Source organism: Stenotrophomonas indicatrix (assembly GCF_050573115.1).
Lineage (GTDB): Bacteria > Pseudomonadota > Gammaproteobacteria > Xanthomonadales > Xanthomonadaceae > Stenotrophomonas > Stenotrophomonas lactitubi_A.
In genome coordinates, this window is record NZ_JBNYZT010000003.1 from 339,912 (window position 1) to 394,613 (window position 54,702).

Sequence of the window (54,702 nt, forward strand, 5' to 3'; positions counted from 1 at the left end):
AAAAACGGGTGATGCGGGGTGTGGAGGGCGGGGGCTGTTTTCCGGCGTTCATGTGGGTGGCGGGTTTCCTGCCAACGGCTGAGCCCCTCGTGGCTGGGGCCTGGTGCGGCGCTGCGCGTTGGCCGGGCGGGTGGGCTGTGCAGGGGACGCCGTGAATACGTCCCTGTAGGCTCGGGCGCGCCATCCATGGCGCTTACGCCCCTGCACAGCCCACCCGCCCGGCCTTGGACAGGTTCATGCGGGCGCCAGCCACGGAAAAGAAAAAGAAAAAAGAGCGACAGCGGGTCGCTGCGCTCTCTCTCTCTATGGTTACGCGATCGGTTGCAGGCGCTGGGGTCAGCGCTTGATCTGCTGGCCGTCGCCGGTGGGTACGCTGTCGTAGTAGCGGCCGGTGCGCGAATCGAACACGCGGTTGGGGCCGACCGGTTTGACGCCGGGAACGATGCGGCCGTTGCGGTCGTAGACCTTGTCCGGCAGTGTCGGTGCGGGCGTGGGGGTCACCTGGGCGGGGCCGGTCGAGCGGATCGGCTGGGCCGGCTGCGGCGAGGGCAGCACCTGCGGCTGCGGGCGCGATGCCTGCGGTGGCGGGGCTACGGGCGGCGGTGCCACCGTCGAGCTGCTGCGGGTGGCGGTCGGATTGCCGGTGGGCACCTGCGCCTGGGCGAGCAGAGGCAGCAGGGCCGACAACAGCAGGACAAGGCGGGGTTTCATGGCGCGCTCCAGGGTGGTCCACATTCACCCTGCGCCTGCCCCTGTGTGCCGGCCATGAACGGCCATCACACTTGCAAGCGTGTGCCGACACCCCCACGTCTGCGGCATCCCAGGCCACAACCCCACGGAGAGCCGGCATGAGCGCTTTCGATCTGACGCCCCCCACCGCCACGCAGACCGAGGCCCTTGTCGCAGGGCTCAGCGCCGAGGAGCGCCGCGTGCTGCTGCAGCACGGCACCGAGGCGCCCTTCTGCGGGGTGTTCCTCGACAACAAGCGTGAGGGCGTCTACTGCTGCCGGCTGTGCGCGCTGCCGCTGTTCCGCTCCAGCACCAAGTTCGATTCGGGCACCGGCTGGCCCAGTTTCTTCGCTCCGTTCGACCCGGCGCATGTGCGCGAGATCCGCGACAGCAGCCACGGCATGGTGCGCACCGAGATCACCTGCGCCCGCTGCGGCAGCCACCTGGGCCACGTGTTCCCGGACGGTCCGCCGCCCACCTACGAGCGCCACTGCCTGAACTCGGTCTCACTTTCGTTCACCGGCAACGGCGAGCCCTGGCCCGATCCGCTGCAGCGTGGCGGCGCGGAAGCCGGCGTGGCGGGCTGACACCCGCCGCAATGGCCCGCTGACCGACTTCACAGAATTCCCTCTTCAGAAACACCGGTGTCAGGCCGACAAGGAGATATCCCCCCTCCTTGCGTCGCGCCATGCTCATCATCGTTGGATTCCTGGTCGTCATCATCAGCGTGCTGGGCGGCTACCTCGGCGCACACGGCCGCCTTGGGGCGCTGTGGCAGCCTTACGAACTGGTCATCATCGGCGGTGCCGCGCTGGGTGCATTCCTGGTCGGCACCCCGGCCAAGACGGTCAAGCAGACGCTGCAGGCCATGGTCGGCGTGTTCAAGGGCCCGCGCTACAAGCAGCAGGACTACATCGATGTCCTCAGCCTGGTATACGAACTGCTCAACAAGGCCCGCCGTGAAGGCTTCATGGCGCTGGAAGACCACGTCGAGCGCCCGGCCGAAAGCGCGCTGTTCGGCAACTACCCGAAGGTGCAGGCCGATCACCACCTGATCGACTTCATCACCGACTGCCTGCGCCTGATGATCGGCAGCAACATCGAGCCGCACGAGCTGGAGCCGCTGCTGGAGCTGGAGCTGGAGAAGCACCACGCCGAAGCGATGGCACCGTCGCAGGTGATGAACAAGGTGGCCGACGGCCTGCCCGGTTTCGGCATCGTGGCGGCGGTGCTGGGCATCGTCATCACCATGGGCTCGATCGGTGGCGACATCGTCGAAGTGGGTGGCCATGTGGCCGGCGCGCTGGTCGGTACCTTCCTCGGCATTCTGCTGGGCTACGGCTTCGTCGGCCCGATGGCCTCGGCGATGGAAGCCCGTGCCGAGCAGGACAGCCGCATCTACGAGTCGGTGAAGACCGCCCTGCTGGCCTGCCTGCGCGGCTACAACCCGAAGATCGCGCTGGAGTTCGCCCGCAAGACGCTGCCGTCGAACGTGCGCCCGGCGTTCTCCGACTTCGAGCAGCACCTGAAGACGGTCAAGTAAGCCATGGCCGAGACCAAGCCCACCGTCATCGTCCGCCGGGTCAAGAAAGCCGGCCACGCTGCGCACCACGGCGGTTCGTGGAAGGTGGCCTATGCCGACTTCGTGACCGCGATGATGGCCTTCTTCCTGGTGCTGTGGCTGATGGCCAGCACCAGCAAGCCCGAGCGCGCGGCCATTTCCGAATACTTCCGCAACCCCAGCCCACTGGTTGGCTCCAGCGCGACGCCGGCGCCGGGCATGGCCGGGCCGGGCGGTGCCAGCACCTCGATGATCAAGCTGGGCGGCGCCACCGACGTCTCGCGCGGCAACAGCAACGATCCCTTCCAGAACCAGCAGAAGGCGATACCGCAGCCAGTGGACGAGCAGCAGCGCGACAAGCAGCAGCTGGAAGCGCTGATGAAGGAGCTGCAGGAGGCGATCAGCCGCAGCCAGGCACTGGAACCGTTCAAGGACCAGCTGCTGCTGGACCTGACCCCGGAAGGGCTGCGCATACAGATCGTGGACAAGCAGAACCGGCCGATGTTCGACCTCGGCAGCGCCACCCTGAAGCCGTACACGCAGCAGATCCTGCACGAACTGGCCGAGTACCTGAACCACGTGCCGAACCGGATCAGCCTGACCGGCCACACCGACATCACCGCCTATTCGGCCGCACGCGGCTACGGCAACTGGGAACTGAGCGCCGACCGCGCCAATGCCGCACGCCGTGCGCTGATCGATGGCGGCATGGAAGACAGCAAGATCACCCGCGTGGTCGGCCTGTCCTCGTCGGTACTGTTCGACAAGACCGATCCGCAGAACCCGATCAACCGCCGCATCAGCATCGTGGTGATGACCAAGGCCGCGGAAGAAGCCGCGCTGGCCGGCGCCGGGCCGCAGGTAGGCCTGTCGGCGACCACCGTGGACCCGGACGTGCAGGCCGCGCAGGGGCCAGCAAAGTAATAGGTGGGTGTGGACCTGGGTCCGCACATCCGGGAAAAGCGTGCGGACCAAGGTCCGCACCCACCAATGGTCATGCCGCTTACAATGGCGGTCTTTCCGATTTCAGGTGATACCACCCCATGTCCCAGTCCTCCAAGGCCAAGCGCGACAAGCGCAAGAAGCAGCAGGCCAAGCGTCCGTTCCTCCGTCTGAACGCCCAGCAGCAGGTGCAGAACCATGCCGTGCTGGTCAACGAAGACGGCCAGGCCGTGGCCGCCATCGGCCTGCAGGGCCGCGAGTGGCTGCTGGCCATCGGCGGCCAGACCATGGGCAACGCCGACAACCCGGTGCCGATGCTGGCCATGCTGAAGCACCTGTCCAACGTGCAGGAAGCCGAAGGCCGCAAGGTCACCCTGGAATATTCCGAGCTGATGCAGAAGCTGCTCGACACCCTGGCCGAAGAAGCAGGCCAGACCGGCGAGGAGTACCTGGACAAGCTGGTGGCCGAGTTCGCCAGCGAGCAGGCTGAAGACGCAGCAGCCGAAGGCGAAGCTGCCGACGAAGCGGCTGCGGACACTGCCGGCGCCGAAGGCGCTGCCGACGCGGAGGCCGCTACGGCCGCCGACGCCGACGGCAAGCCGCAGGCCTGATCCGGCTGCGGCGGTGTCGGTCTACGTCGATGACGCGGTGCATCCCTGGCGCGGTCAGCGCTGGGCGCACCTGATGGCCGATACCCTGGCCGAGCTGCACGCGATGGCGGCGCAGCTCGGCATTCCCCCACGAGCCTTCCAGAACAAGGCCAGCGGGGCGCACTACGATGTCACCGCCGAGCTGCGTGCGCAGGCGCTCGCGCTGGGCGCGGTGGCCATTTCCCGGCACGTGGATCGCGCGCAGGTGAAAGCGGTGATCGCCAACGCCAGGGCGCAGTACCAGCCATAGGCGGGTACGGGTAGCGCCGGGTCGTGCCCGTGGCGGGTGCGGACCTTGGTCCGCACGGTGACTCTCAGAACGGGTCGCTGCCCAGCCGCACTTCCACGTTCAGCAGCGAGCACAGCGCCAGCAGGGCGTCGTCATCGCGGGTCAGCGCCATCCAGCCACTGAAGCCCTCGTTGCCGGCATCCACGCTCCACAGCGTGTAGTTGTGCTCGCGCAGGCGGTCGAAGGCGGTGCTCATCAGCTGCACGCCGTCCAGGTCTGCGGCGAAGTCCTCATCGTCCAGGTCGCCACCCCAGTCCAGCTGCAGGTTGAAGCGCGCCGACAGCTCGTTCACCGCCGACTGCAGCGAATCGAAGTCATCACGCTCGACCTCGAAGCCGGACTGCCAGGCGATGGCGGTGAACAGCGCCGGCAGCCAATCGCTGTCGGCCTCCAGCGGCTGGCCGTCCTCGGACAGATGCTCGCGCCAGCGGTTGAACTGCTGCAGGGCCAGCTCTTCGTCGCCCGGATTGATCAGCACAAGCAGATTCCAGACCCGCGCCTCGAAGTCGTCCTCGTCGAAATCGTGGGCGTCTTCCTCGAAGTCGAAATAGTCGCTGTTGTCAGGCATGGCGGAACATCCTCGGGAGCAGGTGGGCATTCTACGGTTTATCCTGTACCGCTGAAGCCGGCCGTGGTGGCCGTCACTGTGAATGAAGCGATGAGCGATACCCCTCCCGACCACCTGGCGATCAACCCGGCCAGCCCCTTCCACGATGCGCAGGCCCTGGAGCGCGGCGTCGGCGTGCGCTTCAACGATGTCGAGCGCGACAACGTCGAGGAATACTCGGTCAGCGAAGGCTGGATCCGCGTGCAGGCCGGCAAGGCCCGCGACCGTCGCGGCAACCCGATGACCATCAAGGTCAAGGGCAAGGTCGAGGCTTACTTCCTGGAACAGAAGCCGGAGTAACCGGCTGTCCCGGGGCGGGGTCAGATCCCTTTCCTGCGGAAAGGGATCTGACCCCGGTCGGCATAGCGGTCACTCGCGCTTGCGCGATTCCAGCAGGTCGAGGTTGCGGATCAGCCGCCGTGCGATCTCGTCCGACACCACCCCGCGGCGGGTCAGCCGGAACAGTTCCTCGCGCTCGGCGTTGAGGCCGGCGCTGCGCAGCTGGCGGTAGCCGACCTCCATCCGGTTCACCTTTTCCGGGTCCACGTCGGGGTTGTCGCGGTCCAGGTGGCGCTGATACAGCATGCTCACCCGCGATGCAGCGTCGTTGTACAGCTGCACGTTTTCGGTGTTCTGGTTCAGCACCAGCTGCTGGCGCATGCGCTCCACGCCCGCCAACGCCGCCTTCGAGGACAGCTTGCGGGCCAGATCCTCTTCCTTGCGCTCACCCGAATCGGCCGGCAGCTGCAGGCCCTTCAACAGCTGCGGCAGCGCCACGCTGGCACCGACCAGCGAGCACAGGATCACCGCGGCAGCCAGGAAGATCACCAGGTCACGTGCCGGGAACGGGCTGCCATCGGGCAGGAACAGCGGCAGGGTCAACACGCCAGCCAAGGTGATCGCACCACGCACACCCGCCACCGAGGTGGCCACCACGATGCGCCAGTTCGGTGCCTCGCCATGCTCCAGGCCGCGCCGGCGCGCGCGCAGCAGATTCCAGCGCAGCGACAGCCACACCCACAGCAGGCGCAGCGCGATCAACGTTGCGTTGATGACCAGCACGTACACCAGCAGCCACCACGCGCTCTGGTGGCCGCTCTCGTTCATGGTGGTGGTGGCGCGTTCGACGATGCCCGGCAGCTGCTCGCCCAGCAGCACGAACATGATGCCGTTGAAGCTGAACTGCAGCATGTTCCAGACACCGGCACGCTGCACGCGCATGCTGCCGGAGACACGGCCGGTCATTTCCACGTAGCTCATGGAGATGCCCGCTGCCACCGCAGCGAGAATGCCCGACGCGTTGATTTCTTCAGCCAGCAGGTACGCCGCGAACGGGATCAGCAGGTTGACCAGCATTGCCGCACCGGGCTCTTCGCCGAAGCGGCGCCACAGCCAGCGCTGGAACGTGGACACGCCGAGGGTGACCGCCACGCCGACGGCCAGGCCGGCCACCGCCACCCACAGGAAGGTCAGCGAGGCGGTCGCCAACGAGAAGGTGCCGGTCATCACCGCCGCCACCGCGAAGCGGAAGCAGACCAGGCCGGAGGCATCGTTGAGCAGCGACTCGCCTTCCAGGATGTGCATCAGGCGCTTGGGAATCGGTGCCTTGGCAGCGATCGCACCGACGGCCACCGGGTCGGTCGGTGACACGATCGCGGCCAGCGCGAAGCACACCGCCAGCGGCATCACCGGAATCATCCAGTGGATCAGCAGGCCCGCGCCGATCACGGTGAACACCACCAGCCCGAACGCCAGTTCGAGGATCGCGCCCTTGTCGCGGAACAGGCCCTGCTTGGGAATGCGCCAACCATCGAGGAACAGCAGCGGCGGCAGGAACAGCAGGAAGAACACTTCCGGTTCCAGCGCGTGGCCGCGGTTGAATACCCCGGCGATCACCGCACCGAGGCCGATCTGCACCAGCGGCAGCGGCAACGAGAATGGCAGGACGCGAACCAGGTAACCGCTGGCGACAACGGCCACCAGCATCGCCAGGACGACTTCGATGGTGTGCATGCTTCTTCCACAGGAGCGGCGCGTGGGGCCGGAAAAACCGGAGTGCGCCGGGGGACGGGAAAAAACTTAACACAGCAGGCCGCCACTGCGGCCAGCCATCTGAATGCGCGTCAGGACCGCGACAGCAAGCGCCGCTCAAGCCACGCCAGCGTGTCCCGCTGCATGTCCGCGGACAACGCATGGCCGACCGGGTAGCCACGCAGCTGATGGGCCACGCCCAATGCCTGCAACCGGAGCGATGCGGCTTCGGCCAAGGTGTAGGGCAGCTTGTCATCGTCATAGCCGTGCACCACCAGCGCGTCCAGCCCTGCGCTGCCCACATCGGCCGGAATGATCGGCGCGATCTCCGCCAGGATGCGCCCGCACAGGATCGCGAAGGACGTCACCCGTTGCGGCTGGGTCAGGGCGACGCTGGCGGCCATGATGCCGCCTTGGCTGAAGCCGGCCAGCGCGGTCTGCCGCGCATCCAGTCCCAGCCGCTGTTGCTGGACAGCCAGCCAATCACCCAGCAGCAGGCGCGAGGTCTCGGCCTGCGCCGGATCGATCACCGGCCCCTGCGCATCGAAGCGCACCGTGAACCAGCCGAACGCCTGTGGCCCGAAGACCACAGGACCGCGCGGCAGCAGCACGTGCAGGCGCGGGTCGATGGCCGAGGCCAGCGGCACCAGCGACTGCTCATTGCTGCCCACCCCGTGCAGCAGCACCACCAGACCCTGCGCCGGTCCTTGCGCAGGGCGTTCCAGCACCGGTTGCAGCAGCGGGCTCACGCCGCATCCTGAGCGCGCTCGGCGCCATCGAAGCGGTACAGATCCATCGCCAGGAAGCCGGCATCGATACCGGCGTCGATGCGCTTGGCACCGAAGCCGCCCTCGCCCGCCGCGCCCATCGCGAAGTACAACGGCAGCAGGTGTTCGTCGGTGGGGTGCGCACGCTCTGCAAACGGTGCCTGTCGGCGGTAATCGAACAGCGCATCGCGGTCATTGGCGGCCAGCCGCTGCTCCACCCAATCGATGAAGGGCCGCACGTAGGGGGCTTCCTTGCCGTCCTGGTAGTTGCCCCAGTCGTGCAGGTTGTGGGTGATGCTGCCCGAGCCGATCAGCAGCACGCCCTGCTCGCGCAGCGGCGCCAGTGCGCGGCCCAGCGCGAACTGATGCTGCGGGCCCAGCATCGGCTGGATCGACACCGGCACCACCGGGATGTCGGCCTGCGGGTGCAGCAGGCGCAGCGGCACCCACGCGCCGTGGTCGAGGCCACGTTGCGGGTCCAGTGCCACCGGCAGGCCGGCGGCGGCGATGCGGCCCGCCACGTCTTCGGCCAACGCCGGATCACCGGGCGCTGGGTACTGCAGCTCGAAGAGTTCGCGTGGGAAGCCACCGAAATCGTGGATGGTGGGCGGCTGCGGATGGCTGCCGACCAGCGGTTGCCGGGCCAGCCAGTGCGCCGAGGCGATGACGATCGCACGCGGTGCCGGCAGGTCGCGGGCCAGCTCGGCCAGGCGCACGCCGACCTGGCCCGGATGCAGGGCGGTCATCGGCGAACCGTGGGAGATGTACAGCGAAGGCAGGCGGGACATGATCTTCTCCAATGACAGGAACAGGCAGCGGGCCGGGTGACGGTCAGCGCGAACGCAGGGTCCAGCGGCCATCGCCAAGCAGGAACAGCACGACCAGGGCCAGCGCCCAGAACGCCGGATATTCCCAACCACCGCCCGCGTTGGCGAAGCTGAAACCGTTGGCACCATGCACGGTCACGATGGTGCCCAGCAGCAGCGGCACACCGAGCAGACCGATCCAGCGCGCGTAGATGCCAAGCAGCAGCGCTGCGGAAATCGTCAGTTCAACGGCAATGGTGAGGTAGCCGAGGGCGCCGGGCAGGCCCAGCGACTCGAAGAAGGCAGCAGTACCTGCCGGGGTGAACACCAGCAGCTTGGTCAGCGCATGGACCAGGAACAACACGCCCAGGGCCAGCCGCAGCAGGGTCGCGGCATACGGGGCGAGCGGGGACAGGGGGGCGGCGGTAGCGTTCATGGGGCACCTCGGTGGGGACAGGGCACAGGTTATTGCGCTCTTCCTCACTGATAAATACGATGAATCGACCGTATTTATTTCAAAAGGCGCAACAATGGACACCCTGGATGCCATGCGTGTGTTCGTCGCGGTGGTCGAACGCAACGGCTTCAGCGCCGCCGCACAAGCGCTGGACATGTCCACGGCCGGGGTCACCCGCCAGGTTGCCGCACTGGAAAAACGCCTGTCCACCCGCCTGCTCCACCGCACCACCCGCCGGGTCAGCCCGACCAGTGCCGGCGCCGCCTATTACGCGCAGTGCGTGCGCCTGCTGGCCGAGTTCGATGCGCTGGAGGCCAGCATCGGCGCTCAGGCGCTGGAACCGTCCGGCATGCTGCGCATCAACGCACCGGTCAGCTGGGGCATCGCCCGGCTTGGCCCCTTGCTGGCCGGCTACCGCGAGCGTTTCCCGCAGGTCGAACTGGACCTGGCACTGTCCGATCGCCTGGTGGACATGGTCGAAGAAGGCTACGACGTGGCCATCCGCATCACCCGAGAACCCAGCCCGACCCTGATCGCACGGCGCCTGGGCCAATCGCGGATCAGCCTGTGCGCCGCACCGGCCTACCTGGCCGCGCACGGAACACCACAGGCACCAGAGGATCTGCAGACGCATACCTGCCTCGGCTACAGCTACTGGGCAGCCGGCGATCACTGGCCACTGCAGGGACCCGGCGGCGAAGTGAAGGTTGCAGTGACCACCCTGCTGCGCGCCAACAACGGCGACGTCCTGCGCGAAGCGGCGATTGCCGGCATGGGCGTGATCCTGCAGCCGGACTTCCTGTTGGAGGACGCGCTTGCCGATGGCCGCTTGGTGCGCATCCTGCCGGAATGGGAAGCCGCGCCGATCGGCATCTTCGCCGTCTACACCAGCCGCAGCCATCTGGCGCCGAAGGTGCGTAGCTTCATCGACTACCTGGTGGAAACCGGGGTGTGAGGGATTCGCGCGACTTCCGGTAGTGCCGGCCGCTGGCCGGCATCCGCATGACATCGATTGCCCTCGGCTGCCGGCCAGCGGCCGGCACTACCGGTCAAACGACAACCTCATCCAGCTGCGCGATGATCTTCTCCAGCGGTGCCGGCCGCCCCAGCAGGTAACCCTGCACCTGGTCGCAGCCATGCGCCGCCAGCCAGTCCAGCTGTCCCGGCGTCTCCACGCCCTCGGCGATGATCGTCAGCCCCATGCTGTGGCCCAGCGACAGCAGCGCCCGGCAGATCGACGCGTTGCGCGGATTGGTCTCCACATCGGCGACGAAGCTGCGATCGATCTTGAGGATGTCCAGCGGCAGGTGCTGCAGGTAGGACATGCTCGAGTAGCCGGTACCGAAATCGTCCAGCGACACACTGATGCCCTGCTCGTGCAGGCGCTGCATGGTCTGCATCGCCTGTGCCGGCTTGCGCATCAGGCTGCTCTCGGTCAGCTCCACGTGCAGTGCGCCACGGGCCAGGCCGAAATCCTGCTGCGCGCGGGCGAACTCGGCCACCAGATCGCTGTTGAAGAACTGCACTGCGGACACGTTGACCGCGATCGACAGCTCGCCCCACCCCGCTTCGACCAGGCGCCGCTGCGCCTGTGCCGCCGCGCGGATCACCCAGCGCCCCAACGCCAGGATCAGGCCGGTGTCCTCGCACAACTGGATGAACTCGCTGGGCGGGATGAAACTGCCATCGGCCTGCGGCCAGCGCAGCAGCGCCTCCAGAGACGCCGGGCTGCCATCGCTGGCGTGCCGGATCGGCTGGAAGTACAGCTGGAACTCGTTGTCGATGGCCGCGTGGATGCGCCCGGCCAGGCGCAGGCGGTCGGCCAGGCGGGTGGTCACCGCCGCATCGAACCAGGCCACGACGTTGCCTTCGGCGCGGGCCGCGTGCGCCGCCTGCGCGGCCATGCCGATCGCCTGTTCCGCACTGTGGCCTGCATCGGCGTCATGTACCGCCACACCAACGCGGGGTTCGAACTGGTGCAGCGAATCCTGGCCGCGCATCGGCGCCGAGACGATCTGCAGCAGATCGTCCAGCACGCGCTGGGTGTTGTGTTCCGGCGCGATGGCCAGCACGAAGTCTTCTGCCGGCTGGAACGCCAGCAGGCCGAAGCGCGCGCCCAGACCGCCCAGGCGCGAGGCCATCGATTGCAGTACGGCGTCACCGATCTCGCGGCCCAGCGTATCGGCCACCAGCTGCAGGCCGCGCAGCTGCACATAGGCGATGGTGTAGGCGCCGGACTGCTCGTCCAGCTGTTCGCTCAGCGCGCGCACGTTGAGCAGGCCCGTGGCCGGGTTGTGGCGTGCGTGGTAGGCCAGGTCGCGTTCGTAGGCCAGGCGCTCGCTGACATCCTCGGCCAGCACCAGGCACGCCGGCTGGCCATCGAAATCCAGCTGCGACAAGTGCACGCGCACTTCGAACACCGTGCCATCCTTGCGCTGGTGCAGGCGCACCGCAGCGTCCTGCAATTCACCACTGCGCACCTGCGCGATGGCGCCCTTGACCTCGTCCCAGCCCTCGCGTGGGCGGATGTCGAGGATGCTCATCGCCAGGAATTCATCGCGGCTGTAGCCGTACTGCTGCACGGCTGCCTCGTTGACCTCGATGAAGCGCAATGTGTCCGGATCGAACACCCAGAACGGCGCGGGGTTGCGATCGAACAGCAGACGGAAGCGGCGCTCAACCTGACGCATCTGCTCGCGTGCCTGGTAGCGTTCGCTGAGGTCGGTCAGTGCGCCGATCATGCGCCGCTGCCGATCGGCCACCGCTACCCGCTGGCCACGCGCGGCAACCCAGCGCACGGCACCGCCGGGCAGCACCAGGCGGAATTCTTCGTCAAGTACAGCGTTGCCGGCGAAGGCCTGATCGAAGGCCTGCTGCATGCGCGCGCTGTCATCGTGGTGCACGCGGGCAAAGAATTCGGCCACGGGCAGCGCATCGGTCTGCACGCCGAAGATCTCGCGCGCCAGCGGTGACCAGCGCAGCAACGCGGCGTCTTCGTCGACATACCAGGTACATACGCGGCCCACCTGATGGGCCAGGCGCAGCTCGGCGTGGCCGGTCCGCAGCTCTTCGGCCATCGACTGCTGCCGGTACGTGCTGCGGCGCACCGCGTACAGCAGCACCAGCAGCAACGCCACGTAGGCCAGCACGATGGCGATCGCCGCCTGCAGATACGGCCACCACGGCTTCAGCACATCTTCGTCGGCCAGGCCGACCTGCACCGCCAATGGGCTGCGTTCCAGGGTACTGATGGTGGAGATGCGCGGGATGTGGTCCACCGCGCCGGGAATGCTGCCCAGTTCAACCACGGCCTGCCGGCCCAGCAGCGTGCGTGCCGGCAGCGTGTAGCGGCGGCCGACGGTGCCCTGCGGATCGGGGACACGGGCCAGCATGTAGCCTTCGGCGTCGCTGATCGAGGCCAGGCCACTCGGTCCCACATCCAGACCGCCGACGATCCGCTGCAGTTCGCCGCAGCGCAGCCGCGCCAGCAGCCAGCGATCACCCTCCATCGGCAGCGCCAGCGGCACCACCCAGTCCCCGTCGTTGGCACGCTGCGGCGGCCCGATGTACAGCGCACTCCCCTGCCCCCGTCGCTGCGGATCGGTCCACAGCGGCAGCTGCAGGTCGCCCTTGCCGGCCGTCAGGGCGCGGCCGTAGGTATCGAGCACGACAATGCTGTGCAGCTCGGCATGCCGCCGCAGCACGCCGGCAATGGCGGCATCCAGCAGCGCGGGCGCCTGCGCAGGCACCGTGCGGAACAGCTCGGCCGCATCGGCGGCGATGCCACCCATCGCCCGCTCCAGGTTGCGCAGTTCCAGTGCCAACAGCCGCTCGCTGCCTATCGCCAACGCACGGCTCTGCCGCTGCGCGGCTTCAAGCCGGCGCTGGTAATCGTTGGCCAGCATCGCGGCCAGGCCGAGCGCCAGCAGCACGCCCAGCACCACGCCGCCCCAGGTAATGGCACGCAACGGCCGGGCCAGCGCATGTCTCAGCGCCGGCATCGGTCGGTCTTCCCTGTGCAGTCGGCTGGCTTCATGCGCGAACGTTTCCTCCACATCCCCGACCTCAACGGCCGGCGGACGCCATTCTTGACGCCTCAACCTGTCCTGCATGCGCCCTCCCCCGGGTGCTGCAGACATCCAGACCGCAGCATGCACCACGCCGATGACCGCGTGAAGGTCGGCGCTGCGTGTTCAGCCAGATCACGCACAGTGCTGGCCCTGTCCGGCACGTGCAGCCGGCTCGCAGCGGATTAGACTTGGGGTTTTCCGCCGCAAGAGAAGTTCATGTCCAAGCTGCGCCGCCCCACCCTGGCACTGGCCATCGTTGCCAGCCTGTCCCTGGCCGCCTGCGACCGCCCGGCCGACCCGGCCGCCGGCACCGCCGCGCCAGCCGAGGCGACACCCGCTGCCGCCAAGCCGATGCTGGGCAGCTTTGGTTTCGATGCCAGTGGCATGGACCGCAGCATCGCCGCCGGTGATGATTTCTTCGGCTTCGCCAACGGCAGCTGGGTGAAGAACACCGAGATCCCGGCGGACCGCTCGCGCTTCGGCAGCTTCAACGTGATCGCCGAGAAGACCCAGGCTGATACCCGCGCGATCCTGGAAGGTGCCGCAGGCAACGCCCAGGCCAGTGGCGAAGACAAGCTGATCGGCGACTACTACGCCGCCTACATGGACGAGGCCGGCATCGAACAGCGCGGCTTGGCGCCGGTGCAGCCGCAGCTGAAGAACATCGATGCGATCGCCGACAAGGCCGGCCTGGCCCGCGCCTTGGGCGGCGACGTGCGCGCCGATGTCGACCTGCTCAATGCCACCAACTTCTACACCGACCGCCTGTTCGGCCTGTGGGTGTCGGTGGACCTGCTGCAGCCCGACCGCACCGCGCCGTACCTGGTGCAGGGCGGCCTGGGCATGCCGGACCGCGATTTCTACCTGGGGGGTGGCCGCATGGCCGACCTGCGCAAGCAGTACCAGGCCTACATCGCGCAGGTGCTGCAGCTGGCCGGCGTTGCCGACCCGGCCGGCAAGGCGCAGCGCATCCTCGCCCTGGAAACGAAGATCGCGCAGGCGCATGCCACCCAGGAAGAAACCAATGACGTGACCAAGGGTGCCAACCCCTGGACCCAGGCCGACTTCAACGCCAAGGCGCCGGGCATGGACTGGGCTGCGTTCCTGGACGCTGCCAAGCTTGGCCAGCAGCAGGACTTCATCGTGTGGCAGCCGAAGGCCGTGGCCGGGCTGTCCAAGCTGGTGGCCACCGAGCCGCTGGATGCTTGGAAGGACTACATGACCTTCCACGCGCTGGACCGTGCCGCCGCCTACCTGCCGAAGAAGTTCGCCGATGCGCGCTTCGCCTTCCACGGCACCGCGCTGAGCGGTACGCCGCAGCAGAGCGATCGCTGGAAGCGCGCTGTGGATGACGCCAACCATGCCGTCGGCGAGGCCATCGGCAAGCGTTATGTCGAAAAGCACTTCGATGCCAAGACCAAGGAACGTGCCGACGAGATGGCGAAGAACATCATCGCCGCCTTCGCCAAGCGCATCGATGCACTGGCCTGGATGTCACCGCAGACCAAGGCCAGCGCCAAGGCCAAGGTCGCCGGCCTGACCGTAGGCATGGGGTATCCGGACAAGTGGCGCGACTACACCGGCCTGGACATCCGCCGTGATGATCCGCTGGGCAATGCGCAGCGCGCCGAGCTGTTCGAGTACCAGCGCAACATCGCCAAGCTGGGCAAGCCGGTCGACCACAGCGAGTGGGCGATGCTGCCGCAGACCATCAATGCGATGAACGTGCCGCTGGAAAACCGTCTGGTGTTCCCGGCCGCGATCCTGCAGCCGCCGTTCTTCGACGGCGCTGCCGACGATGCGGTGAACTACGGTGCGATCGGCGCGGTGATCGGCCACGAGATCAGCCACGGCTTCGATAATGCAGGCGCGCTGTTTGACGACACCGGCAAGCTGCACAACTGGTGGACGGCCGAAGACCTCAAGCAGTTCAACGCCGCGGGCGATGCACTGGCCGCGCAGTTCAGCAGCTACGAGCCGTTCGCCGGCGTGCACGTCAACGGCAAGCTGACCCTGGGCGAGAACATCGCCGACGTCGCCGGCCTGGGCACCGCCTACGACGCTTATCAGCTGTCGCTGCAGGGCAAGCCGGGCCAGACCCTGGAAGGTTTCACCCCGGACCAGCGCTTCTTCCTCGGCTTCGCCCAGGCCTGGCGCAGCAAGAGCCGCGAGCAGGCGCTGCGCAACTCGCTGCTGACCGATGTGCATGCACCGGGCCAGTTCCGCGCGCTGACGGTACGCAACATCGACGCCTGGTACCCGGCGTTCGAAGTGAAGGAAGGCCAGAAGCTGTACCTGGCCCCGGACAAGCGGGTCAAGGTGTGGTGATGTAACGCAGACGGGCGCCGAAAGGCGCCCGTTTTATTTCCATGGGTAGACGCCAACCTTGGTTGGCGTTCTTCCGGCATCCACGCATCGCATGGATGGGCACCGCGGCAAGGCGCGCCGACCAAGGTCGGCGCCTACCGGGGCAATGCCGGCCACTCGCGCAACGATTCCACCGGCACGCCCACGCGGGCGCAGGCGCGGCTCGCCAGGCCGTCGGGCAGCGCGCGGCGGAACAGCGGCGCCATGCCCTGCATCAGCTTCGCCGAAGCTGCGGCCTGCGCACGCTGGCGCGTGCTGCGCTCGAGCATGCCCTCGGCCCAGTCCGGCAACAGCGCGGCACCGGCACCGAGGAATATCTCGCGCGACAGGCCGGGCACCGGTACAGGCAGCCGCACGCCGGACAGCACCTGCAACACTTCGCGTGAGCGTTCGTCCACCACCAGCTCCGGCTGCCGCGCGCAGAAATACGCATCCACTTCCGCTGCACTGCGTGGTACGTCCACCGCGCCAAGCGCTTCGGCCACGCAGCGGTACTCGTCGTAATAGCGGTCGGCGATCGCGGCAGGCACCTCGCGCCCGTAGCGACGATAGCCCTGCAGGAAGCCGTAGGCCTCGGTCACGTGCACCCACGTCAGCAGGTGCGGATCATCGGCGGCATACGGCTCGCCCTGCGCGGTATGCCCGCGGATCTGTGCGTGGATGCGCCGCACCTTGGCCACCAGCGCTTCCACCTCGCGCGCCGGCGCGTAGCTGGTGCCGGCCACGAAGGCAGTGGTGCGGCGCAGGCGGCCGACCAGGTCCTGGCGGAAATTGGAATGATCGTAGACACCGGCCAGCGCGCGCGGATGCAGCGTCTGCAGCATCAGGGCACACAGACCGCCGGCCAGCATCGAGGGCAGCTCAGCGTGCATCCGCCAGGTCACGCTGTCCGGCCCGAACCAGCCGGGATCGCCCAGTGGATGGTCGTAGTCGATGCCGCTCTGGCCACGCGGAAACGCATCCAAGACCCAGCGCCGGATCGGCGCGGTGACGGGGCGGGAAAGACGGTGCAGCAACGGCGGCATCATGGGTCCAGATCGGCGGAGGGGCGGACCGCGTCCTGCGCGGTCCACCTCGATTCTGGTCGATCACGACCGGCACAGCGAGCCCACCCGCTCAGCGTCGGTTTCATGTGCGTGCGCAGCACGTTTCACCCTGCGACATCTTGTCGCAGGCCACGCGAGCAATGTTGCGTCGCACCAATATTCACCTGTTCAGACAGAACCCTTGTGCCGCGTGGCCTTGAGGCCATTGCACCGCTCGCTGGAAGTGCTAGAACTGAACCCGCCACACCGTCCACTGCAGATCGCCGCACGTTCCACCAAGGAGCCAGCCATGATTGCTTTGTTCAAGGGTTTGGGATTACTGCTTCGCGACAACGAGCTCTACAGCAGCCCGTTCGAAAAACAGGTCGCGCACTGGCGCACCCTCAGCGAACAGCAGATCCGCGATGAAGTGGCGGTGCTGGCCCAGGCCAAGTGCCAATGGCTGATCACCTCGATCGTGGGCTGGCAGGCAGCGTCGCTGCTGATCCTCGGCCTGATCACCAACTACCTGTGGCGCGACGATTACCACATCACGTTCACCCGCGTGGTCGTGGTGTTCGGCTCCTGGATCTCGATCCTGTTCGTGATCTGGTTCATGGCCAACATGTTCGACGGCACGGCTGGTTTCGAGCGCTGGATGAAGGCCTTCAACAGCCGCGCCCGCATCACCTCCAAGGCCGACAGCGTTGAGCACGTAGCCGAAGCACTGGACCTGGCCGAGCATTATCCGGAAGTGCTGGATTACAAGCAGGCGGTCACCGCCAAGCGCGAGCTGCGCCACGAGGACATCCGCATCATGACCGAGATCGGGCGCATGAAGCAGCACTCCGAACTGGTGGGTCGCCTGAACCATGTCGGTGAAACCGAACACCATCACGACATGACGCTGCAGCCGGCTTACTGAGCCGAACGCAATCCGGGGGGAGCCACAATGCCACCGTGCTCAGTCACGGTGGCATTGTTCTTTCTGCACGTCGCTGACGCACTGGCGGAAGTCCTTCGGCAGGCCACTGACCTGCTCGGTCTTGCCTACGGCCACCGCGAAATGGCGCAGCGGTGGCGTCGCACAGGCGGCGTCGGTGCTGCAGCCCGGGGCCAGCACCAGGTAATGGCATTGCCCACTGCTGCTGGCGATGCATTCAAAACGCGCCACGCCATCAACCACCGTGCTCTTGCTGTACAGCGTGTCCACGCCATTGGCATTGGTGCGGGTGATCGACGTGTTGCTGGATTTTTCGCAGCCGGCGATGGCCAGCACGGCGACAGCTACAAGCAGGATACGGCGCATGTTCGTTCCTCGGTGGATGGCGAAGGCCACGGCTACATGCCGCGGAACAGGCTCATGAACGGCTGGCTGACCACCAGTGTTTCCGCACGCTGGCGCAGGCGCAGCACACCGCGGCCGGTGTCGTCGCGGCTGACCGCTGCGACGGCCTTCATGTTGACGATGGTGGAGCGGTGCACCTGGCGGAAGTGCTGCGGATCGAGCACTTCCAGCAGTTCGCGCAGCGGTGTACGCAGCAGGCTTTCGCCGGCAGCAGTGACCACCGTGGTGTACTTGTTGTCAGCGCGGAAATAGATCACATCGTCGAGCATGATCAGCTGCGTATCGCGACCGTTGCTGGCGGTGATCCAGGCCAGGGGCGGCCGATCATTGGCGACCGGGCCTGCACCCAGGCGCTGCAGCAGGCGCTCCAGCACCGCATCGTCCTGGCGCGTGGACGGCAGCCGCGAAAGAATGCGATCACGCGTGGCCAGCAGCCGCTCGTCGCTGACCGGCTTGAGCAGGTAATCCATCGCCCCCTGCTCGAATGCATCGATGGCGTACTGGTCGTAGGCGGTAACGAACACCACCTGGGTACGCGGGCTCAGCTCAGCCAATGCACGTGCCACTTCAATGCCGCTGATGCCGGGCATGCGGATGTCGAGGAAGGCGATGTCCGGCTGCTTCTCGGCAAGCTGTTCCAGCGCACTGGCACCGTCCTCGCATTCGGCCACCAGCTTCAGTTCCGGCCACAGGCGCCCGAGTTGCTCGACCAGCGAGTGCCGCAGCAGCTCTTCGTCTTCAGCGATCAGCGCTTCAAGCGGCATGACGGGGTTCCTTGGCCGACTGCGGCAGGGTCATGGTGGCGGCGACACCGCTGGGGAAATTGGCCACGATCGCCACCCCAGCCTGCTCGCCGCAGGTCAGGCGCAAACGTTCGCGCAGGTTCTTCAGGCCGATGCCGGTACCGCTGGTGCCCTGGCCGAAGCCGAGCCCATCGTCGGCGACGGTCACGGTGACGTGGTCATCGAATCCTCGCGCGAGGATCCAGACCGTACCGCCACCGGGCTTGGGTTCCAGGCCGTGCTTGATCGCGTTCTCGACCAGCGTCTGCAACGCCATCGCGGGCAACTTTACGTCGTGCAGTTCGGTGGGTACCTGCACCTCCACCGCCAGCCGGGCGCCCATGCGGATGCGCAGGATTTCCAGGTAGGCGCGGGTGCGCTCCAGCTCCACGCCCAGCGTGGACACCGACTCATCCACCTGCGGCAGCGAACTGCGCAGGTACTGGATCAGGTGGCCCAGCATCTGGTCAGCGCGCGCCGGGTCGGTGCGGGTCAGCACCTGTGCGTTGGCCAGCGAGTTGTACAGGAAGTGCGGCTCGACCTGCGCGTGCAGCAGGTTCAAGCGCGCGACCGACAGTTCCTTTTCCACCTGGGTCTGTTCGGCAGCGGCCTGCTCGTCGCGGCGCTGATCGGCCACGCGGCGGCTGATCGCGCGGGTCACCGATTCGGCGTTCTCGTAATTGCTGCCTTCATCCAGTGCCAGCAGATCGGCCCACCAGCCAGCATCCGGCTCGAACAGCAGGGTGACCGTGCTGGTGCCCTGCCCCGGCGTCACCGTGGCCAGCACGCTGTTGCGCGTGATCGCCAGCCGCGCCGGCAGGTTCCAGCGCGAAGCCTGGCGGCCGTTCCAGGCATCCACGCGACGCACATAAGCGCGCACCTGCAGGCTACCGGCTGAGCTCTCCACCTCTTCCACCCTCGGCAGTTCGCCGACGGCCGCTTCGACCACCGCAAACGCCTGGCCGGCATCCATCGGCAGTTCGATCTGCCGGCGCTGGCGGCCGGACAGGGTGGCGCCATCGAGGCGACCAGCCACCAGCCAGACCCGGCGCACGTGGGTGACCGCGCTGCCCAGCGCGGAGATCATCAGGAACATCACCAACAGCCCGAACACCCAGCCCGGGCCATCGCGCATGCCGCTGAAGATGCCGCTCCAGACCATGCCGGCAACGAACAGCGCCGCGGCCCAGGCCAACAGGTGACGGATGATGAGGGAGAAGCTGGCGATCACGGCGGCGCCTTGGTGGAAGGGGTGAGCCGAGCATAGAGCGGCCCTTCGGGCAAACAAGCGGTGTGCGACGAAGTGCCGGAAAGGGTGGATGGAACACCCTCTGGTAGTGCCGGCTGCTGGCCGGCTCCCCACCGCTTCTGCAAGCGTCACCGGGTTGCCGGCCAGCGGCCGGCACTACCAGACATCACCCGGTTGCCGGCCAGCGGCCGGCACTACCGGGGAGGCGCCGGGGGAGCCCGGCGCATTCCCTTATCTGCGCTGGTCGGCGCTGGCGTCACGCACGGCGCGGAACGCCTCGTCCTTGCTCCAGTTCGGCCAGGCACGCGAATTGGCCAACTGGTTGCCCAAGGTGTACAGCACTTCCAGGTCGCGGGCGGCGCCAGCGAACACCCAGTCCGGCTGCCACTCGTCGCCCTGCTGGTGGTAGCGCTTGGCGGTGTAGTCCTCGGACGCCTTCTTGCCCGCCGCGACGCCACCGTCCACCCAGTCCTGCCCTGCCGACCAGGACAGCGCCGGCACGCCACGCTTGGCGAACGGGAAGTGATCGGAGCGGAAGAACAGGCCGGCCTCCGGCTTCGGGTCCGGCGTGTAGCGGATGTCCCAGCCCTTGGCCACGTCCTTCAACTGGTCCAGCAGTTCGAAGCGCGCCGCGCCGTAGATGCCGAAATCGCGCGACGGGCCGAACGGCGCCATGCCATCCATGTTGATCATCGCCACGGTCTTTTCCAGCGAATACAGCGGATGCGTTGCGTAGTATTCCGAACCCAGCAGGCCCTTCTCCTCGGCCGTCACCGCCAGGAACACAACCGAACGCTGTGTGCGCGGCGCCTTGGCGAAGCCGCGTGCCAGTTCGATCAGCGAGGCGGTGCCGCTGGCATTGTCCAGCGCGCCGTTGAAGATGCGGTCGCCGCGTGCATCCGGTTCGCCCACGCCGATGTGGTCCCAGTGCGCGCTGTAGATGACGGTCTCATCCGCATGCTTGTTGCCTTCCAGACGCGCGGCCACGTTGTGCGAGGTGATCACTTCGGTCTTTACCGCGTACTTCGCATCCAGGCTGGCGCCGGTCAGCGTTACCGGAGTGAAGTCGCGCTGCTGCGCCTTCTTCTTCAATGCTTCGAAATCCTGCCCGGCCGAGCGGAACAGTTCCACCGCCAGATCGCGCTGGATCCAGCCTTCCAGCAGCGGGTGGCTGTCGGCCGGGTTGTCGCGCACCACGTCGAACATGGTGTTGGTGTTGGAACCGGCCACCGTAGCCCAGCCATACGAGGCCGGTGCGGTCTCATGCACGATCAGCACACCGAGTGCGCCCTGGCGTGCGCCTTCTTCGTACTTGTACGGCCAACGGCCATACCAGGTCATGCCCTTGCCGTCGAAGTCGCCCTTGCCGGTCTCGAAGTCCGGGTCGTTGATCAGCACGACGGCGATCTTGCCCTTCAGGTCCACGCCCTTGAAGTCGTCCCAGTTGCGCTCCGGTGCCTTCACGCCATAGCCGAGGAACACCAGCGGTGCCTTGCTGATATCCACGTTGGTGGCGCCGTTCATGGCGGCACGCACGGCAATCTGCTTGCCCTGTTCCAGCGTGATGGTCTTGCCGCCCTGCTGCAGCGACAGTTGCGGGGTGCCGACGATGTCGCCCTTGCGCAGCGGCACGGCCTGGGTCCACAGGCGCTTGCCGTCCTTCAGGTCACCACCGGGCTGCAGGCCGGCGTCGGCGAACTGCTTGCTGAGGAAGGCGATGGTCTTTTCTTCGCCGGCGGTGGCCGGTGAGCGGCCTTCATAGGCGTCGGAGGCCAGTTCCTTGACGTCGGCGGAGATCCGCGCGCCATCGAATTTCGGGGTGGCCGCCATCAGTGCGCTCGACACCGACAGGGCCAGCACGCCCAGTACTACTCGCTTCATTGCTCTCTCCAGCAGGGAAATCGTTCTGGAGTGTAAGGGTTGCGGCCGGGCGGCGCCCGGCACCCGCGGTAGTGCCGGCCGCTGGCCGGCAACCCCAACGGCAACAACCGAAGCAACAGCAACAGCAACTGCGGCATTCCGTGGGATGGCGGGGTGGGTCCGGTGGCGGGGGACGCCGTGAATCCGTCCCTGGAGGCTTGGGCGCGCCATCCATGGCGCTTACACCCCCGCAACCGGACCCACCCCGCCTTCGACAGATCTCCGCAATCTGTCGGGAGGGCATGGCCTGCTCTTGGTGGGGGTCGACCTTGGTCGACACGGTAGATCCACGCCATGCGTGGATGACCAGAAACAAGAAGGGGTCAGATCCCTTTCCCGGCGGGAAAGGGATCTGACCCCATCTGTGTGTTGCTTGGGTGTGTTACCAGTTCGGGTCTTCAGCCGGGGCGGCGGCGGGCTTGGGCTTCGGCTTGCTGGCCGGGCGCGCTGCGGCGGCCGGGGCGGCCGATGCGGTTGCGCCGGCGGCTGCCTTGGGCTTGCTGCCGAGCTTCTGACGCAGTTCGATCTGGCCCGGGCGGAAACCACCACGCATTGCGTCCACGCCCTCTTCCAGGGTGCCGTAGGAGGTCTGCGCGGCAACACGGTCGATGCGGATGGTGCAGCACGGATGCTCGCTGCGGCCGAGCGAGCGGCCCGTCTGCGGGTCCTTCAGCTCTTCGCCCAGGCGCACGGCCTGCCAGCGCTGGCCGACCTGCACGGTGTCACCGCCCTGGCTCAGCACCACCTGGTCGCCATCGACGGACACCACCGATACCGGGAACAGCGTGGTGACGATCGTGCTGCCGATCTGTCCGGACAGCGAATCCATCATCGAGGCAGCCATGCTGCGACCGTTGACCACGCGCGGCAGCGTGCTCGGGCCGGTCGAGGCCAACTGGTGGTCGAAGCTGTCGGACATCACCACCTGGCCGGTGGTGGCGTTGACCAGGCGCAGGGTGATGCGGCCGCCACCGGAGTACGAGGTCACCTGACGATCGGACATGCGCAGGTTGCGCACGCTGCGCGGGTACTCGAAACGTTCGATGGTCGGAATCAGGATCAGGTCGGTCGCCAGCTGCTGGCCAACGCGTGCGGTGTCCTGCAGGCGCACGTTGCCACTGTTGATGTGGTCGATCTCGGCCTGCAGTTCGTCGCCGAACTCGCGGTCCAGCACGATGAAGCGCTGGGTCTGGGTAAGCGTGTCGGACAGCCGCGCGCGGATCGCCTGGGCGACCTCGTCGGCATTCACCCGGCCATCGCCAACGGCATAGCTGCCCGACTTGGTACGCGGCAGGGCCACCACGATCTTCGGCTTGCCTTCTTCATCCGGTGCACGGTACTGGGCAATCTGCGCGCGGACACGCACCTTCCAGTAGCTGCGCATGCTGCGCCGGGTGACATCCGAATCGAAGGAGCTGGCACCGCGCTTGGCGTCGACCTTCACCTGTTCTTCGTAGTTTTCCTTGACGCTGGCTGACGCCGAGCCGCCCTTGGCCGAGGCTTCGCCGGAGGCGCTGGCCGAGGCCGAACCCTTGAAGTTCCAGCCTTCGTCGCTGGCACGCACGCGGGCGATGGTTTCTTCGTCGAGCTGGCTGACTTCATCCTGCGAGAGGATTTCATAGCCCAGCACCGCGCCCTGCGAGCCGGCAATCATCTGCTGGGAGAACGCGTCGGCGCGGATATCGCCGACGTGTTCACCGTCCACGTCCACATGCAGGCCTGCGCGCAGGCTCTGCATCTGGCTGGCCACGCGTACGCCGTTGACCTGGGCCACGGCCGACTGCAATGCCGCCAGCACCGCCAGTTCCGGGGTGCTGCCGATACCGTCGGCTTCACGCGCGACCTGGGTGGTGCCGCCGAAATCCGGCGTACCACGCAGGGGCGCTTCCTGCACCGGCGCATTGCTGGCCAGTGCACTGGCGGCCTTGTCCTTGGCGGGTGCGGCTTCTGCCGGTGCATCCTGCTTGCCGCAGGCTGCCAGCAGGGCCGCTACCAGGCCCAGGCCGATCAATCGAGTCGTCGTACGCATGCGGAGTGGCCTCGTATCAGAGCGAATCCAGCATCGAATCGGCGTTGGACGGCACCTTCACCTTGCTCTTCTTGGCGAAGGTCACGGCCGACTTGGTCGAGCCGTACAGGCCCTTGATGAAGCCCGGCGATTCCTTGGCAACCCAGGCACCGGCGGCCAGCTTGCGGCCAACGGTGGCCATCTGGGTGGCGCCCAGGTTCTTCATGCCGGCCGCAAAGCCGCTGGCTTCGCCGCTCAGCTTCTGGGCTTCGGCAGCCGAGGACAGCAGCGAGACCAGGCCTTCGGCGTAGTGCTGCTTGGATTCAGCGTTCAGTTCCGGCTGTGCGGCCTGGCGCTCGTCGATGGCAGCCTGTGCGGCCTGGCTGACCGAGACCGACTTCTTCATCGCATCAACGTTCACCGAACCCGACGACAGTGCCTGGCGCTCGGCTTCCAGCAGCTGCACCTGCTCGGCCAGGCCGAAGGCGCGGGCGAAGGAGGTCTGGGCCTGCAGCGAGTGCGACTGCGAGCTGACGAAACGACGGACCAGCGCTTCCTGCGCGGCTTCGTCCGGGGCGGCAGCGCTGGCGCTGCTGCTGGAGGTGCCGGTAGCGGCGCCAGCGATGTCCTTCAGCTTGCCGAACTGGGCGTGCGCCGGCATCGACAGGGTAGCGGCCGCGATGGCAACGACGAGAGCGGTAGTGCGGATCATGGAAGATTCCTTTGGGAGAGACGGCCGCGATGCGGCACGCAAAAAATGGGAAGCAGAGCGGTGCCGGGCAGGCCCGGCACCCACCAACGTCAGCGGACCGCCTTGACGTTCAGCTCGTTGATCATCTGCTGGGCAGCCTTTTCGGCAGCCAGCTGCAGCGCATTGGTGCGGGCGACGGTTTCGTTCGGGCCGGTACCGGAGAACTGCACCGGACCCACCGACGACACGGTGCGCGGGAAGCGACCGGTCACGTCCAGCACCTTGCCGGTGACAGTGACGAACACGCGGGTGTTGCCGCTGGCCGGATCACGGTCGCGCATGCCGACGTCGAGGGTGCCGACGGCGATGTACGGGATGTTCGCCGCGCGGATGCCGTTGGCGGTATCGCGCAGGGTGGCCGGGGACAGATCGTTGCCAGTGCTGAAGTCCTTGCGGATGCGCTCGATGCTGAGCAGGCCGCGCGATTCGCCTTCCACGTATTCGGCTTCAACCACTTCGTAGCCGGCGGCGCTGAAGGCACCGGTCATGGCGGTGTTGACTTCGGCGGCGTTGGCCACCTTCCAGCTGATGTTGTCGCTGCGCGCGGTGGTGCTGCCGCCGCTGGTGACCGACACCGAGCCGTTCTGGTTGATGCTGCCGTTGGTGCTGACCGAGTTGCCGCGGAAGCTGTCGCCTTCACGGGTGTTCTCGTTGTAGCTGCTGCTGGCATCGACGCGGCGGTATTCCTTGTCCTGGAACGACTGCACGGTATCCTGCGAGCGCGCCATGAACAGGAAGGTCAGCAGCGAGCGCTGTGCGGCGGTCGCACCGGCCACGGCCGAACCCGCATCCAGCTTGGTCTGCAGCAGGGTGGTGTTGATTTCGGCGCGGACGGTGACGCTGTAGGTCTTGGCCTTCTTGTCTTCGTTGTCCGACAGCGGCACGGCGCTGAGCACGTAGCGATCGATTTCACCAAGGAACTCGGCGCGGCGCGATTCGAACAGGCGCAGCTTGGCTGCACCGGATTCGGCGATGTACGCCTCCAGTGCATTGGCCTTGGCCTTGTTCAGAGCCTGGGCACGGGTATCGGCGCTCAAGCGCAGGCTGTAGCTGGCCGAACCGGTACCGCGCGAGCTGGCGGTCTGCGCGGCGACCGGCGAGGCCACCGCCAGGGCGATGAGGATGAGCAGGATGGTACGCATCAGCGACATGATTTGATCAACTCCTGGAGGGCTTGGGTCTGTTGCTGCAACGGGCGTCCGCCCGGCTTCTGCTCGTCCAGCCAGGCGCGCGAATCGGCACGCTTGGCGGCGGCGCCGGCGAAGGCATCGAAGCCGGCCAGCAGGGTTTCGTAGCTGGCCGACCACTGGTCGACCTGCCACTGCGTGACCGGCACCACCTTGGTGGCGCCCTTGCGCAGCGGTTGTTCGAAGTACACCTTGCCGGAGAACGGCTCAGTGACCTTGGCAGTGAAGAAGGCGCCGAACAGCATCGTCTTCATCGCCGGGGTTTCATTGATGACGCCGTTCTTCAGCGCATCCACCTGCAGGCTGATGACGTAGTCCGCTTCGGGGATCTTCAGCTGGTAGACCTTGCCGTCGGCAAAGCGCGCGGCCATGGCTCCGCCGATCACCTGGCCCGAGGCCGGCGGCAGCAGGCCGACACCGGTATTGGACGACAGCGTCTTGGACAGTTCATGGGCCAGCGTGGCACGCAGCGGACCGGCCCACTTCGGGTCGGGCAGCTTGGCCAGCGCGGCATCGGACAAGGTCACCGCACCCACCTGCAGGCGACGCGTGGCCGCTTCCGGCAGCTTGGCCTGGGCCAGGGTCGTTGCCAGCACCTGCGACAGGCTGGTGTCGGCACCGCCGTACAGCAGATCGGCGACGATCGCGTCGATATCGTCGCTGTCCGGGCGGTACTCCTGCACGTCGATACGCTGCAGGGTAAGCGGATAGGAGGCGATCACCTGGCGCTCGCGGAAATCGAAGAACAGCGCCTGCAGGGCCACTTCCACCAGCACCTTGTACTGGCCGCCGATCGGTTCGACCGACACCAGTTCGCGGTCCAGCGCGGCGGCCAGGACCACGGCACTGGTGGTGCCGTCGAGCATCGCCACCGGCTGGTCGATCAGTTCCAGGTTGGCCGGCGCGCGGCGCTTGAGCGCCTGTGCCAGGGTCTGGTTGAGCGGGATCAGGCCACGCTTTTCCAGCACGGCATGCGCATGCGGGGTGGTCGCCTGCACGGCGGCGGCGTCAGCGGTATAGGCAAAACCGGCCCAGTAGGCCTGCTGCGATTTGTCTGCGGCCTGGCTGGCCAACGGCCATACGGCCAGGCACAGGGCATAGGCAAGCAGGCGCGCAAAAGCGCGCGGTGCGCTCTTCGTCCTTGAAAACATCCAACCGCTCCTCGGTCATGACACACGAAAGACAGGCGTGAACACGCCCGCTGGGCGCGAAACATAGCCGCTCCGGGGCAAACCGACAAGTGCTGACCTTGTCGGCTTCAATTTTCCGGCGGCAGGCCGGCCCGTCGCCGCAGCAGGGTCCGCTCTGCCTGGTTCTGGCTGAGGCTCGCCGCAGAGGCAAATGCGTCGCGGGCGTCTTGATCCCGCCCCAGCTGCTGCAACAGCTCACCACGCACCACCATCAGCGGCGCATACCCGTGCAGTCGAGGCTCGTCCAGCAAGGGCTGCAACAGCGCCCACGCCGCGAACGCGCCTTCGCTGCGCGACACGGCCACCACCCGGTTCAACGCCACCACCGGCGACGGCATCACCTGCAGCAACCTTGCGTACAGTGCGGCGATACGCGCCCAGTCAGTGTCTTCGGCGCGGCGCGCACTGGCATGGCAGAAGGCGATTCGCGCCTGCAATACATACGGATCATCGCCGCCCCCCGCCGACACCGCGCGCGTCAGTGCCTGCTGGCCGCGTTCGATCTGCAGCCAGTCCCAGTGCGCCCGGTTCTGCTGGTCCAGCAGGATCGGCGCGCCCTGCGCATCCACCCGTGCCGCCGCGCGCGATGCCTGCAGTTCCATCAGCGCCAACAGACCAAGCACCGGCGGCGCCGGCATTCGATGGGCGAGGATGCGTGCCAGCCGCAGCGCCTCGGCACACAATGCCGGTCGCATCCAGTCGTCGCCCGCACTGGCCGCATAGCCTTCGTTGAACACCAGGTAGATCGCCTCCAGCACCGACGCCAGTCGCTCCGGCAATGCATCGGCACGCGGCACTTCATAGGGCACCTGCTTCTGCGCCAACGTACGCTTGGCACGCACGATGCGCTGGGCGATGGTCGGCTCCGGCTGCAGGAATGCGCGGGCGATCTCGATCGTGGTCAGCCCGCCCAGCAGGCGCAGGGTCAGCGCCACTCGCGCGTCGGCAGGCAGCACCGGATGACAAGCCACGAACATAAGCCGCAGCAGGTCATCGCCGATGTCATCTTCCAGGGCCTGGCTGTCGTCGGGCGCAGGCAATGCGGCCGGATGCAGTTCCTCTCCCCATTGCGCATGCTGCTGCGCCACCCGCTGGTGCTGGCGCAGCACATCGATGGCACGGTTGCGCGCGGTGGTCATCAGCCAGGCTCCGGGATTGTCCGGGATGCCCTGCACCGGCCAACGCTCCAGCGCGGCCAGCCAGGTGTCCTGGGCCAGCTCTTCGGCACGGCCGACATCACCGCCGAGCAGCCGCGCCAGGCGCGCGATCAACACTGGCGATTCCATCCGCCAGAGGGTGTCCAGGCGCTGACTCAGGGCGGGCTCGTGCATGCGCCGATCACAGCATGCGGGCCCGGCCTGCACAAGCACCGGCGTTCACGCGTCCACGATCGGCTTGAAGCCGCCCCAGAACATGCGCTTGGTATCGAACGGCATGTCCTTGGGACCGATATGCGCCAGCCGCGGGTCGGCCATCACCTTCTTGTTGATGCGATCACGCGCCGCGCGCGTGCGGAACACCACGAAGGCCACGATCACCGTTTCTCCCGGCTTGAGCTTCACCGCCTGCGGGAACGACGTCGATTTCCCGGGCTGCACGTCATCGGCCACACATTCCATGTACTGCAGCGCGCCATGGTCCTTCCACACCGCGCCGGCCTGGCGGGCAAGGCGGCGATAGGCCGCCACCTTGTCCTGCGGGCACGGCAGCACGTAAGCATCCACGTAAGCCATGGGGATTCTCCCTGCGGCGACCGGTCAGCCCGGCTCGCCGTCCATGTGTGCGATTTCCCAGAGATGCCCATCCAGGTCCTGGAAGCCGCGCTGGTACATGAAGCCATAATCGCGCGCCGGCTGCGGTTCGCTGGCACCGGCGGCCAGCGCCTTGCCCACCATGGTGTCCACCGCCGTGCGGCTGTCGGCCGACAGGCAGGTGATCACTTCGGTATGCGTGTGCGAATCGGCGATGTCCTTGGCTGTGAACTGCTGGAAGAACGGCTTGACCAGCAGCATCACGAAGATGCTCTCGCTGACCACCATGCAGGCGGCGTTCTCATCGGTGAAAGCCGGGTTGAAGCTGTAGCCCAGCGCGGCGAAGAACGTCTTGGCTTTTTCCAGATCCTGCACGGGCAGGTTGACGAAGATCATCTGCGGTTGCGGTGCGCTCATCGGTGCGATTCCTTGCGGTAGAGGGAAGAAGGATCAGGGCTGCTTCATGCAGTTGACCATCCACGGCTTGCCGTAGCGGTCGGTCAACATGCCCCAGCGATGGGCCCAGAAGGTTTCGGCGATCGGCATCTGCACCTGGCCGCCCTCGGCCAGCGCCGCGAACACGCGTTCGGCTTCTTCAATGCTGTCCACGTCGACGTTGATGGTGGTCGAACCACCCTCGCCGCCGCCGGGGCCATCGGCCGCCATCACGATCGCGCTGCCGATCTCCAACTGGCTGTGGGCCACATGGTCGAGCGTGTCGGCCGGCATCTCATTGCAGCCCGGCGAACCGTCGGACGGCGGCATGTCGCGGTACTTCATTTCCGACGTGACCTGACCGCCGAGTGCCTTGGCATAGAACGCCATTGCGTCGTGGGCCTGGCCGTTGAAGCCGAGGAAGGGAATCAGTTTCATGGGAATGCTCCGTTGATTGGGATGAATGCGCGGCCGTGCTCAAGCGCGGTCGAGCTGCTCACGCAGACGCTGTTCCTGCTGCTGTAATTCAGGGGTGAAGGCTTCGCCGAAGTCCTCGGCCGAGATCAACGGGCGCAGTTCCAGCGCACCGCCCGCACTGAAGGGTGCACGGCTGGCCCATTCGATGGCCTCGTCCAACGAGCGCACCTCCCACAGCCAGAACCCGGCGATCTGCTCGCCGGCCGGGCCGAACGGGCCGGTCTCGACCCGCGGCGCACCGCTGCCGAAATGAATGCGCCGGCCGCGCTGGGTGGCATGCAGGCCTTCCCCGGCGAGCATGATGCCGGCGGCCACCAGTTGTTCGTTGTAGGCGCCCATGGCGGCCAGTTCCTGTTCGCTGGGCATGCGCCCGGCTTCGGAATCGGCGTTGGCTTTGACGATCACCATCACTTTCATTGCGGTCTCCGCTGGGCTGCGGGTGCGTGCCCTTCCCTCTTACAACGAATCGGGGACGCGAGGATCGACACCGTCGTGCGGATTATTTTTCCTGCGGAGAGCGCGCCTTCGGCGGGGATCGGCGAACGGCGGGGCCCCTCCGTGGTGGCGGTTGGTCGTGAAGAGCTGCATCTCTGCGGGTTGGCCGGGCGGGTGGGCTGCGCAGGGGACGCCGTGAATACGTCCCTGTAGGCTCGGGCGCGCCATCCATGGCGCTTACGCCCCTGCGCAACCCACCCGCCCGGCCACGGACAGGTTCCTGCGGCGTCCACCACGGGAAGATCAGGAAAAAAGGCAACAGCAACAGCACTGGGCTGGCTGCCTTGGCTTTGCGAGCGAAGCGACCCGCTTTTGCTGAAGCGACCCGCTTTTGCTCTTGCTTGTGATTTCCCGTGGTGGTGCGGCCACCGGAATCTTTCTGGGGCTGGGCGGGTGGGGTTGGCGGGGTATCCGCGCCATGGATGGCGCGGCTAAGCCTCCAGGGGTGAGGGCGCTTTGCTTGCGAAGCACTGCTTCGCAAGCGCCCGAACGCACAGCCGCCAGCGGCTGGGCCGGTCTGGGGATTCACGGCGTCCCCTGCGCAGCCCACCCGCCCGGCCAACCCACAGAGATGCAGCTCTTCACGACCAACCCCACCACGGAGGGGCCCCGCCGTTCGCCGATCCCCGCCGAAGGCGCGCTTCCCGCTCTGCCTTTCGCAGTGCAGCATGCCCCCGCGCAAACCTGCGCGATCATGGACCCCCGCCCCCGCCAGGAGTCCGCCATGCAGCAGTACCTGCTTCTGATCTACATCGACCCGTCACTGCTGCGCACACTGCCCATCGACGACTTCAATACGTTGATGCGCGACTGCCTCGCCCATGCCGATAAACTGCAGGCCCAGGGCACGTTGCTGGCCGCGCAGAAACTGCAGCCGATCGAATCGGCGCAGACTCTGCGCGTGCGCGATGGCCACAGCCGGGTGCTCGATGGTCCCTTCGCCGAAACCCGCGAACTGCTGGCCGGCTTCAACCTGATCGTCGCCCGTGACCGAGATGAGGCGATGCGTATCGCACAGGGGTTCCCGTGGGCACGCTTCGGCAGCATCGAGGTGCGGCCGCTGGAAGACATGGACGCCGAGCGCGAACGCTGCGGCGCCCCCGCTGCGGCTATGGCAGCAGCCGTACCCTGATCTCGCGCGGGCCTACGCCTTCGTTGCCGCTGTAGTCGCGCGCACTGGCACGCACGATGTACTCGCCCGGCGGCAACGCCGCCGGCTGCCAGCGACCGGTTTCCATCAGGCCATCGCGCACGGTGTTGGTCACCAGATAACGGAAGCGGGTGACTGCACTGCCATGCACGGTAATGCCACTGTCCGGTGCATAGGCCACTTTCACCGCCTGCTTCTGCGGCGGCATGCGGTTGAAGACGATGTTCCAGCGCGGCTGCTCGTAGCCCTGCAGCGGCTGCCCGGCGGCATCCAGGATCTGGTAGCCCACCTGGTACGGCCCCAGCCGACGACGCGGCAGGTTGTTGTCCACCTGGTCCCAGGCTTCCACCACGATCTGCACGCCGCGTCCCTGTCGGGCCAGCATCACCACGCCGTCGGTACCAGCAGCCAGCGGCTGGTCGTTGTCGTCCAGCAGCGCCACCTCGGTGATGCGCGGTGCGAAGTGGTCCGCGTAATCCTTGAATCCCAGCGCCACTGCATTGGTCTCGAAACCACCATTGCCCACGGCCAGGTGCACATGCGCCTGGCTGTTGATGCTGCCCAGACGGTCGCCTACGTGGATGCGCGTACCACGACGCACGCGGATGCGCTCCAGCGTGCCGTCTTCGGCGTACAGCGGCTGCCAGCGCGCGTCGAACGGTTCGCCACGTGGCGTACGACCGACACGCATGTGGATGTACTTCAACCGGTCCACGGCCAAGCCCTCAGCCTGCCCGCCCAGGCTCCACGCGGCAATCGGGCTGCTGATCTTGCCCTCGGCAATCGCCAGCACGGTCTGGCCGACATCGCCGCGCACATCGAAGCCGCCGTGCAGGTGGTGGCGGCTCTCGCCCTGGAAGGTGCCGCGCACTTCGCCGAGCGTGCCAACCACTTCATGCCAGCCGTCCTGTGGTGCCAGTGGCCAGCGCCCACCACTGTCCGGCAGCGCCGCGTCGGAGGCCGGGCCCACCAGCGCCGGTGCGGGCAGTTCACCCACCGGCAGCGGGCGCAGGCGATGCAGGCGATAACTTGCGGAGTCGGCCACCAGCAGGGCGCCGTCGGCCTCCACGGCCAGGCCGCTGGGCCGCGCCAGTCGCGGCAGGCGGTCATTGCCCAGCAGCGCCAGTTGATGGCCCTGCGGGGTCACCTGCACGATGCGCCCGTCCAGGTCACCTACATACAGCACACCGTCATGCGTAGTGGCCAGTGACAGCGGGCCGTTGATGACCTCCCCCTTGCCGACTGCGGTACTGACCGTGCCATCGGTGCCGACGCGGCGGATCGCGTTGTTGAACAGATCGGCCACCAGCAGTGCGCCGTGCGCGTCGAAGGCCAGCGCCACCGGCGTATCGAAGCGGGCGTCGACACCCGGCGCGTCGGCGAAGCCCGGGCGGTCGCCGCCCGCCAGCGTACGCACGTTGCCATCGGTACCGATCACCCGGATGCGGTCGTTCCAGGTATCGGCCACATAGACCTGTCCCTGCGCATCCACGGCAATGCCCATCGGCCCATCGAAACGCGCCTGTGCAGCGGGACCATCGGCGAAGCCCTGCTGGCCTCCGGCCAGCGTGGTCACCTGTCCGTCGGTGCTGATGCGCCGGATCGCGTGATTGCCGGTGTCGGCCACATATAGATTTCCCTGCGCATCGGCGGCAATGCCCGAAGGGGTGTTGAAACTTGCCTGCAGGGCAGGCCCATCAACACGTCCCTCGCCCTGCCCCGCTACCGTTTCAATACGGCCATCGGGCAGGCGGCGGCGGATGCGGTTGTTGTCACCGGCATCGGTGAAGTAGACGCTGCCATCGGCACTGCCCAGCAGCGCGTAAGGGTCGGCGAAGCGTGCCTGCGCCGAGGCGCCATCGCGATCACCCGGATGACCGTCGCCGGCCAGCAGTTCGATCTGTGCGGTCCACGCCAGCGGCGTCGGTACAGGGCCAGCCGGCGCCTGCGGGCCGGACGCGGGAAATTCCCACCAGGTTGCCGCCAGGGCCACCGCTGTTGCCACCACCACCGCACCCACCGCCATCCCTTGCCACCGCGCCATCGTTCCGTTTGCCTGTGCTTGCATGAAGAGGCACGAACGATAATCGCTGCGCCCGTGCAGCGCCATGGCCGATGGTCAGGGCCGATGGTCAGGGCAATCTCACGGCGCTTGTCCTGCGCTGCCACAGCAGGTTCAATGTCCGCTCCATGGACGGAGGCCCACCATGCCCCGCTGTACCCCACTCTTCGCGCTGCTGTTTGCCGCGCTGACCAGCACAACCGCGTCGGCGAATGTGCCGCGGACACCCGCTTCTCCTTCGCAGCCCTCATCCGATGTAACGATGAATGCTGCGCATGCTGCGTACGCGCAGCAGTGGGATACGGCCATCGAGCAGTCGCGCAGCGGCAATACGCTGGCGGCGCTGATCGCCATGGAACGGCTGATGGACAGCCCGCTGCTGGCCGACTTCGATGCCGAACGCCGCGGCCGCGCCGCGCAGTTTGCCGGCTGGACGGCAGCCATGCAGAAGCAACCCGCGCTGGCACGGCGCTATCTGCAGCAGGCGCTGCAGGCGTTGCCGGGCGATGCAAGCATCCTGACCACGCTGGTGTCGCTGGATCTCAACGATGACCAACCCGCAGCGGCGGTCGAGCATCTGACACAGGCGCTGGCACGTGCCGACAGCCCGCTGGCGATCGACCACCACACCATCAGCTACCTGCAGTACCACCTGCGCGAGCAGCCCACGCAGCGCATGGCGCTGCTGCAGGCGCTGTTCGACAACGCATGGAAGAGCGGCGGCAGCGAACCCACCGGGCTGTGGCTGGAGTTGGCCACGCTGCAGGCCGACAACGGGCGCGGCGATGCCATCCCGACCACACTGGCCCGCATCGATACCCCAGCCGAACTGATCCGTCTGCGCAGCGACAAGCGCTTCGACCGTTATGTGGACCGCCGCGATGTCCGCTTCGATCCGGTCAAGGCCGCGCAGGTCCATCTGGACACGCTGCGTGTATCCGGCCTGCTGGATCGCGTTCTGGACGCACGCCTGGTGGATTTCAGCAGCACGCTGCTGATGCTTGATCGCAACGAGGAAGTCCTGGCGCTGACCGATACGCTGGCCGAGGCCGCCGCAGAAGGGCAATCGCCCCCCGCCGCAGAAGCGGAATGGCTGGCGTGGCTGCTCAACAGCCGCATCGCCGCGCTGCGCCGCTTGGGCCGTACTGATGAGGCGCTGGCGACAGCGAAGCTGGCAGCCCGCATCGGCGCACTCGGGCCGGATGGCCTGGAGCACCAGATGAACGTGTCCTTCGTGCTCGGCTCACTCGGCAAGACGCAGGAAGCAGAGGCCGCGATGGACACATTGACCGGCCTCAGCAGCTATGGCCAGGCCGCACAGGCCTTGGTCCATTTCGCCGCTGCCCGCCAGCGCGGTGATGCCAGCGCTGCCGCCGCCGCACGTGCGGTCATCGTCGCCCAGCGTAAGGACGCGCGCCTGTTCTACCGCGAGATGCTGTTGGAAGAAGGTGATCTGGATGCTGCCGCAGGCGTGCTGATCGAACAGCTGCGCTCGCCGCTGGAACGCAGCGACGCGCTGGCCAGCCTGCAGGACATGCGCGTGTATCCCTCGTTGCCGGGCGATGTACGCATCGATGCCGCCTGGCGCGAACTCAAGCAGCGTGCCGACGTGCAGGCCGAAGTCTCGCGTGTCGGTCGCATCGAGCATTACGACCTGGTGGGCAGCGCCACGTCGCGCTGAGTACCGGTTACTTCGCCGGCACTTCGATGCGGATGCCCATCGCCTCGCGATAGCGGGTGTACAGGGCCATCACCTTGTCCACGTAGGCCAGGGTTTCGGCATAAGGTGGCACGCCCTTGTAGCGCGCCACCGCACCGATGCCGGCGTTGTAGGCCGCCGCCGCCAGAGGACGGTCGCCGTTGTAGCGACGCAGCAGCGCGCGCATGTAGCGGGCGCCGCCGTCGATGGACTGCTGCGGCGAGAACGGGTCGCGCACGCCGTATTCCAGTGCGGTATCCGGCATCAGCTGCATCACGCCCTGCGCGCCCTTGCTGGACACCGCCAGTGCGTCGAAATTGCTTTCCGCGTGTGCGATCGCCCGCAACCAGGCATCGTCCACGCCGGTGGCCTTGGCCGCTGCCTTGAACTGTTTCGCGTGCTGGGCCAGCTGGGGCTTGCCGACCTTGCCCAGGCCTTCATGCGCAGGTTCGCCCGGCGGTGTGGCCACGGTGAACTTCAGGAATACGCGCGAACCGGGCAGGTTGCGGGTGGAGTAGACCAGCTTGCCGTCCTGTTCGCGCTCGTACAGCACGCCACTGAACACACCCATGTTTCCCCACAGGTTGGGGGTCTGCACGGCGCTGTCGTCGATCTCCTTCGGCGTGCAGCGCGAGCCGGGCTCGGGTGCGGTGGCGAGGCTGACCGTATTTCCCTGTACGCAGCGATAGACCGTGCGCGCAGCGGCCAGCCCTGGCCATAGGCCAGACAGCAGCAACAGCGCGACGAGGGCGGGACGGAGGGACATGGCGGCCGGATGATCCGGCGGCGGCCGCTAACAATGAGTGAATGGGGGTTTGGCCGGGCGGCGCCCGGCACCCGCAGAGGCAACGGCAACGGCAACGGCAACCTCAACAGCAACAGCAACGGCGGGCTATCCGTGGGATGGCGGGGTGGGTCCGGTTGCGGGGGACGCCGTAAACCCGTCCATGGGGGCTTGGGCGCGCCATCCATGGCGCTTACACCCCCGCAACCGGACCCACCCCGCCTTCGACAAATTTCCGCGACCTGCCGGAATGGCATGGCCTGCTCTTGCTGGGTGTCGACCACGCGGCTGTTGGTGGGTGTCGACCTTGGTCGACACATGGATCCACGCCATGCGTGGATGGGTCTTCCCGACTAGCGCGCCATCTTCCGCCGCAGCCAATAGCCGGCGCCCAGCAGCACGAACCATGCGGGGCTGGCCACCAAGGCCTGGCGGGTGTCGGCCTGCAGGCTCAGCAGGACCAGCACGGCGGCGAAGAAGATCAGACAGGCCCAGCACATCACCACGCCACCGGGCATCTTGAAGATCGAGGCCGCGTGGCGTTCTGGGTAGCGACGGCGGTAGACCATGTAGGCCACCAGGATCAGCGACCAGACGAAGATGAACAACACCGTCGCCAGGGTCGTCACCAGGGTAAAGGCGGTCACCAGATTGGGGATCAGGTAGATCAGCAGGGTGCCGCCCAGCAGGCACAGGCAGGAGAACAGCAGGCCCCGTGCCGGCACCGCTGCGCGCGAGAGCTTGGACAGGCCGCGCGGTGCATGGCCTTCCTCGGCCAGGCCGAACAGCATGCGGCTGGTGGAGAAGATGCCGCTGTTGGCCGAGGACGTGGCCGAGGTCAGCACCACGAAGTTGATCAGGCTGGCGGCGGCGGGAATGCCGGCCAGCACGAACAGCTGCACGAACGGGCTCTTGTCCGGCACCACCTGGCGCCATGGGGTGACCGCCATGATCGCGATCAGCGCCAGCACGTAGAAGATGATGATGCGCACGGGGATCGAATTGATCGCCTTGGGCAGGTTGCGCTCCGGGTCGGCCGTTTCCGCAGCGGTGGTACCCACCAGTTCGATGCCGACGAAGGCGAACACCGCGATCTGGAAACCGGCGAAGAAGCCGACCAGGCCCATCGGGAACATGCCGCCGTCATTCCACAGGTTGGACAGCGATGCGGTATGTCCACTGGGCGAAGTGAAGCCCCACGCCACCAGCCCGGCACCAGTGATGATCAGCGCACAGATCGCCACGATCTTGATCAGCGCGAACCAGAATTCCATTTCGCCGAACAGTTTCACTGTCACCAGATTCAAGGCCAGCAACAGCATCACGCAGGCCAGCGCTGGTATCCACGCCTCCAGCCCGGGGAACCAGAACTGCGCATAGGCGGCGATGGCGATCACATCGGCGATGGCGGTGACGATCCAGCAGAACCAGTACGTCCACCCGCAGAAGAACCCGGCCCACGGCCCGAGCAGGTCGGTGGAGAAATCGATGAAGGATTTGTACTGCAGGTTGGACAGCAGCAGCTCGCCCATCGCCCGCATCACGAAGAACAGCATCGCGCCGATGATCAGGTAGACGAACACGATGGAGGGGCCGGCCAGGCTGATGGTCTTGCCCGAGCCCATGAACAGGCCGGTGCCGATGGCACCGCCGATGGCGATCAGTTGCAGGTGGCGGTTGGACAGGCTGCGGCGCAGGTGCTCGGGAGGCGTGGCGGGCTCGGTCATGGGCGCGGGAAGAGGCGGGCGAAGCAGTCGACGGTAGTCCTCCCGCTGCCACAACGCCAGCGCCGGACGGCCCGAACCGTCAGCAAGTGTCACTTTCACCACAATGTGACCCATTACCGCATTTGTCCCATTCCACCCAGCCCGGCGCCGTGTTCATATACCGCCATCGCCCAAGGACCGGCCCCGCCCATGTGCCCAGCCCTGCACACCTCCCTGGAGCCCCGGTCATGAGCCGGCTGCGGGTCATCATCGGCGGCACCGTGCTGGCCGTACTGGCCGCCGCATTGCCGATCGCAGTCATGGTCTATGCCACCTGGGACCGAGCCGTAAGCGTCGAACAACAGCGACTGCATGCCATCGCCGAGCGCACCCTGCGCCGTACCGACGTGTCCTACCAGGAAGCGCTGGCGGCATTGAAGTCCGCTGAGGCCACCACGCTGCCGCCGTGCGGGGCCGAGCACATCCAGCGCATGCAGACCCTGGTGATGACCACGCCATCGTCCGACCAGATGGGCTACTTCGAGGGCGGCAAGCTGCGCTGCACGTCCTGGGGGGTGTTCCAGCGGGACGTGGACCAACCCACGCCGGACCACGTCACCAGCGATGGCGCCGGCATCACCGTCGACGTCCGCCCCGAGGCGGCCGGCCGGCGGCCGATGCTGTCCATCATGTACGGCTCCTACGATGTGCTGGTCGACCCTCGACGCTTCATCGATGTCGTCGTTGATCCGGACGTGCGGCTGGCCTTGGCAAGCCCGGATGGACGGCTGCTGACCCAGCAGGACGGCATGGACCCGACCCTGTTGCAGCAGCTGCTGCGTGAGCCCGGAGAGGGCCTGGACCGTGACACGCTGTACGCCAGCGCACGCAGCGGCGAATGGCTGGCAATCGCCACGGCGCCGCGCACCGCGCTGGCCGCCACGTTCCGCCAGCAGGCGTGGTTGTTCGTGCCGTTGGGACTGCTGATGGCCGCCGTCGGTGCCGGCCTGGTGATCTGGCTGTCGCGACGACGGCTGTCGATGCGCGGCGAACTGGGCATCGCCATCCGTCGCCGTGAACTCTACCTGCACTACCAGCCGATCATCGAACTGGATACCGGCATCTGCGTCGGCGCCGAGGCGCTGGTGCGCTGGCAGCGACCCGACGGTACGCAGGTGCGTCCGGACCTGTTCATTCCCTTGGCCGAAGAAGCCGGGATGATCGCCGCCATCACCGATCTGGTGATCGAAAACGTGGTTGCCGACATGCGCGAACTGCTGGCCGAGGATCGCAGTGCACACATCGCGATCAACCTGGCGGCCGAAGACATCAGCAGCGGCCGGGCGCTGAAGGTGATCTCCCAGCGCATGGCCGGCAGCGGCATCCTGCCGCAGCAGATCTGGCTGGAGGCCACCGAACATGGCTTCCTCGATATCGACCGTGCGCGCACCATGCTGGCCGCAGCGCGACGCGCGGGCCACAGCGTGGCCATCGACGATTTCGGCGTCGGCTATTCCAGCCTGCAGTACCTGCAGCAGCTGCCGTTGGATGCGCTGAAGATCGACAAGTCCTTTGTCGATGCGATCGGCACCGAAAGCGCGACCAGCCCGGTCACGCCGCACATCATCGGCATGGCCCGCGAGCTGGGCCTGTGGCTGGTGGCCGAAGGCGTGGAAACCGAAGCGCAGCTGGCCTACCTGCACAGCCAGCACGTGCAGTTCGGCCAAGGCTGGCTGTTCTCGCGGCCGCTGCCGCGCGATGAGTTCATCGCTTTCCATCGCAAGCGCCAGCAGCAGTACGGGGCGGCGCGGGAGCACATGCAGAATCCGCGCAGTGTGCCGTTCGAGCGCGAGCAGGCGGGGGAGGAGTAGTCGGCGAACGGCGCAGCCCCTCGTGGTGGGTCGCTAGGAGCGGTTTCTGGGGTCGGTCGGGCGCGGTGGATACGCGGGGGACGCCGTGAATCCATCCCTGGAGGCTTGGCCGCGGCATCCATGCCGCGGACACCCCCGCGTACCCACCGCGCCCGACCCGGGACAGATCTCTGCGACGTTCCACCACGTAGAAGAGAAAGAAAAAGCGAAAGCAACAGCGGGTCGCTGCGCTCGCACGTTCTGCTCTCTGTAGTGCCGGCCGCTGGCCGGCAACCCCGTCGCCCTTGATCGACGCCTACGCCCAGGCCTTCGGCCGGGCCCATAGCCAGGCTGCACACACCGCCAGCAGCAGCAACGGCAACCAGGCCAGGTGCTGGGCGCCGCTGGCCTGCAGCATCAGGCCGCCGCCCACACCGCCGGCGGCGATGGCCAGGTTCCAACCGGTTACCAGCATCGATTGCGCGAGGTCCGCGGCGGCGCCGGCGCGGCGGGCCAGTGCGGTCTGGAACAGGGTCGGCACGGCACCGAACGCGACGCCCCACAGGACCGTCACCAGCAGCAGCACGCCCGGCACGCCTGGCCACAGCAGCAGCGCAACCACTGCCATCACGAAGCCGATCACGCTGGCCCACACCAGCGCGCGCAGGTGGCGGTCCACGCCCCAGCCGGCGATGGCGATACCCACGATCGCGGCGATGCCGAATGCGAGCAGCAGCCGGTCCAGCCAGCCGCCCGCGCCGGCCTGCACCGCCAACGGCTCGATGTAGGTGTACAGCACGTTGTGCGCCAGCACGTACAGCACCATCACCAGCAGCGTGCTGCGGATGCCGGGCATGCGCCAGACCGAACCCAGCGACATGCGCCGGCCCGCGCCGGCCGCAGGCAACGCCGGAAGCGCCCAGCGTGCGTAGCCGAGCAGCAGCACCGCCAGCACGCTCATCAACGCGAACGCCCAGCGCCAGCCGATCTGCTGGCCCAGCAACGTGCCGGCCGGTACCCCCAGCGACAGCGCCAGCGGCGAGCCGATCATCGCCACCGCGATCGCCCTGCCCTGCAGTTCGGGCACCACCATGCGCGCGGCATAGCCGGCCACCAGCGACCACAGCAGGCCCGCACCCACACCCGCCAGGAAGCGCGCCACCAAGGTCAGCACGTAGTCGTGGCTGAGCGCGGTTACGGTGTTGACCACCATGAAGCCGGCAATCGCCGCCAACAGCAGCGGACGACGCGGCAGGCGCTGGGTCAGCGCGGTCATCGGCAGCGCAGCCAGCACCGAGCCCAGCGCGTACACGCTGACCAGTTGGCCTGCCGCCGCGTCGCTGACGCCGAGACTCTCGCCCATCGGCCTCAGCACGCCGGCAGGCAACGTTTCGGTCAGCAGGGTTATGAAACCACCACCGGCCAAGGCCAGCAGGCCACGCCACGGCAGACGTGTCGCCTCACCGGCCGGCGCCGCCGCATCGATCGCGTGGCCGCTCATCGCGCCGTCTCCAGATCGGCGTACACCGCATCGCGCAGTTCATCCACGAACGCGCCATGCATGCCTTCGTACAGCGTATTGGTCAGCGCGACCACGCTCAGTCCGCGAGCTGGATCGACGAACCAGCTATGGCCGTAGGCACCGCCCCAGCGCCATGTGCCCACGGTCTGTGGTGTGCCGCTGGCCGCTGCATCACGCAGCACGGCAAAGCCCAGGCCGAAGCCCCAACCGGGCGGATCGATCGGTCCCAGCTCGCCCAGCTGAGGCATTCCCATCTGTGCCATCAAGCTGTGCGGCAGCAGCTGTGAGGCACGCGAATCGCGCAGCGCCTCCAGCACGGCCATCACCTCGTCAGCGGTGCCCGCCAGACCGGCGCCGGCCGACGGATAGCGAAGCGGATCGGTCGCACGCGCCAGGCTGTACTCGATGCCCACCGAGCCCTCGAACGCAGGTACCACTTCGCCCTCGCGCAACCGATGCGGCAGCGGCACGTCACTGACGTACGGCGTCGCCAGGCGGCTGCCCTCGTCGGTAGCGAACCGTGTATCGCGCAGGCCCAGCGGCTGCGCCAGCAGCCGGTCGAACAGCACCTGCAATGTCTCGCCTGTCGCCGCTTCAGCCACCGCGCCGGCCACGTCCACGCCCAGCGAATACAGCCACTGGCTGCCCGGTGCAAACAGCAGCGGCGCCTGCGCGATGCGCTGCACGTTCTGCTGCAGCGTCACCGCGCTCGCGTCCATGCCATCGCTTACGCCCGCCTGCGCGTAAGGGCCCTCGGCATCGGCTTCCAGAAAGCGGTAGCCCAGCCCGCTGCTATGGCTGAGCAACTGGCGCAGGCTGATCGATGGCTGGCTGCCATCGGCCAGTGCCGGGCGGAACGCCGGCAGCCAACGCTGCACCGGCGTATCCAGGTCGAGCACGCCCTCGGCCACCAGGCGCAGGATCACCGTGGTCAACAGCGGCTTGCTCACCGAGGCCAGCCGGAACAGATGGTCGCGGCGCACCGGCATGTTCGATTCACGGTCGGCCAGGCCACTGGCGCTGGCATGGCGCAGCACGCCGTGCTCGCGCACCAGCACAACCGCACCGACCAGACGCTGTGGGTGCACGGCCTGCAGCAGCGCGCTCACCGCGGGCAGTACCGGCGCAGTATCAACAGGGAGGGCGAGTGTCATCGGAGTGATTCGTGGGGAGAGGCCGCCACGGTAGGCAGCTCCGGCGCCCGCAAAAAGCGGGGTCGGGCTCCGCGCATCATGGACCTCACGGTCCGTAATCGGCATGATGCCCGGAACCGTTGGGCCGCAAATGCCCGTCTGGCGCCCGTACCGCACTGTTGCAGCGGCTGCGTCACCGGCCGTACCGGCGGCCGCCTACCCTGCCCTCTTTTGCAGCGACCTTCCCATGTCCGTCCTCGACAACCTGGCCAACCTGCAGACTTTCGTCCACGCCGCGGACACCCGCAGCTTCGTCGAAACCGGCCGCGTACAAGGCATCTCCGCCTCCGCCGCCGGCAAGTGCGTGGCCCGGCTTGAACAGGCGCTCGGTGTACGCCTGTTCCACCGCAGCACGCGCAGCATCACCCTCACCGCCGAGGGCCATCTGTTCCTGGCACGCTGCCGGCGCATCCTCGACGAGCGCGACGCCGCACGCACCGAACTGGCCCAGCAGCACGCGACGCCCAGCGGCACCCTGCGCATCAGCCTGCCGCTGGTAGGCGACCTCACCCTGCCGTTGATGGCCGAGTTCATGGCCGCCTATCCCGACATCCGCTTGGAGCTGGATTTCTCGGATCGACTGGTCGACGTCATCGAAGAAGGCTTCGACGCCGTGCTGCGTGTCGGCGAGCCCAGCGACTCACGACTCACCGCGCGCCGCCTCGGTGTGTTCCCACGCCGCGTCGTCGCATCGCCGGCCTACCTGCAACGGCATGGCACGCCGCAGGTGCCGGCGGACCTGCTGCAGCACCGCCTGCTGCATTACCGCTTCCCCAGCAGCGGCAAACTCGAACCGTGGCCGATCCTCTGGCCGGAGGGTGAAGCGGCACAGGAACTCCCGGTGCACCTGGTCGCCAACACCATCGAGGCGCGGGTGGCACTGGCACTGCGCGACGGCGGCCTGGCGTTCGTGCCGGTGCATTCGGTACGCGATGCACTCGCTGACGGCCGGCTGGTCACCGTGCTTGATGAGCACGTGCATTCCTGCGGCACGTTCCACCTGCTGTGGCCCTCCGGCCGCCACGTGCTGCCGAAGCTGCGGGTGTTCATCGAGTTCGTCGGCGCGCGGCTGGATACGGTGCCGTAACGCGGCGCAGCGACCGCGACCATTCAGCGCACGGCGCTATACTTCCCCCTCATTCCTCCAAGAGGCTCGCGACCAATGCGCCAGTGATGCCGCCGTCTTCGCACTAGACGGCCCGACTCTTCCCGCCCCTGCGCGCAGGGGAGAACCAGGCATCCATGGAGGTCGCATGACTTCGCATTCCCTCACGCTCGATCGCGTGTCGTATCGGTTGGCCGATGGCCGTCCGCTGTTTTCCAATCTGTCCTTTTCCTTCGAACCGGTGGCCACCGGCCTGGTCGGCGCCAATGGTGTGGGCAAGAGCGTGCTCGCGCGCCTGCTCGCCGGTCAGCTGTCGCCGGACGAGGGCCAGGTGCACGGCAGTGGCCAGGTATTCCTGTTGCCTACGCCGGGCTATCCACCCCGTGGCACGGTCGGCGAACTGGCCGGCGTAGGCACCGAACTGGCGGCACTGGCGCGCATCGAAGCCGGCAGCGTCGATGACGCCGACTTCGCCTGCATCGGCGACCGCTGGAACCTGCGCGAACGCCTGCAGCAGCAGTGGCAGGCAATGCAGCTGCCGGTCGACCTTGATCCTGCGCAGTCCGCCGCACGGCTCAGTGGCGGCCAGGCGATGCAGGTCGCGCTGTCCGGCGCGTGGGCCAGCGGCGCGGACTGGCTGATCCTGGACGAGCCCAGCAATCACCTCGATGCCCATCACCGCCACCAGCTGTACGCACAGCTGCAGCAGTGGCAAGGTGGCCTGCTCGTCATCAGCCACGACCGTGGCCTGCTCTCGCAGATGGCGCAGATCGTCGAACTGGACGCGCACGGCCTGCATCGTTACGGCGGACCGTGGCAGCACTATGCCGACACACGCGCCGCCGAACGCGAGGCCGCCGCCGCCCAGCTGGAGCATGCCCGTGCCCAGCACCGGCAGCAGCAACGCAGCGCGCACGAACAGCACGAGCGCCAGCAACAGCGCCAGGCACGCGGCAACCGCGAGGCGCGCGAGGCCAACCAGGCACCGATCCTGCTCGGTCGGCAGAAGCAGCGCGCCGAAGCCAGCCACGGGCGCGCGCAGCAGATCCAGAGCGATCGCCTGCAGGCCAGCGCCGCGCAGGTACGCAACGCCGCAGCGGCAGTGCATGTGGTGCCGGAACTGGCGTTGTTCAGTGGCGAAGGCGAGCGTGGCCACGCCCGTTTGCTGCAGGCGCACGACCTGGTACTGCCGCACGGCTGTCCGGCGCCACTGCAGCTGGAGATCCGTCGTGGCCAGCGCATTGCCGTGGTCGGCGACAACGGCAGCGGCAAGTCGACGCTGTTGCGTGTGCTGGCAGGCGAGCTGGCCGCAGACAGTGGGCAGGTGCAACGGCACGCGCCTCTGGCCCTGCTCGACCAGCAGCTGCTGAATCTGCACAGCACGACGAGCATTCTCGACGCGGTGCAGGCCGCCCATCCCACGGCCGATCCGGCGGAGCTGCGCACACGGTTGGCATTGCTGGGCCTGGATGCGCAGCGCATCCAGCGCCCCGCCAGCAGCCTCAGCGATGGCGAGCGCGTGAAGGGTGCGCTGGCCAGCGTGCTGTATGCCGATCCTGCCCCGCAGCTGCTGTTGCTGGACGAGCCGGGCAACGCGCTGGACCTGGCCGCGCTGCAGGCGCTGGAAGAACTGCTGGCGGCATGGCCGGGGGCGTTGCTGATGGTCAGCCATGACACCCATCTGCTGCAGGCCTTACGGCCGACGCAGGTTCTGCAGGTCGGGGATGCAGGTTGGCGGTGGCGCGACGAACTGTAGAGCCGAGCCCGTGCTCGGCTCTACGCAGACGCATCCACGCATGGCGTGGATCTACTGAGCAGCAATGCCTCCACATCCCTCTTGGCGCAGAGGCATCAACGTTTCCACACCGGGAACGTCTGCGGCATCTGCTGCCACAGCAGGGGCCCGGCCTGCAGCTCGGTGTCGTTGAGCAGACACGCGTCCAATGCCGAGCGCACCGCGCGCTCGTCCATGTGTACGCCAATCACCACCAGTTCCTGCCGACGGTCACCCCACAGCGGGTGCCACAGGCGTGCCATCGCCGAGTGCGCTTCCGCGTCCGGGAATTCCTGTGCATCGGGCAACGGTGCGCTCCAGCAGTCGGCCTGCTGCCGGGCCCAGCCCAGATCGCTGTACGGCAGGGGCGTTGGCGGCAGCAGCGGCGTGGTGTCCTCCTGGCCGGCGCGCACACGCTCGCGCGCCGCATACCAGAAGCCCGCCGCCTGCGTGCGCGTGGCCGCGCCCACACTGTTCAACTCACCCACCCAATCCATGCGGTTGGCCAGCCAGAACCAGCCCTTGCTGCGGATCACTCCGGGCATGCCGTGCTGCAACGTGCGTGCGAAACGAGCCGGATGGAACGGCCGCCGCGAGCGGTAGACAAAGCTGGCAATGCCGTATTCCTCGGTTTCCGGCGTGTGCTCGCCACGCAGCTCCTTCACCCATCCCGGGGCCTGCTGCGCGCGCTCGAAGTCGAAGCGGCCGGTATCCAGCAGCTCGGCAAGCGGTACGTCACCAAAGCTCGACAGCAGCAGCTTCGCGTCGCGGTTCAACCCGCGCAGCACCGCCAGCGTGTCCTGCAGCAGCTCCTCTTCCACCTGGTCCACCTTGCTGACCACGATCACGTCGGCGAACTCCACCTGCTCGCACAGCAGGTCGACCACGCCGCGGTCATCGTCCGGCCCCGCCTGCTGGCCACGCTCGGCCAAGCGCAGCGTCGAACCGAAATCGGCCAGGAAGGCACTGCCGTCCACCACCGTCACCATCGTGTCCAGCCGCGCGATATCGCTCAGGCTGAAGCCGTGCTCATCGCGCACCGCAAAGGTGGCCGCCACTGGCATCGGCTCGCCGATCCCGGTCGATTCGATCAGCAGGTAGTCGTAGCGGCCGCTGTCGGCCAGGCGCCGCACCTCCTGCAGCAGATCATCGCGCAGCGTGCAGCAGATGCAGCCGTTGCTGAACTCCACCAGCGTCTCTTCGGTGCGACGCAGCTCCGCGCCGCCCTCGCGCACCAGCTGCGCATCGATGTTGACCTCGCTCATGTCGTTGACGATCACCGCCACCCGCAGGCCATCGCGGTTGCGCAGGATCTGGTTGAGCAGGGTGGTCTTGCCGGCACCGAGGAAGCCGGAGAGCACGGTGACCGGAAGGCGGCGGTCGGCGCGGGAAATAGCGTTCATCTGGGGCTGGGTTGGCTGCAGAAAGGAAATGTTACTGTATAACAATTGTCGCGCAAGGAACCTCCCCGCATGAAGTCGCCCTCCGCTGCCCTGCTTGATGCCGGTGCCGTCGCCCTGTCCAGCCTGTGCCTGCTGCATTGCCTGGCACTGCCCCTGCTGGCGGCCGCACTGCCGCTGTTTGGCGTCTGGGCCGAAGCGGAATGGGTGCACCTGGTCTTTGTGGCCATCGCGCTGCCGATGACCGGCTTCGCCCTATGGCGGGCCGAACGCCGCCATCCCCTGCCTGCGCTGGCGTGGTTGAGCGCCGGTATCGGCCTGGCCCTGTTGATGGCCGGCGCCCTGGCGCTGCCCTCGCACGCGTGGGAGACCCCGCTGACGGTCACCGGCAGCCTGCTGCTGGCCGCCACGCACGTCTGGAACGCGCGGCTTCGGCACCGGCACCGATAACGCCGCAGGGGTAGTGCCGGCCGCTGGCCGGCAACTGCAGGCTACGTCCACGGTTCATGAGGTTGCCGGCCAGCGGCCGGCATCAGCTGTCTATTTGCCGTAACGCCGCAGCAGCTCCACCAGTACCTCGGCTTCGGCGGCCCGTTGGGCGGGGTCTTCCGCGCCCACCACGTGTTCCTGCAGGTGCTCGTGCAGCAGTTCCATCAACAGGCTGTGGGCAGCGCCACGCACGGCGGCCACCTGCACCAGCACGTCGGCGCAGTCGCCTGCCTCGCCCTCAGGCGTGTTCAACGCCTGCTCCAACGCCGCCACCTGGCCGCCGATGCGACGGACCCGGGTCAGCAGCTGCTTTCGATTTCTGTGTACATGGGCCATGGCGGGATCATATACCCTATGGGGGTATCCACCCAAGCCTGATCGCCGCCATGCACCTGGACGCCCTTGCCGCCGCCCGCCGCCACGAGCACCGCTTCGACGACGGCAATCCGCTGGCCGAACGCAACACCCGCCGCGCGATGTGGCTCACCGTCAGCATGATGCTGGTGGAGATCGTCGGTGGCTGGTGGTTCAACTCCATGGCCGTGCTGGCCGACGGCTGGCACATGAGCTCGCACGCGCTGGCACTGGGCCTGTCGGTGTTCGCCTACCGCTGCGCACGGCGCTACGCGCACGATCCGCGCTTCGCCTTCGGCACCTGGAAGATCGAGATCCTGGCCGGCTATACCAGCGCCATCGCCCTGCTCGGCGTCGCCGCGCTGATGGCCGTGCAATCGCTGGAACGCCTGTGGGTGCCCGCGCCCATCCACTACAACGAAGCCATCGCCATTGCCGCGGTCGGCCTGGGTGTGAACCTGCTGTGCGCGTGGTGGCTGCACGACAGTCCGGGCCACGCCCATCACCACCATGGACACGGGCACGAACATGGCGATCATCATGGTCATCACCACGATCACGACCACGACCATTCCCACGGCCACGACCTCAACCTGCGTTCGGCCTACGTGCACGTGCTGGCCGACGCCGCCACCTCGGTGCTGGCCATCGTCGCCCTGCTGGGCGGCAAGCTGCTCGGCCTGACCTGGCTGGATCCAGTGATGGGCCTGGTCGGCGCGGTACTGGTCACCGTGTGGGCAATCGGCCTGCTGCGCGACAGCGGCCGCATCCTGCTCGACGCGCAGATGGACGCACCGGTAGTGACTGAAGTCCGCGAGGTGATCGAGCAGGGTCCATGGCCGGCACGCCTGGCCGACCTGCACGTGTGGCAGGTGGGGCGCGGCAAGTACGCCGTCGCCGCCAGCGTGGTCACCAGTGATGCCACGCTGGATCCGGACACCGTGCGCCAGGCGCTGGCGATCCACGAGGAACTGGTGCATGTCACCGTGGAGATCCACCGCAGCGCGTGACGCCAGCAGGGCGGCGGTTCTTGCCGAAAATCTGTACCGGCCAGCGCCGCGTGCTGCCTACACTGGCCGCACCTGCCCCGTCGGGACATCCCATGCGCACGCTCCGCCTGCTGCTGCCCGGTGCCCTCCTGCTGCTGGTGGCCTGTTCCGGCGACACCCAGCTACCGTTCTCCTCCGACCCCATGCTCGGCTGCTTCGCCACCAGCCCGCGCAAGTCCGCCGAGTTCCGCATCGAAAAGGAAGGAAGCCAGTACTTCGTGTCCTTCGAACGCGATGGCCAATGGCAACGCGAACCCAGCGCGTTGTACAAGGCCAGCCGCAGCGACATCCAGCAGTACTTCCGCGACGACGCCGACCAGATCGACAGCGCGCTGATCCGCATGGCCGGCGGCTTCGGCATTTTCCACGTCAAGGACGGCGCCACATTGAAGGCCCGCGCACGTGACAGCGACTACATGGCGCTACTGCTGATCGGGGCGGGGCCGGTGTATGCGGTGAAGTGCGGATAGCGTGCAGTTCCTGCCATGGCGCGCGCCTGGATGGGCGCGCTCCGGGCCGTCGCAGGTGATGTGGCAGCGGTTCCCGCCGCCGCCTTCCGCTCTGCAACAGCTGCGGTACCATGCCTTCCCCCGAACCACCCCTGTACCCACTGTGCCCCACTACTCCGGCCCCCTGCTGACCCGCGACAGCGCTGACACCCTGCGCCGTGCCCACGACAAGGCGGCCACCGAATGGCAGGGCTCGCTCGACCTGGGGCGCAGCGACGAGGCGGTACAGCTGGATGCCGAGGGTTTCACCTTCCGTGGCCAGCACTACCCGTGGCCGGGCAAGCTGAAGGATCGCACCCTGTACTACTGGGACGGTGAGGAGTTCTCCTCCATCTCCCGTTTCAGCGGCTCGCTGATCAAGCTGGTGCCGACCGAATGGGGCGCGCCGACCTTCGAGATCGACGGCATCAAGATGCTGCCGACCTCCAAGCTGTCGCCGTTCGAGGACGCGCGCCGCAAGGTCGAGCTGGTCGCCCCGGCCGGCAAGATCATCCTCGATACCTGCGGTGGCCTGGGCTACTTCGCCGCCTGCGCGCTGGAGGCTGGCGTTGGCCAGATCCGCTCGTTCGAAAAGAACGCCGACGTGATGTGGCTGCGCACGCTCAACCCGTGGTCGCCCGATCCGGATTCAGCCGCCGCTGGCGGTCGCCTGCACTTCAGCCACGGCGACGTCTCGCAGCAGATCGAACAAGTGGCCAGCAACAGCGTCGATGCGATCCTGCACGACCCGCCGCGCTTCGGCATCGCCGGCGAACTGTACTCGCAGGTGTTCTACGACCACCTCGCCCGCGTCATCCGCAAGGGCGGTCGCTTGTTCCACTACACCGGCGCACCGAACAAGCTGACCAGCGGCCGCGACGTGCCGCGCGAAGTGGCCAAGCGCCTGGAAAAGGCAGGCTTCAAGGCCGAGCTGGCGCTTGACGGCGTGCTGGCCGTCAAGCGCTGAACCTCACTCGCCCTCCACCTTGGCCAGCTTCATCACCCACTTCGGCACTTCCGGCTCGCCGGCATAGAATTCCTTGGGCTTGTTCTCGGCCATCGCCCAGCGGTGCAGCCAGCTCGGTCCATAGCGACCACTGTAGCCCTCGGCGCCGCGTGCATAGGCGGGGTCGCGCACCGCCTCCTGCAGTGACACGAAGCGATAACCGCGACGCTTGGTGGCCGCCACCAGCTCGGCGAAGGTCGCTGCATTGAGTTCGTTGGCATGCATCAGCCACACCTGCGGCAGCGCATACCCCAGCAGCGCCTGCGACTGCTTCTCGTAGTAATCCACCTTGTTCAGCATGTACGGCACATAGCCCTTGCGCAGGCTCGCCAGCGTCGCCTCGCGCTGCGGTGAATCGGGCTGCTCGTTCATCACGTTGGCGTAGGCGAAGGCCCACACCCACTCACCGTTGTCGACCGTCACCGGCGCAACGCGGTAGCCATGCTGCTTGAAGAACACGTCCATCGCCGCGCGATCTTCCGGCGTACGCCCCGCACGCAGATACGGATGACGCATCCACTGTGGCGTCTGCCCGCGTTCGGCCAGCAACGGTCGCAGCACCTGCTCGCCACGCAGGAAATCCTGCTGGAACGCGGCCACGCCCTTGGCGTTGAGGTCCATGTGCGACCAGGTGTGGTTGCCCAGCTCGTAGCCGGCATCCAACCAATCGCGCAGCATCTGCACGCGCGCCGGCTGCACATGGCCATCCACCTCCAGCTTGTTCTCGTTGACGAAACCGATCACCGGCACGTCAGCTTGGCGCAGCTGCGACATCAGCGCAGCATGGCGCGCCTGCAGGTCCGCCGGCACGATCTCATCCAGGCGTGCCCAGGGCAGATCGTCGATGGTCACCGCGATGCGCCGATCAACCTCGGCGGCATGGACGGTGAGTGACAACAGCAGCAACGGCAACGCACGCAGGAACAGACGCATCGGTACATCCATGGGATGAGGATGCAGTGACTGTAACGCGATTGAGCCCTGCAGCCGAGCGTGAGCCCGGCCGTGCAGCGCCAGGCCGAGTCAGTCGGCGATGTACTTCGGCGGCACGTGGTCGGTCAACCACACGCCATTGGCCGAGCGGTGGAAGACATGCCCTTCGGCATGCATGCGCCCGGCATGCACGCTGAGGATGACCGGCGCACCGCGGCGGGCACCCACCTGGTGGGCCGTCTCGCGGTCCAGCGACAGATGCACGTGCTGGCGCTCGCCCGGACGCAGACCCTGCTCGCGGATTGCCCCGACGAAGCGCGACACCGTGCCGTGGTACAGCCACTGCGGCGGCTCGACCGGCACCAGTCCGAGATCGACCGTGATCGAATGTCCCTGGTTCGCGCGGATACGCTGGCCGTCATCGCTCAATGCAAAGCGCTGCTTGCTGCAGGTCGCCACGATGTCCTGCAGTCCGCCACGATCAAGCACCTGCCCGTGTGCATGCAGCTTCTGCAGCAGTTCGTCGACGTTGGCCCAGCCTTGGCCGTCCAGGTTCAACCCGATTTTCCCGGGTTCATGGCGCAGCACCAGGCTGAGGAACTTGCTGGTCTGCTTGGTTGAAGTTTCCGTATTCATCCGCATAGCGTGCCGCAGAAGCGCCGGTTGATGCCAGTCAGTGGCCCGCGCGCGAGTCAGAGCCGGGTCAGCTGCGAGGTGGTGCGCCACAGCCACAGGCCAACCACCATCGCAGCCATCAGCAGTCCGCACAGGATGATGGCCAGCGCATCAGGTGCGTGCGGCGGCGTCAGGTCGGCCTTGGCGAAGATCTGCAACAGCCATCGCCGCATCGAGGACGGGAGCGCATGTCCGTCTGGTGTCAGGTCTGTCATGCATGCTGCAGGCAGCGCAGTGATGATGCCCTTCCAGGCCTGGTCATACAGTCGCAGCATCGCGCTGGCCAGCAACAGCGCCGCCGCGTGCAGGGCCAGCAATCCCCACGCGCTGCGGCGTAACCGTGCATCCACATGACGTAGCCAGTGCACGCACACCGACAGCGATCCCAGCAGGGCAAGCAGCAGCGTTGCCATTGGCAACCAACACAGCGGCTGCCAGTCATCCAACGCACCGGCACGCGCCAGCAGGTGCTCGGCGACCTGCATCCGGGCGGTAGGATCAGGTCCACCGCAGGCCAGCGTCAGGGGCTCCAGCAGCAGGTCCATGCGGTGGTGAAAGTAGCCTGCGGCCAAGCCCACCGACAACAGCGCCAGCACCTGCAGCAGGAACAGCATCAGGCCGGCGCCGAAGAAGCGCCCGAGGCGGGCAGTGAAGGCGGTCATCGATGTATCCCCCAGCAAGTGACGCGCATGCTAGCCAAGCCAACGGCCGCTGTCGGCTGGCAGATACGACACGACCCTGGAGGATGCGCGATCATGTCCACTCCTTCAGGAGAGTTGGCGATGGTAGGGCTGTATCTACTCGTGCGTAGCCTGCTGCCGGTTCTGCTTGGCGGGCTGGTTGCGATGCTCGGCGCACGCGTGATCAATGCGCGGCTGGCCCGCCTTCCGCCGCGCGTGATTGCACTGCCGGATGAGAGCCTGCTGCCCAGCCCCGCAGCACAGCGACGTTATCGCCGCATGCGTCGGCGCAGACCGCGCCTGCAGCGCTTCACCCAGCCGCCCAAGGTGCCGCGCAGCTGGGTCCTGCTCGCAGCAATGGCGTTCATCGGCACGGTGGGCCTGACCGTCTACCTGATGCCCGATGGCCCCCGCTTCCAGGTGCTGGTCGAGAGCACCTTGGGATATCCCTCCACCGTCATCGAGGTCCGCGCGCCCATGCAGCAGCAGCTGCAGTTGCTGGATGCCTGCGCCCCCGTGCTGCATCGCACTGTCCGCCCCATCACCATGCGCTACCGCAGAGCCCGCACCGGCAATCCGGTCGAGGTGCACGGGGTACTGCCGGTGCAGGTGCGGCACCGCGGCACGCTGCTGCAGGTGGCCACGGCGCAACCGGTGGATGTGGCCCTGCTACGTGATGCTCTGTACCAGTGCAGCGCATCGTCCAACGTTACGCTGACGATACAGCCGCGCACCGTCGCGCCATGGCGGGAATGGGGTTGGCAGCCGTGGCCGGGGCGCAGCGGCCAGTAAGGCTTCAACCGCGCGGCAGTTTCACCGCCCACATGTTGTCCACCAGGTTCGGGTAACGGCGCCCGTTCTCCTCTGCCCGCTGCCGCGCCGCCGCCTTCTGCGCTTCCGTCAGCGGCTGCGTCTTCTGGCCCTTCGGGTTGAGCTTCTTCCAGGGCGGCGTGCGGGCAGTGGGCATGTGCGGATGATGCCGTAGTGGGTGTTACTTCTTCAGGAATTCCAGCAACGCCAGATTGAAATCATCGGCGTGGCTGGTATTGCAGCCATGCGGTGCATTCTTCAGCACCACCACCTCGCTGCCTGCGATGGCCGCATGCGTGCGCTTGCCCGAACCTTCGAACGGCACCGTCGCATCGCTGTCACCGTGCAGCACCAGCGTCGGTACGGTCACTTTCTTCAGGTCCGCGCGGAAATCGGTGGTGGCGAACGCCTTCATGCACCCCAGCGCAGCGGTCTGGTCAGATTGATGGGCAAGCGCGATGGCGGCCTGGCGCTCGTCCTCGGTGACCATCAGCTTGCCGTCGGCACTGAAGAAATCGCGGGTAAAGCCGTCGAAGAACGACTCCCGGTCCTTCTCCAGCCCCTGGCGCATCTCATCCGCCTTTTCCTGGGTCAGCGGCCCTTCGGGATTGTCCGCGCCCTTCAACAGGTACGGCGGCACGGCCGCAGCGAACACCACGCTGTGCAGGCGGTCTTCACCATGGTTGGCGATGTAGCGCGCCACTTCGCCACCGCCCATCGAGAAGCCGACCAGGGTGACATCGCGCAGATCGCGTTCGTCGATCAGGCCGGCCAGGTCAGCGGCCAGGGTGTCGTACTCGTAGCCATCGGCGGGCTTGTCCGAGCGGCCAAAGCCGCGACGGTCGTAACTGATCACGCGGTAACCGGCATCGCGCAGTAGCGGCACCTGCGCCTTCCAGGATTCGGCAGACAGCGGCCAGCCATGGATCAGGACGACCGGGCGGCCGGTGCCGCCGGTGTCTTCAATGTGCAGTCGGATGCGGGAAGCAGTCATGGTGGCTCCTGTGGAAGCGTGGAACCAGAGCCTAGTCGTCGGCACCTATGCTGGCCGTGATGAAAATCCGATCCACGACAACGCCACGTGCACCCACGCTATCGTACAGGCCACCGGATCCTAACGTTGGTGATAGCACATGACGGCGGTTCGTCCTCCACGCTCAAGATAGGACGCACCGGGGTACCTGATACCTGTGAGCGCTCCGGGCATCGCATTGCGCGTCACCATCAATCCCTTCAACGAACGGCGGCCTATGAAGATTGCTGAAATTCCATTGGCGTCTTCCTGTACCACACGGATTTCGCTTCCCGCCAAGTCGGGCGGCAACGGCGCATGGCCACGTATGCGCGTATCGCCAGGCCCCACCAACAAGCCACCATTGACCCTGAACGTTGCGGAGGACCGACCCAGCACGTGGGCATCGGCCCAAGCGACGATCGCCCGCGCATCACCCTCGTCGTTGACGTAGGTGTAGTAGCTACCGCAGCTGATGTAGTTGCATCCCGCCGATGTGCAAAACACGACTGCAAGCAGCGCAGCATGCAGAACACGCTTTGCGGTCAGCCGGCCTCTATCAGTCACCACCGTAATTCTCATAGTAGTAGTACCCCACTTCGGAGAGGAAGATGCGCTGTGGAATGTTGGAGCTCGTGCCGGCGCCGGAGGCGTTCCAGCCCACAATGGCAGCCCTCATTTCGCCCTGGCTGTCGCCCGACGCCCTGAAGGTCATTCCCTGCTTTATATAATTGAAGTCGCCGCCCCTGTAGGGCCCGATGGGCGCGCCACCTTCGCGCACGATGCGAAAGAACTTTCCACCGTTGTCTCCATAGAAGATCGAATCGGCCTTGCTGTGTACCACGGCCCTCTCCCAGACAGGGAGCTTGTCGAACCCACCGCGCACCTCACTGGCCATGCGGGTATGCGCCGCCTCGTACTTCATAACGTCATTGAAGTCCGACATCGTGAGGTCAACAACACCATCAGCGCCTGGCGCCTTATCCAACCTGCTTCGATGAGGCGCCGCTTCGTCCTCCCCGAGACGTCGAGCGCATTGCTGCGGCGCACAAAGGGACGCCGCCATT

General features: G+C 67.1%; 53 protein-coding genes. 19 read left to right on the top strand and 34 right to left on the bottom strand.

Features of this window, described 5'->3' with window-relative positions; translation table 11 throughout:
• Nucleotides 1-336: 336 nt before the first annotated feature.
• Complete coding sequence (locus ACQ5SA_RS10340) at nucleotides 337-711, bottom strand: classical arabinogalactan protein 4 (protein ID WP_499314169.1); 375 nt, start codon at nucleotides 709-711, stop codon at nucleotides 337-339.
• Nucleotides 712-848: 137 nt separating this feature from the next.
• Here ACQ5SA_RS10340 and msrB point away from each other — a divergent pair, with 137 nt between their 5' ends.
• The 5 genes from msrB to ACQ5SA_RS10365 all read left to right on the top strand — a co-directional run bounded on the left by msrB (nucleotide 849) and on the right by ACQ5SA_RS10365 (nucleotide 4,132).
• Entirely contained in the window at nucleotides 849-1,316 is a 468-nt protein-coding gene (gene msrB, locus ACQ5SA_RS10345; RefSeq protein WP_089238439.1) for a peptide-methionine (R)-S-oxide reductase MsrB, read from the top strand.
• 101 nt (nucleotides 1,317-1,417) lie between these two features.
• Nucleotides 1,418-2,272 (top strand): flagellar motor stator protein MotA, encoded by an 855-nt coding sequence (gene motA / locus ACQ5SA_RS10350; protein ID WP_089238437.1) that lies wholly within the window; start codon nucleotides 1,418-1,420, stop codon nucleotides 2,270-2,272.
• Nucleotides 2,273-2,275: 3 nt separating this feature from the next.
• Entirely contained in the window at nucleotides 2,276-3,214 is a 939-nt protein-coding gene (gene motB, locus ACQ5SA_RS10355; RefSeq protein ID WP_499314170.1) for a flagellar motor protein MotB, read from the top strand.
• A gap of 119 nt (nucleotides 3,215-3,333) precedes the next feature.
• Nucleotides 3,334-3,843, top strand: a complete 510-nt coding sequence (locus ACQ5SA_RS10360; protein WP_089238433.1) for a hypothetical protein — start codon at nucleotides 3,334-3,336, stop codon at nucleotides 3,841-3,843.
• Between the two features lie 13 nt (nucleotides 3,844-3,856).
• A complete protein-coding gene (locus tag ACQ5SA_RS10365; RefSeq protein WP_025878403.1) occupies nucleotides 3,857-4,132 on the top strand; it encodes a DUF4031 domain-containing protein in 276 nt (91 codons plus the stop codon).
• Between the two features lie 64 nt (nucleotides 4,133-4,196).
• On the opposite strand, the gene ACQ5SA_RS10370 is transcribed toward ACQ5SA_RS10365, so the two are convergent.
• The gene (locus ACQ5SA_RS10370; protein WP_089238429.1) at nucleotides 4,197-4,739 is read right to left on the bottom strand and encodes a DUF6630 family protein; all 543 of its coding nucleotides are present in this window, start codon (nucleotides 4,737-4,739) and stop codon (nucleotides 4,197-4,199) included.
• 90 nt (nucleotides 4,740-4,829) lie between these two features.
• Here ACQ5SA_RS10370 and ACQ5SA_RS10375 point away from each other — a divergent pair, with 90 nt between their 5' ends.
• A complete protein-coding gene (locus tag ACQ5SA_RS10375; RefSeq protein ID WP_025878401.1) occupies nucleotides 4,830-5,078 on the top strand; it encodes a DUF3297 family protein in 249 nt (82 codons plus the stop codon).
• A gap of 69 nt (nucleotides 5,079-5,147) precedes the next feature.
• Here the strand turns inward: ACQ5SA_RS10375 and ACQ5SA_RS10380 are convergent, their stop codons facing one another.
• The 4 genes from ACQ5SA_RS10380 to ACQ5SA_RS10395 form a co-directional block, all read right to left on the bottom strand.
• Complete coding sequence (locus tag ACQ5SA_RS10380; RefSeq protein WP_089238427.1) at nucleotides 5,148-6,791, bottom strand: Na+/H+ antiporter; 1,644 nt, start codon at nucleotides 6,789-6,791, stop codon at nucleotides 5,148-5,150.
• 110 nt (nucleotides 6,792-6,901) lie between these two features.
• Nucleotides 6,902-7,558, bottom strand: a complete 657-nt coding sequence (locus ACQ5SA_RS10385; protein WP_499314171.1) for an alpha/beta hydrolase — start codon at nucleotides 7,556-7,558, stop codon at nucleotides 6,902-6,904.
• Entirely contained in the window at nucleotides 7,555-8,364 is an 810-nt protein-coding gene (locus ACQ5SA_RS10390) for a dioxygenase family protein (RefSeq protein WP_499314172.1), read from the bottom strand. The genes ACQ5SA_RS10385 and ACQ5SA_RS10390 overlap by 4 nt, the downstream gene beginning before the upstream one ends.
• 43 nt (nucleotides 8,365-8,407) lie before the next feature.
• Nucleotides 8,408-8,818 carry a DoxX family protein gene (locus tag ACQ5SA_RS10395; RefSeq protein ID WP_499314173.1) on the bottom strand — a complete coding sequence of 137 codons (411 nt, stop codon included), beginning with the start codon at nucleotides 8,816-8,818 and terminating at the stop codon, nucleotides 8,408-8,410.
• A 94-nt stretch (nucleotides 8,819-8,912) separates the two neighbouring features.
• On the opposite strand from ACQ5SA_RS10395, the gene ACQ5SA_RS10400 reads away from it, so the two are divergent.
• Nucleotides 8,913-9,794, top strand: a complete 882-nt coding sequence (locus ACQ5SA_RS10400) for a LysR family transcriptional regulator (RefSeq protein WP_230113054.1) — start codon at nucleotides 8,913-8,915, stop codon at nucleotides 9,792-9,794.
• A gap of 94 nt (nucleotides 9,795-9,888) precedes the next feature.
• Here the strand turns inward: ACQ5SA_RS10400 and ACQ5SA_RS10405 are convergent, their stop codons facing one another.
• A complete protein-coding gene (locus tag ACQ5SA_RS10405; RefSeq protein ID WP_499314174.1) occupies nucleotides 9,889-12,951 on the bottom strand; it encodes a bifunctional diguanylate cyclase/phosphodiesterase in 3,063 nt (1,020 codons plus the stop codon).
• Nucleotides 12,952-13,125: 174 nt separating this feature from the next.
• On the opposite strand from ACQ5SA_RS10405, the gene ACQ5SA_RS10410 reads away from it, so the two are divergent.
• Nucleotides 13,126-15,237 carry a M13 family metallopeptidase gene (locus ACQ5SA_RS10410; protein ID WP_363729601.1) on the top strand — a complete coding sequence of 704 codons (2,112 nt, stop codon included), beginning with the start codon at nucleotides 13,126-13,128 and terminating at the stop codon, nucleotides 15,235-15,237.
• A gap of 134 nt (nucleotides 15,238-15,371) precedes the next feature.
• Here the strand turns inward: ACQ5SA_RS10410 and ACQ5SA_RS10415 are convergent, their stop codons facing one another.
• Nucleotides 15,372-16,301 (bottom strand): oxygenase MpaB family protein, encoded by a 930-nt coding sequence (locus ACQ5SA_RS10415; RefSeq protein WP_025878394.1) that lies wholly within the window; start codon nucleotides 16,299-16,301, stop codon nucleotides 15,372-15,374.
• Nucleotides 16,302-16,611: 310 nt separating this feature from the next.
• Between ACQ5SA_RS10415 and ACQ5SA_RS10420 the strand changes: the two genes are divergently transcribed.
• Nucleotides 16,612-17,226, top strand: a complete 615-nt coding sequence (locus ACQ5SA_RS10420) for a hypothetical protein (protein ID WP_108266291.1) — start codon at nucleotides 16,612-16,614, stop codon at nucleotides 17,224-17,226.
• 39 nt (nucleotides 17,227-17,265) lie between these two features.
• On the opposite strand, the gene ACQ5SA_RS10425 is transcribed toward ACQ5SA_RS10420, so the two are convergent.
• From ACQ5SA_RS10425 to ACQ5SA_RS10485, 13 genes are all read right to left on the bottom strand, one after another.
• The gene (locus ACQ5SA_RS10425; RefSeq protein WP_499314175.1) at nucleotides 17,266-17,610 is read right to left on the bottom strand and encodes a hypothetical protein; all 345 of its coding nucleotides are present in this window, start codon (nucleotides 17,608-17,610) and stop codon (nucleotides 17,266-17,268) included.
• A gap of 32 nt (nucleotides 17,611-17,642) precedes the next feature.
• Complete coding sequence (locus ACQ5SA_RS10430) at nucleotides 17,643-18,413, bottom strand: LytR/AlgR family response regulator transcription factor (protein ID WP_100462764.1); 771 nt, start codon at nucleotides 18,411-18,413, stop codon at nucleotides 17,643-17,645.
• Nucleotides 18,403-19,662: a histidine kinase gene (locus tag ACQ5SA_RS10435; protein WP_499314176.1), complete on the bottom strand. Its 1,260-nt coding sequence runs from the start codon at nucleotides 19,660-19,662 to the stop codon at nucleotides 18,403-18,405. Before ACQ5SA_RS10435 ends, ACQ5SA_RS10430 begins: the two co-directional genes overlap by 11 nt.
• A 249-nt stretch (nucleotides 19,663-19,911) precedes the next feature.
• The gene (locus ACQ5SA_RS10440; RefSeq protein ID WP_499314177.1) at nucleotides 19,912-21,561 is read right to left on the bottom strand and encodes a M28 family metallopeptidase; all 1,650 of its coding nucleotides are present in this window, start codon (nucleotides 21,559-21,561) and stop codon (nucleotides 19,912-19,914) included.
• A gap of 421 nt (nucleotides 21,562-21,982) precedes the next feature.
• A complete protein-coding gene (locus ACQ5SA_RS10445; RefSeq protein ID WP_499314178.1) occupies nucleotides 21,983-23,629 on the bottom strand; it encodes a CsgG/HfaB family protein in 1,647 nt (548 codons plus the stop codon).
• A gap of 16 nt (nucleotides 23,630-23,645) precedes the next feature.
• The gene (locus ACQ5SA_RS10450) at nucleotides 23,646-24,320 is read right to left on the bottom strand and encodes a hypothetical protein (protein ID WP_499314179.1); all 675 of its coding nucleotides are present in this window, start codon (nucleotides 24,318-24,320) and stop codon (nucleotides 23,646-23,648) included.
• Between the two features lie 89 nt (nucleotides 24,321-24,409).
• Nucleotides 24,410-25,510 (bottom strand): hypothetical protein, encoded by a 1,101-nt coding sequence (locus ACQ5SA_RS10455; RefSeq protein ID WP_499314180.1) that lies wholly within the window; start codon nucleotides 25,508-25,510, stop codon nucleotides 24,410-24,412.
• Nucleotides 25,501-26,697, bottom strand: coding sequence for a hypothetical protein (locus tag ACQ5SA_RS10460; RefSeq protein ID WP_499314181.1), 1,197 nt, complete (start codon nucleotides 26,695-26,697; stop codon nucleotides 25,501-25,503). Before ACQ5SA_RS10460 ends, ACQ5SA_RS10455 begins: the two co-directional genes overlap by 10 nt.
• 107 nt (nucleotides 26,698-26,804) lie before the next feature.
• Complete coding sequence (locus tag ACQ5SA_RS10465; protein WP_499314182.1) at nucleotides 26,805-28,067, bottom strand: RNA polymerase sigma factor; 1,263 nt, start codon at nucleotides 28,065-28,067, stop codon at nucleotides 26,805-26,807.
• 45 nt (nucleotides 28,068-28,112) lie between these two features.
• Nucleotides 28,113-28,469, bottom strand: coding sequence for a DUF1428 domain-containing protein (locus ACQ5SA_RS10470; RefSeq protein WP_099821553.1), 357 nt, complete (start codon nucleotides 28,467-28,469; stop codon nucleotides 28,113-28,115).
• A gap of 24 nt (nucleotides 28,470-28,493) precedes the next feature.
• Complete coding sequence (locus ACQ5SA_RS10475; RefSeq protein WP_499314183.1) at nucleotides 28,494-28,904, bottom strand: VOC family protein; 411 nt, start codon at nucleotides 28,902-28,904, stop codon at nucleotides 28,494-28,496.
• Nucleotides 28,905-28,937: 33 nt separating this feature from the next.
• A complete protein-coding gene (locus tag ACQ5SA_RS10480) occupies nucleotides 28,938-29,360 on the bottom strand; it encodes a VOC family protein (RefSeq protein WP_499314184.1) in 423 nt (140 codons plus the stop codon).
• A 39-nt stretch (nucleotides 29,361-29,399) separates the two neighbouring features.
• Nucleotides 29,400-29,816: a YciI family protein gene (locus tag ACQ5SA_RS10485; protein ID WP_165376135.1), complete on the bottom strand. Its 417-nt coding sequence runs from the start codon at nucleotides 29,814-29,816 to the stop codon at nucleotides 29,400-29,402.
• A gap of 802 nt (nucleotides 29,817-30,618) precedes the next feature.
• On the opposite strand from ACQ5SA_RS10485, the gene ACQ5SA_RS10490 reads away from it, so the two are divergent.
• On the top strand, nucleotides 30,619-31,026 hold the full coding sequence (locus ACQ5SA_RS10490) for a YciI family protein (protein WP_499314185.1): 408 nt from the start codon (nucleotides 30,619-30,621) through the stop codon (nucleotides 31,024-31,026).
• Here the strand turns inward: ACQ5SA_RS10490 and ACQ5SA_RS10495 are convergent.
• The gene (locus ACQ5SA_RS10495; protein WP_499314186.1) at nucleotides 31,004-33,088 is read right to left on the bottom strand and encodes a gluconolaconase; all 2,085 of its coding nucleotides are present in this window, start codon (nucleotides 33,086-33,088) and stop codon (nucleotides 31,004-31,006) included. The genes ACQ5SA_RS10490 and ACQ5SA_RS10495 overlap by 23 nt on opposite strands.
• A gap of 280 nt (nucleotides 33,089-33,368) precedes the next feature.
• Between ACQ5SA_RS10495 and ACQ5SA_RS10500 the strand changes: the two genes are divergently transcribed.
• A complete protein-coding gene (locus ACQ5SA_RS10500; RefSeq protein WP_499314187.1) occupies nucleotides 33,369-34,787 on the top strand; it encodes a hypothetical protein in 1,419 nt (472 codons plus the stop codon).
• Between the two features lie 7 nt (nucleotides 34,788-34,794).
• Here the strand turns inward: ACQ5SA_RS10500 and ACQ5SA_RS10505 are convergent, their stop codons facing one another.
• Nucleotides 34,795-35,571 carry a lytic transglycosylase domain-containing protein gene (locus tag ACQ5SA_RS10505; RefSeq protein ID WP_032975549.1) on the bottom strand — a complete coding sequence of 259 codons (777 nt, stop codon included), beginning with the start codon at nucleotides 35,569-35,571 and terminating at the stop codon, nucleotides 34,795-34,797.
• Between the two features lie 371 nt (nucleotides 35,572-35,942).
• Entirely contained in the window at nucleotides 35,943-37,316 is a 1,374-nt protein-coding gene (cycA, locus tag ACQ5SA_RS10510; RefSeq protein ID WP_499314188.1) for a D-serine/D-alanine/glycine transporter, read from the bottom strand.
• A 227-nt stretch (nucleotides 37,317-37,543) separates the two neighbouring features.
• Here cycA and ACQ5SA_RS10515 point away from each other — a divergent pair, with 227 nt between their 5' ends.
• On the top strand, nucleotides 37,544-39,166 hold the full coding sequence (locus ACQ5SA_RS10515) for an EAL domain-containing protein (protein WP_353099583.1): 1,623 nt from the start codon (nucleotides 37,544-37,546) through the stop codon (nucleotides 39,164-39,166).
• A gap of 295 nt (nucleotides 39,167-39,461) precedes the next feature.
• Here ACQ5SA_RS10515 and ACQ5SA_RS10520 read toward each other — a convergent pair whose 3' ends face one another.
• Both ACQ5SA_RS10520 and ACQ5SA_RS10525 read right to left on the bottom strand, forming a co-directional pair.
• Nucleotides 39,462-40,646 (bottom strand): MFS transporter, encoded by a 1,185-nt coding sequence (locus ACQ5SA_RS10520; RefSeq protein ID WP_499314189.1) that lies wholly within the window; start codon nucleotides 40,644-40,646, stop codon nucleotides 39,462-39,464.
• Nucleotides 40,643-41,821 (bottom strand): serine hydrolase domain-containing protein, encoded by a 1,179-nt coding sequence (locus tag ACQ5SA_RS10525; protein WP_499314190.1) that lies wholly within the window; start codon nucleotides 41,819-41,821, stop codon nucleotides 40,643-40,645. The genes ACQ5SA_RS10520 and ACQ5SA_RS10525 overlap by 4 nt, the downstream gene beginning before the upstream one ends.
• Before the next feature lie 226 nt (nucleotides 41,822-42,047).
• Between ACQ5SA_RS10525 and ACQ5SA_RS10530 the strand changes: the two genes are divergently transcribed.
• Together ACQ5SA_RS10530 and ACQ5SA_RS10535 are read left to right on the top strand one after the other, a co-directional pair.
• Entirely contained in the window at nucleotides 42,048-42,947 is a 900-nt protein-coding gene (locus tag ACQ5SA_RS10530) for a LysR family transcriptional regulator (protein ID WP_499314191.1), read from the top strand.
• 166 nt (nucleotides 42,948-43,113) lie between these two features.
• The gene (locus ACQ5SA_RS10535) at nucleotides 43,114-44,721 is read left to right on the top strand and encodes an ATP-binding cassette domain-containing protein (RefSeq protein WP_499314192.1); all 1,608 of its coding nucleotides are present in this window, start codon (nucleotides 43,114-43,116) and stop codon (nucleotides 44,719-44,721) included.
• A gap of 95 nt (nucleotides 44,722-44,816) precedes the next feature.
• Here ACQ5SA_RS10535 and ACQ5SA_RS10540 read toward each other — a convergent pair whose 3' ends face one another.
• Nucleotides 44,817-46,142 (bottom strand): GTP-binding protein, encoded by a 1,326-nt coding sequence (locus tag ACQ5SA_RS10540; RefSeq protein WP_499314193.1) that lies wholly within the window; start codon nucleotides 46,140-46,142, stop codon nucleotides 44,817-44,819.
• A 69-nt stretch (nucleotides 46,143-46,211) separates the two neighbouring features.
• Here ACQ5SA_RS10540 and ACQ5SA_RS10545 point away from each other — a divergent pair, with 69 nt between their 5' ends.
• Nucleotides 46,212-46,589, top strand: a complete 378-nt coding sequence (locus ACQ5SA_RS10545) for a MerC domain-containing protein (protein WP_230113087.1) — start codon at nucleotides 46,212-46,214, stop codon at nucleotides 46,587-46,589.
• Nucleotides 46,590-46,679: 90 nt separating this feature from the next.
• On the opposite strand, the gene ACQ5SA_RS10550 is transcribed toward ACQ5SA_RS10545, so the two are convergent.
• Nucleotides 46,680-46,964: a metal/formaldehyde-sensitive transcriptional repressor gene (locus ACQ5SA_RS10550; RefSeq protein WP_033830224.1), complete on the bottom strand. Its 285-nt coding sequence runs from the start codon at nucleotides 46,962-46,964 to the stop codon at nucleotides 46,680-46,682.
• A gap of 50 nt (nucleotides 46,965-47,014) precedes the next feature.
• Between ACQ5SA_RS10550 and dmeF the strand changes: the two genes are divergently transcribed.
• The 3 genes from dmeF to ACQ5SA_RS10565 all read left to right on the top strand — a co-directional run bounded on the left by dmeF (nucleotide 47,015) and on the right by ACQ5SA_RS10565 (nucleotide 49,486).
• Nucleotides 47,015-47,992 carry a CDF family Co(II)/Ni(II) efflux transporter DmeF gene (gene dmeF / locus ACQ5SA_RS10555; protein ID WP_088101290.1) on the top strand — a complete coding sequence of 326 codons (978 nt, stop codon included), beginning with the start codon at nucleotides 47,015-47,017 and terminating at the stop codon, nucleotides 47,990-47,992.
• A 92-nt stretch (nucleotides 47,993-48,084) separates the two neighbouring features.
• Nucleotides 48,085-48,501 (top strand): hypothetical protein, encoded by a 417-nt coding sequence (locus tag ACQ5SA_RS10560; protein ID WP_499314194.1) that lies wholly within the window; start codon nucleotides 48,085-48,087, stop codon nucleotides 48,499-48,501.
• Between the two features lie 142 nt (nucleotides 48,502-48,643).
• Nucleotides 48,644-49,486 carry a class I SAM-dependent methyltransferase gene (locus ACQ5SA_RS10565; protein ID WP_499314195.1) on the top strand — a complete coding sequence of 281 codons (843 nt, stop codon included), beginning with the start codon at nucleotides 48,644-48,646 and terminating at the stop codon, nucleotides 49,484-49,486.
• 3 nt (nucleotides 49,487-49,489) lie between these two features.
• Here the strand turns inward: ACQ5SA_RS10565 and ACQ5SA_RS10570 are convergent, their stop codons facing one another.
• The 3 genes from ACQ5SA_RS10570 to ACQ5SA_RS10580 all read right to left on the bottom strand — a co-directional run bounded on the left by ACQ5SA_RS10570 (nucleotide 49,490) and on the right by ACQ5SA_RS10580 (nucleotide 51,795).
• Nucleotides 49,490-50,458, bottom strand: coding sequence for a polysaccharide deacetylase family protein (locus ACQ5SA_RS10570; RefSeq protein WP_499314196.1), 969 nt, complete (start codon nucleotides 50,456-50,458; stop codon nucleotides 49,490-49,492).
• A 90-nt stretch (nucleotides 50,459-50,548) separates the two neighbouring features.
• Nucleotides 50,549-51,094: an RNA 2'-phosphotransferase gene (locus ACQ5SA_RS10575; RefSeq protein ID WP_499314197.1), complete on the bottom strand. Its 546-nt coding sequence runs from the start codon at nucleotides 51,092-51,094 to the stop codon at nucleotides 50,549-50,551.
• 56 nt (nucleotides 51,095-51,150) lie between these two features.
• Entirely contained in the window at nucleotides 51,151-51,795 is a 645-nt protein-coding gene (locus tag ACQ5SA_RS10580) for a hypothetical protein (RefSeq protein WP_499314198.1), read from the bottom strand.
• 93 nt (nucleotides 51,796-51,888) lie between these two features.
• Here ACQ5SA_RS10580 and ACQ5SA_RS10585 point away from each other — a divergent pair, with 93 nt between their 5' ends.
• Entirely contained in the window at nucleotides 51,889-52,605 is a 717-nt protein-coding gene (locus ACQ5SA_RS10585) for a hypothetical protein (RefSeq protein WP_499314199.1), read from the top strand.
• Nucleotides 52,606-52,609: 4 nt separating this feature from the next.
• Here the strand turns inward: ACQ5SA_RS10585 and ACQ5SA_RS10590 are convergent, their stop codons facing one another.
• From ACQ5SA_RS10590 to ACQ5SA_RS10600, 3 genes are all read right to left on the bottom strand, one after another.
• Entirely contained in the window at nucleotides 52,610-52,780 is a 171-nt protein-coding gene (locus tag ACQ5SA_RS10590; protein WP_312107955.1) for a hypothetical protein, read from the bottom strand.
• Between the two features lie 24 nt (nucleotides 52,781-52,804).
• Nucleotides 52,805-53,617 (bottom strand): alpha/beta fold hydrolase, encoded by an 813-nt coding sequence (locus ACQ5SA_RS10595; protein ID WP_312107953.1) that lies wholly within the window; start codon nucleotides 53,615-53,617, stop codon nucleotides 52,805-52,807.
• A gap of 577 nt (nucleotides 53,618-54,194) precedes the next feature.
• Entirely contained in the window at nucleotides 54,195-54,581 is a 387-nt protein-coding gene (locus ACQ5SA_RS10600) for a hypothetical protein (protein WP_363729544.1), read from the bottom strand.
• Nucleotides 54,582-54,702: the final 121 nt, after the last annotated feature.

Excerpts from the sequence above, each read along its gene's own strand:
- ACQ5SA_RS10475 (WP_499314183.1), bottom strand. The coding sequence starts at position 28,904 with ATGAGCGCACCGCAACCGCAGATGATCTTCGTCAACCTGCCCGTGCAG.
- ACQ5SA_RS10570 (WP_499314196.1), bottom strand. The coding sequence starts at position 50,458 with ATGCGTCTGTTCCTGCGTGCGTTGCCGTTGCTGCTGTTGTCACTCACC.
- ACQ5SA_RS10380 (WP_089238427.1), bottom strand. The coding sequence starts at position 6,791 with ATGCACACCATCGAAGTCGTCCTGGCGATGCTGGTGGCCGTTGTCGCC.
- ACQ5SA_RS10550 (WP_033830224.1), bottom strand. The coding sequence starts at position 46,964 with ATGGCCCATGTACACAGAAATCGAAAGCAGCTGCTGACCCGGGTCCGT.
- ACQ5SA_RS10430 (WP_100462764.1), bottom strand. The coding sequence starts at position 18,413 with ATGCCGCTTGAAGCGCTGATCGCTGAAGACGAAGAGCTGCTGCGGCAC.
- dmeF (WP_088101290.1), top strand. The coding sequence starts at position 47,015 with ATGCACCTGGACGCCCTTGCCGCCGCCCGCCGCCACGAGCACCGCTTC.
- ACQ5SA_RS10450 (WP_499314179.1), bottom strand. The coding sequence starts at position 24,320 with ATGATCCGCACTACCGCTCTCGTCGTTGCCATCGCGGCCGCTACCCTG.
- ACQ5SA_RS10390 (WP_499314172.1), bottom strand. The coding sequence starts at position 8,364 with ATGTCCCGCCTGCCTTCGCTGTACATCTCCCACGGTTCGCCGATGACC.
- ACQ5SA_RS10545 (WP_230113087.1), top strand. The coding sequence starts at position 46,212 with ATGAAGTCGCCCTCCGCTGCCCTGCTTGATGCCGGTGCCGTCGCCCTG.
- ACQ5SA_RS10465 (WP_499314182.1), bottom strand. The coding sequence starts at position 28,067 with ATGCACGAGCCCGCCCTGAGTCAGCGCCTGGACACCCTCTGGCGGATG.
- motA (WP_089238437.1), top strand. The coding sequence starts at position 1,418 with ATGCTCATCATCGTTGGATTCCTGGTCGTCATCATCAGCGTGCTGGGC.
- ACQ5SA_RS10485 (WP_165376135.1), bottom strand. The coding sequence starts at position 29,816 with ATGAAAGTGATGGTGATCGTCAAAGCCAACGCCGATTCCGAAGCCGGG.
- ACQ5SA_RS10425 (WP_499314175.1), bottom strand. The coding sequence starts at position 17,610 with ATGCGCCGTATCCTGCTTGTAGCTGTCGCCGTGCTGGCCATCGCCGGC.
- ACQ5SA_RS10410 (WP_363729601.1), top strand. The coding sequence starts at position 13,126 with ATGTCCAAGCTGCGCCGCCCCACCCTGGCACTGGCCATCGTTGCCAGC.
- ACQ5SA_RS10470 (WP_099821553.1), bottom strand. The coding sequence starts at position 28,469 with ATGGCTTACGTGGATGCTTACGTGCTGCCGTGCCCGCAGGACAAGGTG.
- ACQ5SA_RS10590 (WP_312107955.1), bottom strand. The coding sequence starts at position 52,780 with ATGCCCACTGCCCGCACGCCGCCCTGGAAGAAGCTCAACCCGAAGGGC.
- ACQ5SA_RS10480 (WP_499314184.1), bottom strand. The coding sequence starts at position 29,360 with ATGAAACTGATTCCCTTCCTCGGCTTCAACGGCCAGGCCCACGACGCA.
- ACQ5SA_RS10540 (WP_499314193.1), bottom strand. The coding sequence starts at position 46,142 with ATGAACGCTATTTCCCGCGCCGACCGCCGCCTTCCGGTCACCGTGCTC.
- ACQ5SA_RS10445 (WP_499314178.1), bottom strand. The coding sequence starts at position 23,629 with ATGCGTACGACGACTCGATTGATCGGCCTGGGCCTGGTAGCGGCCCTG.
- ACQ5SA_RS10595 (WP_312107953.1), bottom strand. The coding sequence starts at position 53,617 with ATGACTGCTTCCCGCATCCGACTGCACATTGAAGACACCGGCGGCACC.
- ACQ5SA_RS10490 (WP_499314185.1), top strand. The coding sequence starts at position 30,619 with ATGCAGCAGTACCTGCTTCTGATCTACATCGACCCGTCACTGCTGCGC.
- motB (WP_499314170.1), top strand. The coding sequence starts at position 2,276 with ATGGCCGAGACCAAGCCCACCGTCATCGTCCGCCGGGTCAAGAAAGCC.
- ACQ5SA_RS10500 (WP_499314187.1), top strand. The coding sequence starts at position 33,369 with ATGAATGCTGCGCATGCTGCGTACGCGCAGCAGTGGGATACGGCCATC.
- ACQ5SA_RS10560 (WP_499314194.1), top strand. The coding sequence starts at position 48,085 with ATGCGCACGCTCCGCCTGCTGCTGCCCGGTGCCCTCCTGCTGCTGGTG.
- ACQ5SA_RS10340 (WP_499314169.1), bottom strand. The coding sequence starts at position 711 with ATGAAACCCCGCCTTGTCCTGCTGTTGTCGGCCCTGCTGCCTCTGCTC.
- ACQ5SA_RS10505 (WP_032975549.1), bottom strand. The coding sequence starts at position 35,571 with ATGTCCCTCCGTCCCGCCCTCGTCGCGCTGTTGCTGCTGTCTGGCCTA.
- ACQ5SA_RS10375 (WP_025878401.1), top strand. The coding sequence starts at position 4,830 with ATGAGCGATACCCCTCCCGACCACCTGGCGATCAACCCGGCCAGCCCC.
- ACQ5SA_RS10575 (WP_499314197.1), bottom strand. The coding sequence starts at position 51,094 with ATGAATACGGAAACTTCAACCAAGCAGACCAGCAAGTTCCTCAGCCTG.
- ACQ5SA_RS10535 (WP_499314192.1), top strand. The coding sequence starts at position 43,114 with ATGACTTCGCATTCCCTCACGCTCGATCGCGTGTCGTATCGGTTGGCC.
- ACQ5SA_RS10395 (WP_499314173.1), bottom strand. The coding sequence starts at position 8,818 with ATGAACGCTACCGCCGCCCCCCTGTCCCCGCTCGCCCCGTATGCCGCG.
- cycA (WP_499314188.1), bottom strand. The coding sequence starts at position 37,316 with ATGACCGAGCCCGCCACGCCTCCCGAGCACCTGCGCCGCAGCCTGTCC.
- ACQ5SA_RS10580 (WP_499314198.1), bottom strand. The coding sequence starts at position 51,795 with ATGACCGCCTTCACTGCCCGCCTCGGGCGCTTCTTCGGCGCCGGCCTG.
- ACQ5SA_RS10360 (WP_089238433.1), top strand. The coding sequence starts at position 3,334 with ATGTCCCAGTCCTCCAAGGCCAAGCGCGACAAGCGCAAGAAGCAGCAG.
- ACQ5SA_RS10400 (WP_230113054.1), top strand. The coding sequence starts at position 8,913 with ATGGACACCCTGGATGCCATGCGTGTGTTCGTCGCGGTGGTCGAACGC.
- ACQ5SA_RS10520 (WP_499314189.1), bottom strand. The coding sequence starts at position 40,646 with ATGAGCGGCCACGCGATCGATGCGGCGGCGCCGGCCGGTGAGGCGACA.
- ACQ5SA_RS10460 (WP_499314181.1), bottom strand. The coding sequence starts at position 26,697 with ATGTTTTCAAGGACGAAGAGCGCACCGCGCGCTTTTGCGCGCCTGCTT.
- ACQ5SA_RS10370 (WP_089238429.1), bottom strand. The coding sequence starts at position 4,739 with ATGCCTGACAACAGCGACTATTTCGACTTCGAGGAAGACGCCCACGAT.
- ACQ5SA_RS10415 (WP_025878394.1), bottom strand. The coding sequence starts at position 16,301 with ATGCCGCCGTTGCTGCACCGTCTTTCCCGCCCCGTCACCGCGCCGATC.
- msrB (WP_089238439.1), top strand. The coding sequence starts at position 849 with ATGAGCGCTTTCGATCTGACGCCCCCCACCGCCACGCAGACCGAGGCC.
- ACQ5SA_RS10455 (WP_499314180.1), bottom strand. The coding sequence starts at position 25,510 with ATGTCGCTGATGCGTACCATCCTGCTCATCCTCATCGCCCTGGCGGTG.
- ACQ5SA_RS10405 (WP_499314174.1), bottom strand. The coding sequence starts at position 12,951 with ATGCAGGACAGGTTGAGGCGTCAAGAATGGCGTCCGCCGGCCGTTGAG.
- ACQ5SA_RS10515 (WP_353099583.1), top strand. The coding sequence starts at position 37,544 with ATGAGCCGGCTGCGGGTCATCATCGGCGGCACCGTGCTGGCCGTACTG.
- ACQ5SA_RS10585 (WP_499314199.1), top strand. The coding sequence starts at position 51,889 with ATGTCCACTCCTTCAGGAGAGTTGGCGATGGTAGGGCTGTATCTACTC.
- ACQ5SA_RS10495 (WP_499314186.1), bottom strand. The coding sequence starts at position 33,088 with ATGGCGCGGTGGCAAGGGATGGCGGTGGGTGCGGTGGTGGTGGCAACA.
- ACQ5SA_RS10440 (WP_499314177.1), bottom strand. The coding sequence starts at position 21,561 with ATGAAGCGAGTAGTACTGGGCGTGCTGGCCCTGTCGGTGTCGAGCGCA.
- ACQ5SA_RS10420 (WP_108266291.1), top strand. The coding sequence starts at position 16,612 with ATGATTGCTTTGTTCAAGGGTTTGGGATTACTGCTTCGCGACAACGAG.
- ACQ5SA_RS10525 (WP_499314190.1), bottom strand. The coding sequence starts at position 41,821 with ATGACACTCGCCCTCCCTGTTGATACTGCGCCGGTACTGCCCGCGGTG.
- ACQ5SA_RS10600 (WP_363729544.1), bottom strand. The coding sequence starts at position 54,581 with ATGTCGGACTTCAATGACGTTATGAAGTACGAGGCGGCGCATACCCGC.
- ACQ5SA_RS10530 (WP_499314191.1), top strand. The coding sequence starts at position 42,048 with ATGTCCGTCCTCGACAACCTGGCCAACCTGCAGACTTTCGTCCACGCC.